The 55,573-nt window shown below is 75.7% G+C and carries 53 protein-coding genes and 5 pseudogenes (1 of these 58 cut by a window edge); 31 read left to right on the top strand and 27 right to left on the bottom strand.

Annotated features, from left to right (window positions below; genetic code table 11):
• From ASG41_RS05315 to ASG41_RS05305, 3 genes are all read left to right on the top strand, one after another.
• A protein-coding gene (locus ASG41_RS05315) for a lytic transglycosylase domain-containing protein (RefSeq protein WP_157519054.1) crosses the window boundary here: on the top strand, window positions 1-441 show its 3' portion. It extends 453 nt beyond the left edge of the window; the window shows 441 of its 894 coding nt (coding positions 454-894); the start codon falls outside the window, past its left edge; it ends in the stop codon at window positions 439-441.
• Between the two features lie 42 nt (window positions 442-483).
• Window positions 484-1,038: a type 1 glutamine amidotransferase domain-containing protein gene (locus tag ASG41_RS05310; protein ID WP_200938736.1), complete on the top strand. Its 555-nt coding sequence runs from the start codon at window positions 484-486 to the stop codon at window positions 1,036-1,038.
• Window positions 1,039-1,116: 78 nt separating this feature from the next.
• Complete coding sequence (locus ASG41_RS05305) at window positions 1,117-1,716, top strand: YceI family protein (RefSeq protein WP_056291006.1); 600 nt, start codon at window positions 1,117-1,119, stop codon at window positions 1,714-1,716.
• A 46-nt stretch (window positions 1,717-1,762) separates the two neighbouring features.
• Here the strand turns inward: ASG41_RS05305 and ASG41_RS05300 are convergent, their stop codons facing one another.
• Together ASG41_RS05300 and ASG41_RS05295 are read right to left on the bottom strand one after the other, a co-directional pair.
• Window positions 1,763-2,908, bottom strand: a complete 1,146-nt coding sequence (locus ASG41_RS05300) for an acyl-CoA dehydrogenase family protein (protein WP_056291004.1) — start codon at window positions 2,906-2,908, stop codon at window positions 1,763-1,765.
• A 6-nt stretch (window positions 2,909-2,914) separates the two neighbouring features.
• Entirely contained in the window at window positions 2,915-4,093 is a 1,179-nt protein-coding gene (locus ASG41_RS05295) for an acyl-CoA dehydrogenase family protein (protein WP_056291002.1), read from the bottom strand.
• Window positions 4,094-4,251: 158 nt separating this feature from the next.
• Here ASG41_RS05295 and ASG41_RS05290 point away from each other — a divergent pair, with 158 nt between their 5' ends.
• Window positions 4,252-4,725, top strand: coding sequence for a VOC family protein (locus ASG41_RS05290; RefSeq protein WP_056291000.1), 474 nt, complete (start codon window positions 4,252-4,254; stop codon window positions 4,723-4,725).
• A 4-nt stretch (window positions 4,726-4,729) separates the two neighbouring features.
• Here ASG41_RS05290 and ASG41_RS05285 read toward each other — a convergent pair whose 3' ends face one another.
• Entirely contained in the window at window positions 4,730-5,527 is a 798-nt protein-coding gene (locus ASG41_RS05285; RefSeq protein ID WP_056290998.1) for an SDR family NAD(P)-dependent oxidoreductase, read from the bottom strand.
• Window positions 5,528-5,645: 118 nt separating this feature from the next.
• Between ASG41_RS05285 and ASG41_RS05280 the strand changes: the two genes are divergently transcribed.
• The 3 genes from ASG41_RS05280 to ASG41_RS05270 are packed head-to-tail and all read left to right on the top strand — an operon-like array spanning window position 5,646 to window position 9,573.
• Window positions 5,646-7,820 carry a bifunctional diguanylate cyclase/phosphodiesterase gene (locus ASG41_RS05280; RefSeq protein ID WP_235564510.1) on the top strand — a complete coding sequence of 725 codons (2,175 nt, stop codon included), beginning with the start codon at window positions 5,646-5,648 and terminating at the stop codon, window positions 7,818-7,820.
• Window positions 7,817-8,713: an HDOD domain-containing protein gene (locus ASG41_RS05275; protein WP_235564508.1), complete on the top strand. Its 897-nt coding sequence runs from the start codon at window positions 7,817-7,819 to the stop codon at window positions 8,711-8,713. The genes ASG41_RS05280 and ASG41_RS05275 overlap by 4 nt, the downstream gene beginning before the upstream one ends.
• Before the next feature lie 35 nt (window positions 8,714-8,748).
• Window positions 8,749-9,573, top strand: coding sequence for a hypothetical protein (locus tag ASG41_RS05270; protein WP_056290996.1), 825 nt, complete (start codon window positions 8,749-8,751; stop codon window positions 9,571-9,573).
• Window positions 9,574-9,589: 16 nt separating this feature from the next.
• Here ASG41_RS05270 and ASG41_RS05265 read toward each other — a convergent pair whose 3' ends face one another.
• From ASG41_RS05265 to mrf, 4 genes are all read right to left on the bottom strand, one after another.
• On the bottom strand, window positions 9,590-9,940 hold the full coding sequence (locus tag ASG41_RS05265; RefSeq protein ID WP_056290994.1) for a UBP-type zinc finger domain-containing protein: 351 nt from the start codon (window positions 9,938-9,940) through the stop codon (window positions 9,590-9,592).
• A gap of 73 nt (window positions 9,941-10,013) precedes the next feature.
• Window positions 10,014-10,181 (bottom strand): 50S ribosomal protein L32, encoded by a 168-nt coding sequence (rpmF, locus tag ASG41_RS05260; RefSeq protein ID WP_056290992.1) that lies wholly within the window; start codon window positions 10,179-10,181, stop codon window positions 10,014-10,016.
• On the bottom strand, window positions 10,181-10,462 hold the full coding sequence (locus ASG41_RS05255) for a type B 50S ribosomal protein L31 (RefSeq protein WP_056290990.1): 282 nt from the start codon (window positions 10,460-10,462) through the stop codon (window positions 10,181-10,183). The genes rpmF and ASG41_RS05255 overlap by 1 nt, the downstream gene beginning before the upstream one ends.
• Complete coding sequence (gene mrf / locus ASG41_RS05250) at window positions 10,459-11,697, bottom strand: ribosome hibernation factor-recruiting GTPase MRF (protein WP_056290989.1); 1,239 nt, start codon at window positions 11,695-11,697, stop codon at window positions 10,459-10,461. The genes ASG41_RS05255 and mrf overlap by 4 nt, the downstream gene beginning before the upstream one ends.
• Window positions 11,698-11,748: 51 nt before the next feature.
• Here mrf and rpmB point away from each other — a divergent pair, with 51 nt between their 5' ends.
• The 4 genes from rpmB to rpsR are packed head-to-tail and all read left to right on the top strand — an operon-like array spanning window position 11,749 to window position 12,686.
• Window positions 11,749-11,997 (top strand): 50S ribosomal protein L28, encoded by a 249-nt coding sequence (gene rpmB / locus ASG41_RS05245; protein ID WP_056290987.1) that lies wholly within the window; start codon window positions 11,749-11,751, stop codon window positions 11,995-11,997.
• On the top strand, window positions 11,997-12,164 hold the full coding sequence (gene rpmG, locus ASG41_RS05240; protein WP_056290985.1) for a 50S ribosomal protein L33: 168 nt from the start codon (window positions 11,997-11,999) through the stop codon (window positions 12,162-12,164). The genes rpmB and rpmG overlap by 1 nt, the downstream gene beginning before the upstream one ends.
• Before the next feature lies 1 nt (window position 12,165).
• Entirely contained in the window at window positions 12,166-12,465 is a 300-nt protein-coding gene (gene rpsN / locus ASG41_RS05235) for a 30S ribosomal protein S14 (RefSeq protein ID WP_056290983.1), read from the top strand.
• Window positions 12,459-12,686 carry a 30S ribosomal protein S18 gene (gene rpsR, locus ASG41_RS05230; protein WP_369799980.1) on the top strand — a complete coding sequence of 76 codons (228 nt, stop codon included), beginning with the start codon at window positions 12,459-12,461 and terminating at the stop codon, window positions 12,684-12,686. The genes rpsN and rpsR overlap by 7 nt, the downstream gene beginning before the upstream one ends.
• Before the next feature lie 85 nt (window positions 12,687-12,771).
• Here the strand turns inward: rpsR and ASG41_RS05225 are convergent, their stop codons facing one another.
• Window positions 12,772-15,000, bottom strand: coding sequence for a cation-translocating P-type ATPase (locus ASG41_RS05225; protein WP_082556597.1), 2,229 nt, complete (start codon window positions 14,998-15,000; stop codon window positions 12,772-12,774).
• The gene (locus tag ASG41_RS05220; RefSeq protein ID WP_056290978.1) at window positions 15,000-15,311 is read right to left on the bottom strand and encodes a DUF1490 family protein; all 312 of its coding nucleotides are present in this window, start codon (window positions 15,309-15,311) and stop codon (window positions 15,000-15,002) included. The genes ASG41_RS05225 and ASG41_RS05220 overlap by 1 nt, the downstream gene beginning before the upstream one ends.
• A gap of 88 nt (window positions 15,312-15,399) precedes the next feature.
• Here ASG41_RS05220 and ASG41_RS05215 point away from each other — a divergent pair, with 88 nt between their 5' ends.
• From ASG41_RS05215 to ASG41_RS05190, 6 genes are read left to right on the top strand one after another with little or no spacing between them, the layout of a single operon-like run.
• Complete coding sequence (locus tag ASG41_RS05215) at window positions 15,400-16,416, top strand: permease (protein ID WP_200938735.1); 1,017 nt, start codon at window positions 15,400-15,402, stop codon at window positions 16,414-16,416.
• On the top strand, window positions 16,413-17,147 hold the full coding sequence (locus tag ASG41_RS05210) for a TIGR03943 family protein (protein ID WP_056290976.1): 735 nt from the start codon (window positions 16,413-16,415) through the stop codon (window positions 17,145-17,147). Before ASG41_RS05215 ends, ASG41_RS05210 begins: the two co-directional genes overlap by 4 nt.
• Before the next feature lie 44 nt (window positions 17,148-17,191).
• On the top strand, window positions 17,192-17,977 hold the full coding sequence (locus ASG41_RS05205) for an ABC transporter ATP-binding protein (RefSeq protein WP_056290974.1): 786 nt from the start codon (window positions 17,192-17,194) through the stop codon (window positions 17,975-17,977).
• Complete coding sequence (locus ASG41_RS05200; RefSeq protein ID WP_056290972.1) at window positions 17,974-18,804, top strand: ABC transporter ATP-binding protein; 831 nt, start codon at window positions 17,974-17,976, stop codon at window positions 18,802-18,804. The genes ASG41_RS05205 and ASG41_RS05200 overlap by 4 nt, the downstream gene beginning before the upstream one ends.
• A 38-nt stretch (window positions 18,805-18,842) precedes the next feature.
• Window positions 18,843-20,360 carry an ABC transporter substrate-binding protein gene (locus ASG41_RS05195; RefSeq protein WP_056290970.1) on the top strand — a complete coding sequence of 506 codons (1,518 nt, stop codon included), beginning with the start codon at window positions 18,843-18,845 and terminating at the stop codon, window positions 20,358-20,360.
• A 2-nt stretch (window positions 20,361-20,362) separates the two neighbouring features.
• Window positions 20,363-22,135, top strand: coding sequence for an ABC transporter permease subunit (locus ASG41_RS05190; RefSeq protein ID WP_082556595.1), 1,773 nt, complete (start codon window positions 20,363-20,365; stop codon window positions 22,133-22,135).
• On the opposite strand, the gene pdxY is transcribed toward ASG41_RS05190, so the two are convergent.
• From pdxY to ASG41_RS05160, 6 genes are all read right to left on the bottom strand, one after another.
• A complete protein-coding gene (pdxY, locus tag ASG41_RS05185; protein WP_200938734.1) occupies window positions 22,075-22,935 on the bottom strand; it encodes a pyridoxal kinase PdxY in 861 nt (286 codons plus the stop codon). The two genes, ASG41_RS05190 and pdxY, sit on opposite strands and share 61 nt — an antisense overlap.
• A 24-nt stretch (window positions 22,936-22,959) precedes the next feature.
• Window positions 22,960-23,532, bottom strand: a complete 573-nt coding sequence (locus ASG41_RS05180; protein WP_157519052.1) for a hypothetical protein — start codon at window positions 23,530-23,532, stop codon at window positions 22,960-22,962.
• Window positions 23,533-23,571: 39 nt separating this feature from the next.
• Window positions 23,572-24,222 carry a class F sortase gene (locus ASG41_RS05175; RefSeq protein ID WP_056290965.1) on the bottom strand — a complete coding sequence of 217 codons (651 nt, stop codon included), beginning with the start codon at window positions 24,220-24,222 and terminating at the stop codon, window positions 23,572-23,574.
• Entirely contained in the window at window positions 24,219-24,941 is a 723-nt protein-coding gene (locus tag ASG41_RS05170) for a CHRD domain-containing protein (RefSeq protein WP_056290963.1), read from the bottom strand. Before ASG41_RS05170 ends, ASG41_RS05175 begins: the two co-directional genes overlap by 4 nt.
• Window positions 24,942-25,016: 75 nt before the next feature.
• Window positions 25,017-25,685 (bottom strand): anti-sigma factor, encoded by a 669-nt coding sequence (locus ASG41_RS05165; protein WP_056290961.1) that lies wholly within the window; start codon window positions 25,683-25,685, stop codon window positions 25,017-25,019.
• Window positions 25,682-26,254, bottom strand: a complete 573-nt coding sequence (locus ASG41_RS05160) for a sigma-70 family RNA polymerase sigma factor (RefSeq protein WP_235564506.1) — start codon at window positions 26,252-26,254, stop codon at window positions 25,682-25,684. The genes ASG41_RS05165 and ASG41_RS05160 overlap by 4 nt, the downstream gene beginning before the upstream one ends.
• A gap of 168 nt (window positions 26,255-26,422) precedes the next feature.
• Here ASG41_RS05160 and ASG41_RS05155 point away from each other — a divergent pair, with 168 nt between their 5' ends.
• Window positions 26,423-26,728, top strand: coding sequence for a hypothetical protein (locus tag ASG41_RS05155; RefSeq protein WP_157519050.1), 306 nt, complete (start codon window positions 26,423-26,425; stop codon window positions 26,726-26,728).
• 59 nt (window positions 26,729-26,787) lie between these two features.
• On the opposite strand, the gene ASG41_RS05150 is transcribed toward ASG41_RS05155, so the two are convergent.
• Together ASG41_RS05150 and ASG41_RS05145 are read right to left on the bottom strand one after the other, a co-directional pair.
• Window positions 26,788-28,473, bottom strand: a complete 1,686-nt coding sequence (locus ASG41_RS05150; RefSeq protein ID WP_056290957.1) for a ribonuclease J — start codon at window positions 28,471-28,473, stop codon at window positions 26,788-26,790.
• 36 nt (window positions 28,474-28,509) lie between these two features.
• Window positions 28,510-29,043 carry a nitroreductase/quinone reductase family protein gene (locus ASG41_RS05145; RefSeq protein WP_235564505.1) on the bottom strand — a complete coding sequence of 178 codons (534 nt, stop codon included), beginning with the start codon at window positions 29,041-29,043 and terminating at the stop codon, window positions 28,510-28,512.
• 58 nt (window positions 29,044-29,101) lie between these two features.
• Here ASG41_RS05145 and ASG41_RS05140 point away from each other — a divergent pair, with 58 nt between their 5' ends.
• The 6 genes and pseudogenes from ASG41_RS05140 (at window position 29,102) to ASG41_RS24530 (ending at window position 31,827) form a co-directional block, all read left to right on the top strand.
• The gene (locus ASG41_RS05140) at window positions 29,102-30,253 is read left to right on the top strand and encodes a YbhN family protein (RefSeq protein ID WP_082556594.1); all 1,152 of its coding nucleotides are present in this window, start codon (window positions 29,102-29,104) and stop codon (window positions 30,251-30,253) included.
• Window positions 30,254-30,354: 101 nt separating this feature from the next.
• Window positions 30,355-30,558 (top strand): annotated as a pseudogene (locus tag ASG41_RS23410) (cold-shock protein); the annotation flags it as partial.
• 159 nt (window positions 30,559-30,717) lie between these two features.
• Window positions 30,718-30,897, top strand: a pseudogene (locus ASG41_RS23405) (cold-shock protein); the annotation flags it as partial.
• 99 nt (window positions 30,898-30,996) lie between these two features.
• Window positions 30,997-31,200: pseudogene (locus ASG41_RS24135) on the top strand (cold-shock protein); the annotation flags it as partial.
• Window positions 31,201-31,287: 87 nt separating this feature from the next.
• A pseudogene (locus ASG41_RS24535) lies at window positions 31,288-31,473 on the top strand (cold-shock protein); the annotation flags it as partial.
• A 138-nt stretch (window positions 31,474-31,611) separates the two neighbouring features.
• Window positions 31,612-31,827 carry a cold-shock protein gene (locus ASG41_RS24530; RefSeq protein ID WP_235564518.1) on the top strand — a complete coding sequence of 72 codons (216 nt, stop codon included), beginning with the start codon at window positions 31,612-31,614 and terminating at the stop codon, window positions 31,825-31,827.
• A gap of 61 nt (window positions 31,828-31,888) precedes the next feature.
• Here the strand turns inward: ASG41_RS24530 and ASG41_RS05130 are convergent, their stop codons facing one another.
• Together ASG41_RS05130 and ASG41_RS05125 are read right to left on the bottom strand one after the other, a co-directional pair.
• Window positions 31,889-32,368 carry a nucleoside deaminase gene (locus ASG41_RS05130; RefSeq protein ID WP_056290952.1) on the bottom strand — a complete coding sequence of 160 codons (480 nt, stop codon included), beginning with the start codon at window positions 32,366-32,368 and terminating at the stop codon, window positions 31,889-31,891.
• Window positions 32,365-33,393 (bottom strand): Gfo/Idh/MocA family oxidoreductase, encoded by a 1,029-nt coding sequence (locus ASG41_RS05125; protein WP_056291069.1) that lies wholly within the window; start codon window positions 33,391-33,393, stop codon window positions 32,365-32,367. Before ASG41_RS05125 ends, ASG41_RS05130 begins: the two co-directional genes overlap by 4 nt.
• A gap of 70 nt (window positions 33,394-33,463) precedes the next feature.
• On the opposite strand from ASG41_RS05125, the gene ASG41_RS05120 reads away from it, so the two are divergent.
• Window positions 33,464-34,915, top strand: coding sequence for a catalase (locus tag ASG41_RS05120; protein WP_056290950.1), 1,452 nt, complete (start codon window positions 33,464-33,466; stop codon window positions 34,913-34,915).
• A gap of 36 nt (window positions 34,916-34,951) precedes the next feature.
• On the opposite strand, the gene ASG41_RS05115 is transcribed toward ASG41_RS05120, so the two are convergent.
• The 3 genes from ASG41_RS05115 to ASG41_RS05105 are packed head-to-tail and all read right to left on the bottom strand — an operon-like array spanning window position 34,952 to window position 37,263.
• Entirely contained in the window at window positions 34,952-35,821 is an 870-nt protein-coding gene (locus ASG41_RS05115) for a hypothetical protein (RefSeq protein ID WP_082556593.1), read from the bottom strand.
• A 45-nt stretch (window positions 35,822-35,866) separates the two neighbouring features.
• Window positions 35,867-36,832: a polyphosphate kinase 2 gene (ppk2, locus tag ASG41_RS05110; RefSeq protein WP_235564504.1), complete on the bottom strand. Its 966-nt coding sequence runs from the start codon at window positions 36,830-36,832 to the stop codon at window positions 35,867-35,869.
• Window positions 36,833-36,891: 59 nt separating this feature from the next.
• Window positions 36,892-37,263, bottom strand: a complete 372-nt coding sequence (locus tag ASG41_RS05105) for a hypothetical protein (RefSeq protein ID WP_056290946.1) — start codon at window positions 37,261-37,263, stop codon at window positions 36,892-36,894.
• Between the two features lie 313 nt (window positions 37,264-37,576).
• Here ASG41_RS05105 and ASG41_RS05100 point away from each other — a divergent pair, with 313 nt between their 5' ends.
• Window positions 37,577-38,653: a hypothetical protein gene (locus ASG41_RS05100; RefSeq protein ID WP_056290944.1), complete on the top strand. Its 1,077-nt coding sequence runs from the start codon at window positions 37,577-37,579 to the stop codon at window positions 38,651-38,653.
• 26 nt (window positions 38,654-38,679) lie between these two features.
• Here ASG41_RS05100 and ASG41_RS05095 read toward each other — a convergent pair whose 3' ends face one another.
• The gene (locus ASG41_RS05095) at window positions 38,680-41,040 is read right to left on the bottom strand and encodes a helix-turn-helix transcriptional regulator (RefSeq protein ID WP_157519048.1); all 2,361 of its coding nucleotides are present in this window, start codon (window positions 41,038-41,040) and stop codon (window positions 38,680-38,682) included.
• Window positions 41,041-41,321: 281 nt separating this feature from the next.
• On the opposite strand from ASG41_RS05095, the gene ASG41_RS24125 reads away from it, so the two are divergent.
• From ASG41_RS24125 to ASG41_RS05080, 3 genes are all read left to right on the top strand, one after another.
• The gene (locus ASG41_RS24125; protein ID WP_056290939.1) at window positions 41,322-42,530 is read left to right on the top strand and encodes an IniB N-terminal domain-containing protein; all 1,209 of its coding nucleotides are present in this window, start codon (window positions 41,322-41,324) and stop codon (window positions 42,528-42,530) included.
• Between the two features lie 232 nt (window positions 42,531-42,762).
• Complete coding sequence (locus ASG41_RS25170) at window positions 42,763-44,472, top strand: GTPase (protein ID WP_056290937.1); 1,710 nt, start codon at window positions 42,763-42,765, stop codon at window positions 44,470-44,472.
• On the top strand, window positions 44,469-45,434 hold the full coding sequence (locus ASG41_RS05080; protein WP_157519046.1) for a hypothetical protein: 966 nt from the start codon (window positions 44,469-44,471) through the stop codon (window positions 45,432-45,434). The genes ASG41_RS25170 and ASG41_RS05080 overlap by 4 nt, the downstream gene beginning before the upstream one ends.
• A 185-nt stretch (window positions 45,435-45,619) precedes the next feature.
• Here ASG41_RS05080 and ASG41_RS05075 read toward each other — a convergent pair whose 3' ends face one another.
• The 3 genes from ASG41_RS05075 to ASG41_RS05065 all read right to left on the bottom strand — a co-directional run bounded on the left by ASG41_RS05075 (window position 45,620) and on the right by ASG41_RS05065 (window position 49,797).
• Window positions 45,620-47,392: an alkaline phosphatase gene (locus ASG41_RS05075; protein ID WP_056290933.1), complete on the bottom strand. Its 1,773-nt coding sequence runs from the start codon at window positions 47,390-47,392 to the stop codon at window positions 45,620-45,622.
• A 104-nt stretch (window positions 47,393-47,496) separates the two neighbouring features.
• A complete protein-coding gene (locus ASG41_RS05070; protein WP_056290931.1) occupies window positions 47,497-48,000 on the bottom strand; it encodes a hypothetical protein in 504 nt (167 codons plus the stop codon).
• 30 nt (window positions 48,001-48,030) lie between these two features.
• Entirely contained in the window at window positions 48,031-49,797 is a 1,767-nt protein-coding gene (locus tag ASG41_RS05065) for a PHP domain-containing protein (protein ID WP_056290929.1), read from the bottom strand.
• A gap of 308 nt (window positions 49,798-50,105) precedes the next feature.
• On the opposite strand from ASG41_RS05065, the gene ASG41_RS05060 reads away from it, so the two are divergent.
• Window positions 50,106-50,801 (top strand): hypothetical protein, encoded by a 696-nt coding sequence (locus ASG41_RS05060; protein ID WP_157519044.1) that lies wholly within the window; start codon window positions 50,106-50,108, stop codon window positions 50,799-50,801.
• Between the two features lie 79 nt (window positions 50,802-50,880).
• Here ASG41_RS05060 and ASG41_RS05055 read toward each other — a convergent pair whose 3' ends face one another.
• Window positions 50,881-52,443, bottom strand: a complete 1,563-nt coding sequence (locus ASG41_RS05055; protein ID WP_056290927.1) for a Mur ligase family protein — start codon at window positions 52,441-52,443, stop codon at window positions 50,881-50,883.
• A gap of 218 nt (window positions 52,444-52,661) precedes the next feature.
• Here ASG41_RS05055 and ASG41_RS05045 point away from each other — a divergent pair.
• Window positions 52,662-55,476: pseudogene (locus ASG41_RS05045) on the top strand (molybdopterin-dependent oxidoreductase); the annotation flags it as partial.
• Window positions 55,477-55,573: the final 97 nt, after the last annotated feature.

Genomic DNA, 55,573 nt, shown 5'->3' with positions numbered 1-55,573 from the left:
GCCCAGGCCCAGTCCGCCGCCGACCAGGCCGTGCTGGACGCCCAGGCCGCCGCTGCCGCCGAGGCCGCCGCCCGCGCCGAGGCCGAGGCACAGGCCGCCGCGCTGGCCCAGGCCGCCGCCGACGCGGAGGCCGCCGCGGCCGCCGCCGGCCCGGCCGAGTTCCACGACTACGCCATGGCCCAGCTCGGCGGGGACGCCAGCCAGTTCTCCTGCCTGGAGAACCTATGGGGCAAGGAGTCCGGCTGGAACCCCGACGCGCAGAACCCCACCTCCACCGCGTACGGCATCCCGCAGTTCCTGAACTCGACGTGGGCCGGCACCGGCATCGCCAAGACCGACAACGGCTTCCGCCAGATCGACGCCGGGCTGATCTACATCGAGAACCGCTACGGCAGCCCCTGTGGCGCGTGGAGCCACTCGCAGGCGGTCAACTGGTACTGAGCCCGGGTTCCCTCCCGAGCTCTGCTGGGCATGCCCCGGGGCATGGCTGAACTGACTGGCAAGACGATCGCCGTGCTCGCCGCCAAGGGCGTCGAGCGCATCGAGCTGGTGGAGCCCCGCGCTGCCGTGGACGCCGCCGGGGCCACCACCCACCTGCTGTCGGTCCCCGACGGCGTCACCGACGGCACCGTCCAGTCCGTGGACGGCGACATCCACCCGGGTGAGACCTTCCCGGTGCACGCCCTGGTGGGCGAGGTCTCCGCCGACGACTACGACGGTCTGCTGCTGCCCGGTGGTGCGGTCAACCCCGACACCCTGCGCCAGGACCCCGACGCGCTGGCCTTCGTGAAGGCGTTCATGGACGCCGGCAAGCCCGTCGCCGCGATCTGCCACGCCCCGTGGACGCTGCTGGAGGCCGAGACCCTCTCCGGGCGCACGCTGACGTCCTACCCGAGCATCCGCGGGGACCTCCGGCGGGGCGGCGCGACCGTCGTCGACGAGGAGGTGTGCCGCGACGGCAACCTCGTCACCAGCCGCGACCCCGACGACGTCCCGGCGTTCAGCGCGGCGGCCGTGGAGCTCTTCGCCGGGGGATGACCGGCACCCGGACGCGCGGGACCGTCCTCCACCAGCCACAATGGCGTGGTTGCACACCTTCTGGGAGGACGGTCCACCGTGGCCAAGCACCGCGCGCGCGAGTCCGCCGTCACCGACTTCGACGACGCGACGTCCGCGCTGGACGACGTGTCCGGGGACTACACCGTCGACGTCGCGCACACCCGGATCGGCTTCCGGGCCCGCCACGCCATGGTCACCACCGTGCGCGGCACGTTCGGCGACTTCGAGGGCACCGCGCACCTGGACACCCGGGACCCCGGGTCCAGCTCGGTGACCCTGCGCATCGACGCGGGCAGCCTGGACACCCAGCAGCCCGACCGGGACGCCCACCTGCGTTCGGCGGACTTCCTGGACGTCGAGCAGTTCCCCGAGATCACCTTCGTCTCCACCGGCGTCGAGCGGGTCGAGGACGACGTCTACGACGTGACCGGCGACCTGACCGTCAAGGGCACCACCCGCGAGGTCGACATCGAGTTCACCCTCACCGGGTCGGCGCAGGACCCCTTCGGCAACGTCCGGGTCGGCTTCGAGGGCGCGCTGGCGCTCAAGCGCAGCGAGTGGGGCCTGGTCTGGAACGCGGCCCTGGAGACCGGCGGCGTGCTGGTCAGCGACCGGATCCAGATCGAGTTCGACGTCTCGGCGATCAAGACCGCCTGAGTGCCCGTACGACGACAGGCCCCCCGCCTGTCGTCGTACGGGCCGGTCAGCGCAGGGCCTCGACCGTGTCGTGGTCGGAGACCCGGGTGGCCAGCCGGGCGGCCGCCCAGTCGCCGTCGCCGACCAGGTGGTCGATGGCGGTGAGCCGGGAGGTGTAGTGGCCGACCTTGTACTCGGCGGTCACCCCGATGCCACCGTGCAGCTGGATGGCCTCCTTGCCGATGTGCCGGCCGGCGCGGCTGGTCTGCAGCCGGGCGCGGTCGGCGGCGTCGACGACCTGCGCGGGCGTCGAGTCGGCGGCGTCGATGACCATCGTGGCCCACAGCGCGGTGCTGCGGACCAGCTCCAGGGACACGTACATGTCCGAGGCGCGGAAGGTGAGCGCCTGGAACTTGTTCAGCGAGACCCCGAACTGCTTGCGGGTCTTGAGGTACTCCGCGGTGGTGGTCAGCGCCGTCTCCATGGCCCCGACCGCCTCGTGGGCGTAGGCCACGGTCGCGCGGGCCAGGGCCTGCTCGACGTCGGCGGTGCGGTCGGCGTCGCCGTCCCCGAGGAGCTGGGCGGGGGTGCCGTCGAAGGAGACCCGGGCGGCGCGGCCGCCGTCGTGGGTGCGGTAGCCGGAGCGGGTGAGGCCCTCGGCGTCGCCCTGGACGACGAAGAGCCGGGTGCCGCCGTCGACGGCAGCGGACACGACGAGGACGTCGGCCCGGGCGCCGTGCTGGACCGGCTCCTTGACCCCGGAGAGGGTCCAGCCGTCACCGGCGGCAGAGGCGGTGACGCCGGCCGCGGTGGCGGTCCAGCGCGAGCCCGGCTCGGCGTGGGCGAAGGCCAGCACGCTGGCGCCCTCGGCGAGCGGACCGAGCAGGGCGGCGCGCTGCTCCGCGGTCCCGACGGCGGCGACCAGGCCACCGGCGAGCACGACGGACTCGACGAAGGGCTCCGGCGCGAGCACGCGGCCGATCTCGGTGGCCACCAGGGCCACTTCGACCTGGCCGGCGCCCATGCCGCCGTCGGCCTCGGCGAAGGGCAGCCCGAGGACGCCCATCTCGGCCAGCTGGGCCCAGGTCTTCTCGTCGAAACCGGGGTCCTCCCGGGTGACGGTGCGGCGCTGGTCGCCGCCGTAGGCGCGCATCAGCAGGCCGGCGACGGCCTCGCGGAGGGCGTTCTGTTCGGTGTCGAAGGTGAAGTCCACGTCAGGTCACAACCCCAGGATCGAGCCGGCGATGATGGTGCGCTGTACTTCGTTCGAGCCGCCGTAGATGGAGACCTTGCGGTAGTTCAGGTACTCCGGCGTGGCGACGCGGGCCCACTCGGGGACGTCGGTGTCGGCGTCGTCGGCGAAGGAGGCCAGCGACAGCGGTCCGGCGATGTCCACGATGAGCTCGGTGGCGGCCTGCTGCAGCTCCGAGCCGCGCAGCTTGAGCACCGAGGACGCCGGGTGCGGCTTGCCGTCGGTGGAGTTGGCGACCACGCGGAGCGCGGTGAGCTCCAGGGCCAGCAGCTCGTTCTCCAGCTCGGCGATGCGCCGGGCCATGGAGGGGTCCTCGAGCAGCGTGTGGTCGCCCAGGCTGATCGCCGCGGCGTGCGCCTTGGCGTCGACGAGCATGCGCTTGGTGGCCCCGACCCGGGCGATGCCGACCCGCTCGTTGCCCAGCAGGAACTTGGCGTAGTCCCAGCCGCGGTTCTCCTCGCCGATCAGGTTCTCGGCGGGCACCCGGACGTCTTCGAAGAAGACCTCGTTGACCTCGAAGCCGCCGTCCAGCAGCTCGATCGGGCGCAGGGTGACCCCGGGGGTGTCCATCGGGAAGACCAGCATCGAGATGCCGCGCTGCTTCTTCTCCGCTCCCGGGTCGGTGCGGACCAGGCAGAAGATCCAGTCGGCGTACTGCCCCAGCGTGGTCCAGGTCTTCTGGCCGTTGACGACCCAGTCGTCGCCGTCGCGGACGGCGGTGGTGCGCAGGCTGGCGAGGTCGGAGCCGGCGTCGGGCTCGGAGAAGCCCTGGCACCACCAGATGTCCAGGTTCGCCGTCTTCGGCAGGAAGCGCTCCTTCTGCTCCTGGTTGCCGAACGCCGCGATGACCGGGCCGATCATCGAGGCGTTGAACGCCAGCGGCTCGGGGACGGCGGCCAGCTGCATCTCCTCGCGCCAGATGTGGCGCTGCAGCGGGGTCCAGTCCCGGCCGCCCCACTCGGCGGGCCAGTGCGGCACGGCGAGACCGGCGGCGTTGAGCACCCGCTGGGCCTCGACGTAGGCCTCCTTGGACACGTCCCGGTGCGCGGCGACGTCGTCGCGGATGGACTGCGGGACCTGGGTGGTGAAGAACGTGCGCATCTCGTCCCGGAACGCCTGGTCCTCGGGCGACAGGTGCAACTGCATGGACGACCCTCATCTCTCTCCCCGCACGGCGACCGTGCCGCGCGGGCGTCGGGACGACGATCCCACACTTCCTACTGGCCGGTAACCTCCGCCCGCCGGTGAGTCCCGGGGCCCGCGCCGGTCCTCCCCGACAGACCCACCGACCCCGAGGAGACCCCGTGACCGAGATCGTGCCCTGCCTGTGGTTCACCGACGACGCCGAGGCGGCCGTCGCCCTCTACACCGGGCTGTTCCCCGACAGCGAGGTGCTCGAGGTGACCCGGTACCCCGCCGGCGCCCCCGGGGAGGAGGGCAGCGTGCTGACCGTGGAGTTCACCGTCGCAGGCAGCCGGTACACCGCGCTCAACGGCGGCCCGCACGACGCGTTCAACGACGCCGTCTCCCTGCAGGTCCTCGTCGCCGACCAGGCCGAGCTGGACCGGGTCTGGGACGGGCTGCTCGCCGGGGGCGGCACGCCGGTGCAGTGCGGCTGGCTGAAGGACCGCTTCGGGGTGTCCTGGCAGGTGGTGCCGCGGTCCTGGGCCGCCGCGCTGCGGACCGCCACGCCGGCCCAGGCAGCGGCCGGGTTCGCCGCGCTGATGCCGATGGTGCGGATCGACGTCTCCGCGCTGGAGGCCGCGCTGCGCAGCTGAGCGCTCAGTAGTGGACGACCCCGCGCTGCCCGCCGCCGGCGGCGACGGCGTCCCCGGTGACGGCGACGCTGCGCGGGGAGCACAGGAACGTGACGACGTCGGCGACCTCGGCGGCGGTGACCAGCCGGCCGATGCGGACGTCGGCGGCCATCGCCGCCTCGGCCTCGGTCTCGCTGGTGCCGGCCGCGGCAGCGCGGGCCGCGACCACGCCCGGGGTGCGCTCGGTGACGGTGGTCCCGGGGTGCACGACGGTGACGTTGACCCCGTGCGGGCCCAGCTCCTCGGCCAGGTTCGCCGTCATCGCGGCGACGGCCACGTTGCGCACCGTGCCGACCAGCGAGCCGGTCCGCCGGGCGTTGAGCCCGCTGACGTTGACGATCCGGCCCCAGCCCTGCGCGGTCATGTGCGGGGCGACGGCGCGGGCGCAGCGCAGGTAGCCCAGCACCTTGGTCTCGACCTCGGCCCGCAGCGCGTCGTCGGTCAGGTCGGCCAGCGTGGGGACCGGTCCCGAGCTGGCCGGCCGGGCGGCCGCGTTGACCAGCACGTCGACCCCGCCCAACTGGGTCACCACCTCGGCGACGGCGGCCCGGACCGCGGCGTCGTCGGTGGTGTCGGCGGCGACCACGACCACCCGGGTGCCGTACCGCGAGAGCTCCGCGGCGACCGCGGCCAGCGCGTCGGCGTCCCGGGCGAGGAGGGCCACGTCGGAGCCCTCCTCGGCCAGCCGCTCGGCGACCGCGCGGCCGATGCCCCGGCTCGCGCCGGTGACCAGGGCGCGCCTCCCGCGCAGCTGGAGGTCCATCAGGGCCGGCCCGCGGGGGTGCGCATGCGGCCACCGTAGGACGCCGGCCGTCCCACCCGCACGGGTGAGCCGGCCCGGCTGGGCTCCAGCCTGGCCCCGGGCAGGCCGAGAAGACGGCGTGTCCCCGTCCGCGCTGCGTCCCGCCTGGGCCGCCGTCCCCACGCCCGTGGTGACCGCGGTCTTCCACTCGGTCGCCGTCACCGACGGCGCCGCGGTGCTGGTGGTCGACGCCTCGGGACCCGGCGTCCCGGTCGTGACCTGGGGCAGCGCGGGGGTCGAGCGCCTGCTGGGCTACGCCCTCAGCGACGTCCCCGGACGCCCGCTCTCCGCCTTCCTGCCCGACCTGCCCGCCGGGCTGCTGCGCGCCGAGCGCGCCTCCTGCCTGCCGCTCCCGGTGCGCACCGTCACCGGTGCGCTCGTCGAGGCCGTCGTGCTCGCCACGCCCTCCACCGACCCCGGCGTCTGGGCCCTCCGGTTCCAGGCCGGGGCCACCGACGCCGAACGGGTCCTGGCCGACACCGCCGCCGCGCACGAACGCCGATTCAGCACGCTGACCGAGCGGTCCCCGGTGCCGACCCTGCTCTCCGACCACGGCATGCGACTGGCGCACGTCAACGACGCGTTCTGCCGGCTCACCGGCCGTCAGGCCGAGCAGCTGCTGGGCACCGGCTGGCTGGCCGACGTGCACCCCGACGACGTCGAGGAGCTCGTCGACCGGGCCGCCGAGGTGCTCACCGGTGGCGCCGTGGAGGTCCGGGTGCGGATGGTCCGCGCCGACGGTGCGGTCCGCAGCACCGTCGCCCGCTTCGCCCCGCTGGAGGCCCCCGGCGGCGCCGGGGGCTTCGTCGGCACCATCGAGGACGTCACCGAACGGCTGGAGTTCGAGGCGCAGCTGGCCCACCTGGCCCACCACGACCCGCTGACCGGCCTGCCCAACCGCACCCGGCTGGCCGATTACGTCGCGGACCGCTTCGTCCCCGGCGGCCGCGGGCTGGCCTGCCTGTTCCTCGACGTCGACGACTTCAAGGTGGTCAACGACTCCCTCGGGCACGCCGCCGGCGACCAGCTGCTGGTCCAGGTCGCCACCCGGCTGCGCTCCGTCGTCCGCCCCTCGGACCTGGTGGTCCGGTTCGGCGGCGACGAGTTCGTGGTCGTCTGCGAGCGGGTCTCCGAGGACGACGCCGTGGCCCTGGCCGGGCGGATCGGCGCCGAGCTGGCCCGCCCCGTCCAGCTGGGCGGGGTGAGCGTCAGCGTGCGGGTCAGCGTGGGGGTCACCGTGCAGACCGACGAGCACGTGACCGCCGACGAGCTGGTCCGCGACTGCGACATCGCCATGTACCAGGCCAAGGCCGACGGCAAGGGCCGGGTCAGCGTGCTGGACCAGGACTCCCGGGCGCAGGCGCGGGACAAGCTGCGCCTGGTCGCCGACCTGCGGTCCGCCATCGAGGACGGCGGCCTGCGGCTGGCCTTCCAGCCCGTGGTGGAGACCGTCTCCCGCCGTCCGGTGGGGGTCGAGGCGTTGGCCCGGTGGACGCACCCGACCCGGGGCCCCATCGGCCCGCAGGTCTTCGTGGCCCTGGCCGAGGAGAGCGGCCTGGTCGACGCGCTGGGCACCGTGGTCCTGGAGGGGTCCTGCGCGCAGGTCGCCCGCTGGGACGCCGAGCTCGGCCCGGCCGCCCCGCGGGTGGTCAACGTCAACGTCTCGGCCCTGCAGCTGGACGAGCACCTCCCGGCGCAGGTGGCCTCGGCGCTGCAGCGGCACGGCGTGGGTGCCGACCGGCTGTGCGTGGAGATCACCGAGTCCGCGCTGGTCCGCCACCCCGAGCGGGCCGCCCGGGTGCTCGGCGAGCTGCGCGCGCTGGGCGTGCGGATCGCCGTCGACGACTTCGGCACCGGCTGGTCCTCGCTGGCCACCCTCCGGCACCTGCCGGTGGACTGCCTCAAGGTCGACCGCTCCTTCGTCGCCGAGCTGGCCGACGGGCGGCCCCAGATCACCTCCGCCGTCGTCGCGCTGGCCGCCAGCCTCGGGCTGGAGTCCACCGCCGAGGGCGTGGAGACCGAGGAGCAGGCCCGTGCGCTCGGCGCCCTGGGAGCCACCCACCTGCAGGGCTTCGGCATCGCCACCCCGATGGACGCCGCCGACACCACCGCGTGGTTCGCCGCCCAGGCCGCCCGCGCCGCCGCCACGAGCCCCACCGTCATCAGCGCGACCGCCAGCAGCCCGACCGTGGTCCCCGTGGCCCGGCGCGCACCAGAGACCGAGGAGTTCGTCGTGGACGGGGTGACGTCGTGAGGGAGCTGCTGCTCGGGCACGAGCCGGAGGTCGAGGACCTCCCGCCCGGCGAGCACGAGCACGGTGACGGGGACGGCACCGGACAGCCGGTCACCGTCGGCGGATCCCCGCTGGACGACGTGCTGGCCAGCATCGAGACGATGGCCGCCCAGCGCCCCATCGCCGCCCAGATCGTCGCCCTCACCGAGGGGTCCGACGCCGGGGCGCGCGACGTGGCCCGCCTGCTCGCCGCCGACCCGGCGCTGTCCGGTCGGGTGCTCAAGCTGGCGAACTCCGCCTACTACGGGATGCGCGGGCGCGTGGGGTCGCTGCAGTTCGCGATCGCCGTCGTCGGGTTCTCCGTCGTCCGCTCGATGGCCACCGTCGCCCTGACCGACACCCGCGACGAGTCGCAGCTGCCCGAGGACTACTGGACCGTCAGCACGCACCTGGCGCTGGCCGCCTCCGCCCTGGCCCCGCGGCTGGGCAGCCGGCCGCAGGACGCGGTGTGCGTCGGGCTGCTGGCCCAGCTCGGCGTCGCCCTGCTGCACCACCACGACCGGGCCGGGTACGACGCCGTCCGGGAGGCCGGGCCCACCCCGGCCGCCCGCCGGGTCGCCGAGACCCAGCGCTACGGCACCGACGCGCTCGGGCTGACCGCACTGGCCATGCGCAGCTGGGCCTTCCCCGGTGCGCTGGTCGACCCGGTGTCCCAGGTCGACGACCTGGCCTCCGCCCCCGGGGGCCTGCTGCGCGGCGCCCTGGAGATCACCGGTCGGCTGACCCGCGACGGCCACCAGGTCGAGCGGATCGAGCGGCTGACCGGTGGCCGGGTCAGCGAGGTCGACCTGCGCCCGATGCTCACCCAGGTCCGCACCGACGCCGCCGAGCTGCGCCGGACGCTGCTGGGCTGAGTGCGCGGGCGCGCCCCCGGGAGGACAGTGGGGGCGTGTTCGAGATCGACGAGATGGCGCTGCTGACCCGCGAGGTCCTCCGTGAGCGCGGGGCCGAGCTGATCGCCGAGGCCTGCGCCTGGGCGGTGGGCACCAGCGACCGGCCGCACCACCTGCGCCGGCGCGGGCGGCTCGTGGCCAGCGGGACCACCGTCGGGGTGCGGGCCGAGAACGGCCAGCCCCTCGCCGACGAGGAGGGTGGCCGGCTCGACCTGGGCGACGCCCGGCCGGGCAGCTTCCGGGACGCGCTGAACATGGTCGACGCCGAGGGCGTGCTCCACGCCGACCGGTTCGACGTCGCCGTCCTGGAGCCCTTCGTGCTGGAGACCTGCGTGCGCGCCGGCGAGCGGCTGCGGCGGACCCGGCCCGCCGCCTGGGCCGAGCTGGCCGACGAGGTGGGCGAGGACCCGGCCGATGCCGCCGCGGTGGTCCGGGCGGGGGAGTGGGAGGCCCCGCTGCGCATCGACGCCGAGCACCTGGTGCTCGCCGCGATCGGCGACACCTCCCTGGCGCTCGTGGAGGCCGAGGGGGTGCCGCTGTCGCTGGTGCGCGCCGCCGAGGCACTGACCCGGGAGGCCGCGCCGCGCCCGCCCGCCCCGGCGCCCCGCACCGAGGACCTGGCCGGCGCGGTCTTCCTGGCCACCGTCGCGCTGGAGGGGCTGCCCACGCCGGTGCCGCCCACCCACGTCGACCGGGTGCTGGACGCCCTCGTGGAGGAGGGACTGGCGCGCGAGGAGGTGCTCGGAGTGCTGCCGCACCTGCCGCTGGAGCCGGCCACCGAGGCCGACCTGCGGCGGTTGGCGGAGCGGCTGCCGGAGTAGCCGGCGCCCGGGTGGGTCAGCCGCCGAGGCGGCGGACCCAGTCGGCGGGCACCCGGTCGGCCGGGCCGGGGACGGACTGCTCCTCCGGGTGGCTGGTGGGCGCGGCCAGCTCCGGGCCGACGAACCCGCCACCGGTGCCGAAGTCGTAGAACCAGTCCTCGCCCGGCTCGAAGCTCTGGATGACCGGGTGCCCGGTCTGCTCGGCGTGCGCGGTGGCGTGCCTGTTCAACGAGTCGTCGCAGCAGCCGACGTGCCCGCACTGCGCGCAGCGGCGCAGGTGGAACCACCAGGACGAGGTGGCCTCGCACTCGACGCAGCCGGGGCCGCTGGGCGGGACGGAGGTGTCGATGCCGGCCGGGGTGCTCATGGCGACACCCTGCCACCTCCGCCCCGCCCGGCTCCAGCCTCGGCAGGGGGTCGTCGGGCCGGGCAGCCCAGGGTCAGTCCAGGGTCAGGAGGCCCCGCTGGGCGGCCCGGACCAGGCGACGCGGGACCAGGTGGCGGACGCCGTCGACCACCACGGGCACCAGCTGCGGCGGGGTGGCCTTCCACCGCGCGCGGCGGTGCCGGGTGTTCGACCTCGACGTCCGGCGCTTGGGGACCGCCATCAGCCGCGCCGTCCGTACTTCGCGTGGAACTTCTCCACCCGGCCGGCGGTGTCCAGGACCCGGGCGCTGCCGGTCCAGAACGGGTGCGAGGCGCTGCTGGTGTCCACGGTGACCACGGGCAGGGTCTCGCCGTCCAGCTCGATGGTCTGCCCGCCGGTCTGCCCGCCGGTCTGCCCGCCGGTCTGCCCGCCGGCGATCGTCGAGCGGGTGCGGAAGACCGTGCCGGTGGCGGTGTCGCGGAAGGCCACCGTCCGGTAGGTGGGGTGGATGCCGTCTCTCATCGGTTCTCCTCGGGGTGGGTGCTGCTGCGGGGGTCGGGGGCGGGGGTGCTGTCCTCGCAGGGGTCGGCGTGCCAGTCGCCGAACGGGTCGGGGAAGGTGGCCCACAGCTCCGGGCCGGCGGCGAACTCGGCGTCGGTGAGCAGGGCGTCCCGCAGCGCGTCGGTGACGACGTCGGGGGACTGCCGGTGCACCAGCACGACGAGGGCGGCGTCCCGGTCGCCGTGCACCGGGTCCCAGCGCAGCGCGGCCGCGGCCCGCCGCTCCGGGTCCACCTGGGCCCACAGCTCGGCGTCGTCGCCCAGGGTGGCCAGCCACGGGCCGGCGTCCCCGACCTGCAGGCCGCCGCCGGCGGACTCCAGCCACACGGCACGCTCGCCCTGGGTGGCCAGCCACAGCCGGCCACGGCTGCCCACGACGCCGTCCAGCAGCACGTCGAAGGCCTCGTGCAGGCGTTCGGGGTGGAACGGGCGCGCGGCGGTGAAGCGGACCAGCTGCACCCCGGCGTCGGTGTCCAGGCGGGGCTGCCCGGCCAGCAGCGGGGCGTGCGGGGAGTGCGGTCGGCCGCGTCGGGCGGAGCCGTCCAGGCCGGCGAGGACCCGCTCGGGGGTCCAGTGCTCGATCGACCCGAGCCGGGCGGCCGGCACCCAGCGCTCCAGCACCGCGTGCAGCCGGACGGCGGTCCAGTCGTCGACCGGCGGCCCGGCCAGCAGGACGACGTCGGCCATCCCGACCTGGCCGAGGGCGACCTGGGCCAGGGTCCGCTCGTCGTCGGCGGTGGCGGCCAGCCCGCGGTCGGCCATCGTGTCCTCACCGGTGACGTCCTCGAGCCAGGTCGCCTGCTCCAGCACCGCGACGACGGCTTCGACGGTGACCGCGTCGGAGGCGGTGCCGCCGTCGTCGAGTGGCAGGTGGCCGAGGGACCAGCACAGGTGCTCGGGCTCCAGGGCCGGGTCGAGCTGGAGGACGACGCGGGCGACGTCGGGGCGGGTGCCCAGGGTGTGCAGCAGCGGGAGGACGTCCAGGCGCAGCGTGCAGGACAGGCAGCCGTGGGCGAGTTCGAGGGCGGTGGTCTCGGCGGGGGCGCCGGCGGCCTGCACGGTGCGGACGACGACGCCCTGGTCGAGCCGGCCGACGTCGTGGTGCACGAGCACGGAGCCCGGGGTGAGCAGGTCGGCCGCGGCCCGGGCGCTCAGCGCGCGGTGCACGCCGGTGACGAGGACGAGGGGAGTGGGCATGCCCAGACCCTAGATGAAGACGGGAACCATTGTCATCTAGGGTGGTCCGCCATGACCACCTTCTGCGAGGTGACCGGCCGCCGTCCCACCTTCGGCAAGGCCGTGAGCCACTCCCACCGGCGGACCAACCGCCGCTTCGACCCCAACCTGCAACGCAAGCGCTTCTGGGTGCCCAGCGAGAACCGGTTCGTCCGGCTCACCGTGTCCACCCGAGGCATCAAGACCATCGACGTCCAGGGCATCGAGTCCGTCTGGGCCCGGGTGAAGCGCGAGCGCTCGCTCACCGGCGGGCGGGTCTGATGGCCCGGGCCACCGACGTCCGGCCGGTGATCAAGCTCAAGTCCACCGCCGGGACGGGCTACACGTACGTGACCCGCAAGAACCGCCGCAACGACCCCGACCGGCTGGTGCTGCGCAAGTACGACCCGGTCGTGCGCCGGCACGTCGAGTTCAAGGAGGACCGCTGACATGGCCAAGGCCTCGAAGGTCGCCGCGAACGACCGGCGCCGGCTCGTCGTCGCCCGGTACGCCGAGCGCCGCGCCGCGTTGAAGCAGGTCGTCCGCACCGGCACCGACGTCGAACGCGCCGCCGCCCAGGCGGCCCTGCAGCGGATGCCCCGCGACGCCAGCGCCACCCGGGTGCGCAACCGGGACGCCGTCGACGGCCGCCCGCGCGGGCACCTGCGGGCGTTCGGGCTGTCCCGCATCCGGTTCCGGGAGATGGCCCACGACGGCCAGCTCCCCGGCATCACCAAGAGCAGCTGGTGACCCCGGCCCCGCGCCCGCCGCGGCCGAGGAAGCGCCGGCGGTTGGACGGTCCGGTCGACTGGAAGGACGTGCAGTTCCTGCGCACCTTCGTCTCCGACCGCGGCAAGATCCGTGCCCGCCGGGTCACCGGCCTGGACCCCAAGGCGCACCGCGACGTCGCCCGGGCGATCAAGAACGCCCGCGAGATGGCCCTGCTGCCCTACCCCTCGAAGGGCCGCTGACCCGCGTACCCAGGTGCAGGCGAAGGAAGCTCCACACCCCCCATCGGGCTCACCGGGGGGTGTGGAGCTTCCTTTGCCTCGGGGGTCAGCGGGGGGTGCCGCGGTGGCGGACGAGGCGGGCGGAGTTGACCGCCACGGCCACCGAGCTGGCGTTGTGCAGCACCGCGGCCAGCACCGGGGACAGCGCCCCGGCCCCGGCGACGACCAGCCCGACGCCGTTGACCGCGATGGACAGCCCGTAGTTCTGCCGCACGATCCCCAGGGTCGCGCCGCCCAGGTCGCGCAGGTCCAGCAGGTGCCGCAGGTCGTCCCCGACCAGGGCGACGTCGGCGGTCTCGACGGCGACGTCGGTGCCCGAGACGCCCATCGCGATGCCGATGTCGGCCGCGGCCAGGGCGGGGGCGTCGTTGGTGCCGTCGCCGACCACCGCGACCGTGTACCCCTCGGCCTGCAGCGCGGTGACCACGTCCTGCTTGTCCTCGGGCAGGACCTCCGCGCGCCACTCGGTGATGCCCAGGCGCTCGGCCACGGCGGCCGCGCTGGCCGCGTGGTCCCCGGTCAGCATGACGATCCGGCGCACCCCGGTGGCCCGCAGCGTCGCCAGCACCTCGGCGGCTTCCTCGCGGACCTCGTCGAGCAGGCTCACCAGCCCCACGAGCTCGCCGTCGACGGCCAGCAGCAGCGGGGTCTCGGTCCGTCCGCGCAGGGTGGCCAGCCAGCCCAGCGCCTCCTCGCCGACCGCCACGCCCTCGGCGGCCATCAGCGCCTCGCTGCCCAGCAGCAGCACGCGGCCGTCGGCCTGGGTGCGCATCCCCAGGCCCAGCAGGACCTCGCACTCCTCGTGCGGGGGGATGAAGACGTGCCGCTCCTCGGTGGAGCGGATGACCGCCTGGGCCAGCGGGTGCCGGGAGTGGATCTCCGAGCTGGCCGCGTAGCCCAGGACCTGCTCGGGCTCCCAGTCGGGGGAGAAGGACACCACGTTGGTGACGACGGGGCGTCCCACGGTCAGCGTCCCGGTCTTGTCGAACACCACGGCGTCGATCCGGCCGGCCGCCTCCAGGTGCGCGCCGCCCTTGATCAGCACGCCGCGGGAGGCGCCGTTGCCGATGGCGGCGCTCACCGCGGTCGGGGTGGAGAGCCCGACCGCGCAGGGGCAGGCCACCAGCAGCATGGTCATCGCCCGGCGGACGTCGCGCGTGACCAGCCAGGTGAGGGCCGCCAGCGCGAAGGACGCCGGCACGAACCGGCGGGAGAACTCGTCGCCCACGGTCTGGATCGGGGCGCGGTCGTCGGTGGCCTGCTCGACCCGGGCGATGATCCGGCCGATCGCGGTGTCCGAGCCGGTGGCCGAGGCGCGCACGACGATCCGGCCGCGCAGGTTCACCGACCCGGCGTGCACGGTGGACCCGGCGGTGACCGCGACCGGCAGCGGCTCGCCGGTGATGGCGGCCTGGTCGACGACGCCGTCGCCCTCGACGACCTCGCCGTCCACGGCGATGGTGGCCTGCTCGTGGACGACGACCAGGTCCCCGACGCGGAGCCGGGCCAGGTCGACCTGCTGCTCCACGGCAGACGTGCTGTCGCCCACCAGGACCCACGCGGTGGACTCGGTGCCGGCCAGCAGGGCGGAGATCGCGTTGCGGGTGCGGCGCAGGGTGAGGTCCTGCAGCCACTCCCCGATGTTGAGCAGCCACAGCACGGTGAGTGCCACGACGTTCTCGCGCAGCAGCAGGCTGGCCACGGTGGCGGCGGTGACCAGCGCGTCGGTGCCCGCGGTGCGCTTGCCGGTGAGCGCGCCGACGGCGCCCTTGAGGAACGGGTAGCCGGTGAAGAGGGTGACCACGCTGGCGGCGAACCGGCTCTGCCCGGACAGCACGGGCGGGCGGCCCAGCCCGTAGCGGCGGACGCCGAGCAGCAGCAGTGTGGCACCGCCCACGCCGATGCGCAGCAGCTCGCCGTTGGTCACGTCGGCCGAGCGCGGGCGGCGGGCGACGACGGCGTCCGCGGGCCGGTCGGCGACGGCCGAGACGGCGGCGAGCACGTCGGCGCGGTGGGCGTCGGCGTCCAGCCAGACCAGCACGTGGCCGGTGACCGGGTGGGCCTGCGCCGCGAGCACCCCGGGGAGCTCGTCCAGGGCGTCCTCGACCAGCACCGCGCGGGACGGCGAGCCGGTGAGCCACGGGGCGTGCAGCCGGACCCGGCCGGCGACGTCGCTGACGACGCGCGGGGCGGGTGCCTGTGCGGGGGTCGGCGGGGGCGGCTCCGGGGTGGCTGACCTCAGGACGACGGCGGGGACCGGGGTGCGGCGGGCCATCAGTGGCTGTGGTCGTGCCCGGCGGCCCGGTCGGCCGGCGGCGGGGCCTGCTCGCCCAGGTCGGCGTAGGCCTGCGCGCGGACGTCGCCGGCGGCCAGGCGGGCCTTCTCCACCGCGGTCTCGGCCCGGCGGGCACCCAGGATGCCCAGCTTGGTGGCGCCGACAGCGGCCTTCTTCGGCAGGCTGCCGGACTCGCCGCGCTCGGCGGCGCGGACGACCAGGACGCCGACGACGCCGGTGGCCACGGTGCCGACGGCCTTGCGCAGCAGGGACCCGGCGCCGGAGGTGCGGGACTTCTTCGACTCGGCCAACGGGAGCTCCTCGTTCAGGGGGTGGGTCGTGCGACAGTGTGCGCGACAACGGTAGTGGGAACCATGTTCACCGAGGGGGGTGGGTGCCGTGTCCGGTCCGCCCGACCTCGGGCTCCGTCCGTCCCGGGGGAGTGGCCTGGACCGGGGCCGCGGTGGAGGCACCCGGTCGACCGACGTGCTGGTGGTGGCCCTGCTGGCCGTCGTCGCCGCCCGGTTCCTGCTGCCCGGCGCCTTCGACGCACCGGCCCTGCGCGCCTGGGCGACGGTGTTCGTGGCGGTCTGCCTGCAGGCGCTGCCCTTCCTCGTGCTGGGCGTCGGGCTGTCCGCGGCGATCGGCACGCTGGTGCCACCCTCGTTCTTCGCCCGGGCGCTCCCGCGCCGCCCGGCGCTGGCCGTCCCGGTCGCCGGTGCCGCCGGGCTGGTGCTGCCCGGGTGCGAGTGCGCCTCGGTGCCGGTGGCCGGCAGCCTCGTCCGCCGCGGCGTGACCCCGGCTGCCGCGCTGGCCTTCCTGCTGTCGGCGCCCGCGGTCAACCCCGTCGTGCTGGTCGCCACCGCGGTCGCCTTCCCCGGGGACCCGGAGATGGTGCTGGCCCGGTTCCTGGCCTCGATGGCGGTCGCGGTGACCATGGGCTGGCTGTGGTCGGCGTTCGGCCGGGGGGAGTGGCTGCGCATGCCGGCCCGCTCGGTGCACGAGGCCGGCGGCCACCGGGCGGCCGCGTTCCTCGGCGCGGTGCAGCACGACCTGGTGCACGCCGGTGGCTACCTGGTCGTCGGGGGCCTCACCGCCGCCACGCTGAACGTCGTCGTCCCCCGGGAGTGGCTGGACGCCGTGGCCGCCGAGCCGGTGCTCGCGGTGCTGGTGCTGGCCGCGCTGGCCGTGGTGCTGGCCATCTGCTCGGAGGCCGACGCGTTCGTCGCGGCCGGGCTCACCTCGTTCTCCCTCACCGCGCGGCTGGTCTTCCTCGTCGTCGGCCCGGCCGTCGACGTCAAGCTGATCGCGCTGCAGGCGGGCACCTTCGGCAGCCGGTTCGCCGTCCGGTTCGCCCCGGTCACCCTGGTCGTGGCGATCGCCGCGGGGTCGCTCGTGGGCTGGTGGCTGCTGTGAGCCGGCTGGCCCAGCACCTGCTGCTGGTGCTGCTGGGCGGGGTGACGCTGCGCGTCTCGCTGTCCGAGGCTTACCTGGCGTACGTGCAGGCCGGGTTCCGGCCGCTGCTGGTCGCCGCCGGGGCCGTCGTCCTCGCGGTGGGGCTGCTCGGGCTGGTGCGGGACCGCCCCGGCCGCGACGCCGGGCCCGGGCAGGCGCACGAGCACGGCGGGCCGCGGGTGGCCTGGCTGCTGCTGGCCCCGGTCGCGGTGCTGCTCGTGGTCGCACCCGGGCCGCTGGGCGCCTTCACCGCGCAGCGGCAGACCGCCCCGGTGTCCGCGCCGCCGCCGGGGGACGTGCCGCTGGGCATCGGACCCGACGACCCGGGGGAGTCCTGGCGCACGATGACGCTGGCCGGCTACTCGGTGCGCACCCAGCAGTCGGACACCGCGCCGCTGCGCGACCGTCGGATCCGGCTGGTCGGTTTCCTGTCCCCGCGCGACGGTGGCGGCTGGTACGTCACCCGCATCCGGATCGCCTGCTGCGCCGCGGACGCACTGGCCGTGCGGGTCGTGCTCGAGGGCCCCGACGCCGACGAGCTGCTGGCCGGGCGGTCCGCCGACGACTGGGTCGAGGTCGTCGGCACGTACGCACCGTCGCGGGAGCACCCCACGCTGGGGTACCCCGAGCCGGTGCTGGACCCCGACGCGGTCGCGACGGTGCCGGCCCCCGTCGACGGCTACGAGGACTGACCCCCGCCGGGGACCCCCGTCGCCCCTCGGCTAGCCTGCTGACAATGATTCCTGTTGTCGACGCCGAGGTCACACCTGCGCTGCAGGTGTCCGGCCTGACCCTCAGCGTCGCCGGCACCCGGCTGCTGCACGGCGTCGACCTCACCGTGCCCGCCGGCAGCCGGGTCGCGCTCATCGGGGCGTCGGGCTCCGGCAAGTCCCTCACGGCCGGGGCGGTGCTGGGCCGGCTGCCCGCCGGCGCGGTGGCCACCGGCGCCGTCCGGGTCGCCGGGGACGACGTCCTCGGGGTGCCCGCCGCGCGGCGCACGGCCCGCACCCGGGTCGCCGCCATCGCCCAGGACCCGCTGGCCGCGCTCAACCCGCTGGTGCCCGTGGGCGCCCAGCTGGCGACCCCGCTGCGCCACCGCGGGGGCCTGCGTGGCGCCGCACTGCGCACCCGGGCCGCCCAGCTGCTCACCGACGTCGGGCTCACCGACCCCGACCGGGTGCTGCGCAGCGTCGCCGGCGAGCTCTCCGGCGGCCAGCGCCAGCGGGTCTGCACCGCGATCGCGCTGGCGTCGGCGGCCGGGCTGCTGGTCGCCGACGAACCCACCACCGCCCTGGACCTGGTCACCCAGGCCCAGGTCGTCCGGCTGCTGCACGCGCACACCGCCGACAGCGCCCTGCTGTTCATCACCCACGACGTCGCCGTCGCAGCCACCCTGTGCGACCGGTTCGTGGTGCTGGAGGCCGGTCGGGTCGTCGAGGACGGCCCGACCGCCGAGCTGGTGGCCGCCCCGGCATCGGCGCACCTGCGCGAGCTGGTCGACGCCGCCCGGGCCGTGGCGTGAACGCCGTGCTGACGGCCCGGGAGGCCGTCCCGTCGACCACCGTCACCCCGGTGCTGCAGGCCCGCGGGCTGCGCCGCACCCACCCGCTCCCCAGGCGCCGCCCGTGGGCGCCGGCCGGGCGGCTCACCGCCCTCGACGGGGTCGACCTGGCGCTGGCGCCCGGCGAGCAGCTCGGGGTCGTCGGCAGCTCCGGGTCGGGCAAGTCGACCCTGCTGCGGCTGCTGCTGGCCCTGGACGCCCCCGACGCCGGCACCGTGCACTGCGGGGACCGGGCCGTCTCCCCGGGCCCGGCCCGCCGGCTGCGCTGGTTCCGCCGGCAGGTGCAGTACGTGCCCCAGGACCCGGCCAGCACCCTGGACCCCCGGATGACCGTCGGGGCCCTGGTCGCCGAACCGCTGCGCGCCCTGGGCGTCCCCGGCGACCACCGGACCGCGGTGGCCACCGCGCTGGAGCGGGTCCGGCTGGACGCCGGGCTCGCCTCCCGCCGTCCCGGCGAGCTCTCCGGCGGTCAGGCCCAGCGGGTCGCCCTGGCCCGCGCCCTGGCACCGGCCCCGACGGTGCTGCTGGCCGACGAACCGGTCAGCGGCCTGGACCTCGCCGTCCGGGCGCAGGTCGTCGAGCTGCTCGCCGAGCTGGGCCGGGACCGGGGTCTGGCCCTGTTGCTGGTCTCCCACGACCTGTCCGTGGTCTCCCGGCTGTGCAGCCGGACGCTCGTCCTGGACGCCGGCCGGGTCGTCGAGGACCGCCCCACCGACCAGCTGCTGGCCACCCCCCGGCACCCCGCCGCCCGGGCCCTCGTCGAGGCCGTGCCGCACCTCCCCGCCTGACCCGCTCCACCCACCCCACCGAACGAGGACGTCCGTCGATGCCTGCTGTCCCCACCCACCGCCGACCGTTGTTCCGCACCGGTGTCCTGACCACCACCGCCGCCCTGCTGCTGACCGGCTGCTTCAGCGGCTCGACCGGGTCCGACGCCGCCTCGGCCGGCGACGGCCGGGTCTCCCTGGCGATGCTGCAGCCGCCCCGCTCGGGGCTGTCCCCGCTGTCCGACGACGCGTTCAAGCTCTCCCGCTGGAGCACCGCCGAGACCCTGGTGGTGCTCGACGAGCTCGGTGAGGCCCAGCCCGCCCTGTCCACCGGCTGGGAGCAGGTCGACGACCGCACGTGGCGGTTCGCCGTCCGCCAGGGGGTGACCTTCCACGACGGGACCGACCTCACCGCCGAGCAGGCCGCGGCCTCGCTGACCGCGGCCACCCAGGCCTCCCCGAAGCCCCGGATCCTGGACGGCGTCGAGCTCACCGCCGTCGCCGACGGGGACGACGTCGTCGTCACCACCGGGGACGTCGACCCGCTGGTGCCCCAGCGGCTGTCGAGCCCGCAGCTGGCCGTGCTGGCCGCCTCCGCCTACGCCGAGGACGGCGCCGTGAGCCCGGTGGGCACCGGCACCGGGCCCTTCGAGCTGGTCGCGGTCGACGGCACCTCGGGCGCCACCCTGGACCGGTACGACGGCTACTGGGGCGACCCCGCCGCGGCCAGCGGCATCGACGTCGACTTCGTGCCCGACGGCACCGCCCGGGCCGCGGCGCTGCGGACCGGCACCGCCGACGTCGTGGAGGCCGTGCCGGTCTCCCAGGCCGGGCTGCTGGACCCCGACCTGGTGCACGAGGTGCCCATGCCGCGCACGAACACGCTCTACCTCAACACCACCAGCGGGCCCTTCGCCGACGCCGGGGTCCGCGCCGCGGCCCGGGCGGCGATCGAGCGCGCCACCCTGGTGGAGACCGTCTACGAGGGCCGGGCCGACATCGCCGAGGGCCTGCTCGGCCCGGCGCTGCCCTGGGCCGCCGAGGGCCGCGGCGAGCTCGACCTGCCCGCCGCCGGCACCGTCCGGGCCGGCACCGCGATCACCCTGGGCACCTTCACCGACCGGGCCGAGCTGCCCGAGGTCGCCGTCCTGGTGCAGCAGCAGCTGGAGGCCGTCGGCTTCACCGTCACCCAGGACGTCCGCGAGTACGCCTTCATCGAGGCCGACGCGCTGGCCGGGGCGTTCGACGCGTTCATCCTGTCCCGCGCCACCGTGCTGGACTCCGGTGACCCGGTCGCCTACCTGTTCAGCGACTTCTCCTGCGAGGGCTCCTTCAACATCTCCCAGCTGTGCGACCCGGCCGTCGACGCCGCGCTGCAGGCCGCCTCGGCCGCCCCGGCCGGGCCCGAGCGCCGCGCCCTGGTGCTCGAGGCCGAGGCCGCGGTGCTGGCCACCGGCGCCGCGGTGCCGATGCTGCACGAGCGCGTGGTCCAGGGCGAGCAGGCCGGCGTCAGCGACGCCGCCCGCGACCCCCGCGAGCGCGTGCTGATCACCGCGCAGACCACCGCCGGGGAGTGACCGTGGCGGGCCGGCTGGGGGTGACGGCGTCCCGGGTGCTGTCGCTGGCCGGGGTGGTTGCGCTGATCGGCGTGCTGCCCTGGCTGTCGGGCCGCAGCCCCGAGCTGTCGGTGCTGCGGGCCCGGTCCGCCGAGCAGGAGGCGACCCCGGAGGCCCTGGCCGCGATCCGGGCCGACCTCGGGCTCGACGACGGGCCGCTGGCCCTGCTGCGGTCCTGGCTGGGCGGGCTGGTGCGCGGGGACCTGGGGACCTCCTGGGTCTCCGGCACCCCCGTCGGCCCCGGTGTGGGCGCCGCACTGGGCGTCTCGCTGACCCTGATGGCCTTCGCCCTGCTCGTCGCCGTGCTGACCACGACGCTGCTGTGCCTGCCGGCCCTGCGCCGGGCGGTCCGCGGCGAGCCCGGCCGGCCCTCCGGCGTGGGCGGGGCGGCGCTGACCGCGCTGCCGGAGTTCCTGCTGGCGTCCGTGCTGCTGGTCGTCGGCGCCGTCTGGCTGGGCTGGTTCCCGCCCTACGGCTGGGACGGGCCGTCCTCGGCGGTGCTGCCGGCGCTGGCGATGGGACTGCCCGCGGGCGGGCTGGTCGGGCGGCTGCTGGCCGATGCGCTCACCGCGGCCAGCAGCGAGCGCTGGGTGCTGTCCTGGCAGGTCGCCGGTGCCACCCGCGCCCAGGTCGCCCGGGCCCTGGTGCGCCGGGCGCTGCCCTCGCTGACCACCCAGGTCGCGCTGGTGCTGGTCGGGCTGACCGGCGGAGCCGTGGCCGCCGAGCAGGTGTTCGCCGTCCCGGGGCTGGGGCGATCGACCCTCGGTGCCGCCGAGTCCCAGGACCTGCCCGCCCTGCAGGCCGGGATGCTCGCACTGCTCGGCATCTCCGCGGTCTTCGGCATCGCGGCGAGCGCGCTGCGGGTGGCGCTGCTGGGCCGCGCCGTGCGCACCGGGACGGTCCCGGTCGCCGACCCCGTCCGCACCTGGCGGGGACGGGACCGGGTGCTGCCCGGGGTCTGTGCGGCCCTGCTGGCCGGCACCGTCGCCGCCGGGCTGGGCCGGGACCCGGTGACGTCGGCCCACGCCCGCCTGGCCCCGCCGAGCTGGGCCCTGCCCTTCGGCGCCGACGCCAGCGGCCGTGACCTGCTCGCCCGGGTCGCGCACGGCGCCCTCGACACGGTGGGGACGGCGGTGCTGGTCACCGCGGCCAGCCTGTTGGTGGGCCTGCTGGTCGGGCTGCTGCCCCGGGCCTCGGTCGGCCCGGTCGAGGTGGCCAACGCCGCACCGCCGGTCATCGTCGGTGTGCTGGTCGCCGCCGTCGCCGGGTCCTCGCTGACCGGCGCCGCGGTGGCGGTGCTGCTGGTCGGCTGGGCCCCGGTGGCCGCGCACGTCGCCGCCGTCGGCACCGAGGTCCGGGCGTCGGCGTACGTGCGGGTGCTGCCGGTCCTGGGCGTCGGCCCGCTGGCGGTGACCTGGCGGCACGTCGTCCCGACGCTGCTGGGACCGGTCACCCGCAACGCCGTCCTGCGGCTGCCGGGCATCGCGCTGGCGCTGGCCGCGCTGGGCTTCCTGGGTCTCGGCCCGACGCCGCCCAGCCCCGAGTGGGGCCTGCTGCTCGCCGAGGGCATGCCCTACGTCGAGCGGGCCCCCTGGACGGTGCTGGCCCCCACCGGCGCCCTGGTGCTGACCGCGGTGCTGGCGGTGTCGCTGTCGGTCTGGTCCCGCCGGCCGGCTCAGCCGGCGGGCACCTCGACGACGTCGAACGTCCGGGTCGGGGCCACGAACTCCTCCTGAGCCGCCACCAGCAGGATCTCCCGGCTGCCGGCCTCGGCGGTCGTCCGCAGCAGGCCGAACACCGAGGCCGCCGCCCGGCCCAGCGCCTCGGCGGCCGAGCCGGTGGACATCCAGTGCGCCAGGAACAGCGCGGCGATCGCGTCGCCGGCGCCGTTCACCGACAGGCCCAGCCGCGGGGTCCGCACCCGCCAGTGCCGGCCGCCCTCGCTGGCCAGCAGGTCGACCGCGTCCTCCGGGGTGTCCTCCACGACCAGCGAGGTGGTCAGCACCACCCGCGGGCCGGTGGCCTGCAGCGCGGCGACGGCGTCCCGGACCTGGGCCAGCGTCGTGGTCTCCCGGCCGGTGAGCAGGTCCAGCTCGTAGTGGTTGGGTGTGACCACGTCGGCGGCGGGCACCGCGGTGTCCCGCATGAACTCGGCGATCCCCGGCCGGACGAAGACGCCGCGGCCGACGTCGCCGATGACCGGGTCGCAGCAGTACACGGCCGCCGGGTTGGCCGCCCGCACCCGCGCGACGGTCTGCACCACCGCGTGCCCGATGTCGGCGGATCCCAGGTAGCCCGACAGGACGGCGTCGCAGCTGCCGAGCACACCGCGGTCGGCGATGCCGTCGACGACCTCCTCGACGGCCTGCCCGTCGAACACCCGGCCGGTCCACGCGCCGTACCCGGTGTGGTTGGAGAACTGCACGGTGTGCACCGGCCACACCTCGTGCCCCAGCCGCTGCAGCGGGAAGACGGCGGAGGCGTTCCCGACGTGCCCGTAGGCGACGTGGGACTGGATCGAGAGGACGTTCACCACGGCTGTGGACCCAACCACACGGGGTCAGCCACCGGCCGGGCGGCCGAACCGGACGGCGTCCCGCACCGCGGCCGGCGCGGCGGCCGCCAGCTCCGGGTCCGGTGCGGCCCCCAGCGCCCCGTTCACCGTGGCGAAGGCGACCCGCAGCGCCACGAAGACCGTCAGCGAGAGCACCGCGGCCTCGTCGAGGCCGGCCTCCCGCAGGGCCTGGACGTCGGCGGCGGTCGTGCCGTTGGGGTCCCGGGCGGCCTGCCGGGCGAAGCGGACCAGTGCCCGGTCGTCCGCGCCGAGCGCGGCGTCCTCGGCGGTGAGGGCGGCCACCGCGACGTCGTCCCCGGCGGCGGCGGCCAGCCGGGTGCCCCAGGCCAGGGCGCAGTACCCGTCTTCTCGGGCCGCCGCGGCGGCGGTCACCAGCAGCCCGCGCTGGCGCAGCGTCAGCCCGGCGCCGGCGGCGGCCAGCAGGTCGACGAGCCCGGTCTGCAGCTCGGGCCGGTGCGCCCAGACCCGGCTCAGGGCCATCACGTGGCCGTGGTCGGCGACGTCCTCGGCGTAGAGCGCGTCGGCTGCCGCGCTCGGGGGTGGGTCGGTCAGGAACACGGCGGCCTCCTGGACGGGTGGGGGCACCGTAGCGCCGGGTCAGCCGGTCCGGACCGCCGTGACGACGAGGTTGTCGGTGTAGCTGCGGGCGCCCTGGTCGAACGCGCCGGTGCAGGTGATCAGCCGCAGCACGTCGGCCGTGGTCGCGCCGAACACCGCCGCGGTGGGGAACTCGTCCTTGGCGACCTGCTCGGTGCCGCTGACCTCGTAGACGGCGACCGTGCCGTCGGCGACGGTCAGCTCGACGACGTCGCCGGGCACCAGGTCGCGCAGCGCGTAGAACACCGCGGGTCCCTCGGTGGAGTCGACGTGGCCCATCACCACCGTCGGGCCGCGGGCGCCGGGCCGCCCGCCCGGGGTGAACCAGCCGGCGTCGTCGAAGTCGACCGGCACCTCGGCGGTGCCGTCGGCCGCGACGCCCAGGTCGATCAGCTCCCGGTCGACGTCCAGGGCGGGGATCCGCAGCGCGGTCGGTTCGGGCGCCGACGCCGGGTCCAGCGCGGACGTCGGAGGGGCCGGCGCGGGGGAGGGCGTCGGTCCGGTGGTGGCCGCCGGACCGGACGTGCCGGCCGGCGGGGTGGGTGGTGCCGCCGCGGGCGCCGTCCCCGCGCCGCAGCCGGCCAGCGCCAGCACGGCGCCGGTCAGCAGCGCGACCGCGCGCAGGTGGGGACGGCGCCCGCGGGCGGTCACTGCCGGACGGTCCGGCGACGCAGCGCGACCGCGCCGGCCGCGGCCAGCAGCGCCGTGCCGCCGACGACGCCCACGGTGGTGCCCGACGTGCCGGCCGGGGCCGCAGCGGTGCCACCGGCACCGGTCTCGACGCCGCCGACCGGGATCTCGGTCAGCTGGCCGCGGACCGCGCCGGAGGTGAACGCCGCGGTGTGCGAGTCGGTGAAGAACGCCGACGGGTCGGCCTCGATCTGGTCCAGGGTGAAGCCCGCGCCGGTGTCCGCGCCGTTGGCGACGACCCCGGTGGTGAAGGGCCCCTGCAGGCAGCCCGAGCTGGTCAGCGTGCCGCTGCCGTCGTCCTCGGGGTTCGGGAGGGCGATCCGCGGCGGGCCGGCCTGCCCGGCGTCGCCCTGGTGGATGTGCGTCGCGGTCTTGGCCGGCGACTGGTACGGCGGGGTGACGCCGGTGAGGGAGATGTCGTAGCAGATCACCTCGGTGTCGGAGTTGATCCGGTAGGTGAAGGTGCCCGAGGCGCCCGGCTCACCGGGGGTGGCGACACCGTCGGCGTTGACGACCATGTCGGGGGTGGCCATCGCGGTGAAGGCGCTGGTGAACGTCGAGGGGGTCGGCACCTCGGTCTCGGCGGCGGCCGGGCCGACGGCGGTGAGGGCCAGGGCGCCGGCCGCGCCGGTGACGACGGCGGTGCGCAGGAGGGCGGTGCGGGTGGTCGATCGGGACATCGTCGGGCTCCAGTGCTCGGTGGTCGCTGTCCCCCGGGGGTACGGGCCGCGCTGCCCGCGCGTTCACCGCACCGCTCAGAGATCGGAGGTGAGCACCACGGCACCGGAGCTGTCGAGCACGGTGAACCCGGCGGCGTCCTCCCGGAGCACCGAGCTGTTCAGGTTGCAGTCCAGCTGCCCCGGGCCGATCCCGAGGAACTCCCCGGCGGGGACCACCCGGCCGTCGGTCTCGGTCACCTGCACCCGGAACACCTCACCGGCGGTGAAGCCCTCGCCGTGCAGCTGCACCTCCATGCCCCAGGTGTGCGGGACGACGTCCGCGGTGGCCTGCACGTCCCGGTCGGCCACCTCGACGGCGACCGCCTCCAGCGGCGGCGGATCGGGCACCGGCCGGGCCACCCAGCCCACGCCCACGCCCGCCGCGGCGACGCCCGCCGCGGCGACGGCGGTGCGCCACCGGTGCGGGCGCCGGGCGACGCCGGAGCGGGACTCCTCGGCGGCCAGCCGGGACAGCACCGCCTCGCGCAGGCCCGGCGGGGGAGCAGGCAGCTCGGACAGCCGGTCGGGGTCCACCCCGGCCAGCCGGTCGCGCAGCGGGGCGATCGCGGCCAGCTCGGCCCGGCACCCGGCGCAACCGTCCAGGTGCGCGGTGACCGCGGCGCGCTCGCCGGGCGCCCCGTGCCCCAGTGCGTACCCGCCCAGCTGCTCGCGCAGCTCGCGGTGCTCCCTCGGTGCGCCGGTCACGGTTCCACCCCCATCTCCTCCATCGCCAGCCGCAGTGCCTTGAGCCCGTAGAAGACCCGGCTGCGCAGTGTGCCCACCGGGATGCCCAGCTCGCCCGCCACCTCGTCGTACGGGCGCCCGCGCAGGTGCGTCTCGACGATCGCCGCGCGGTGCTCCGGGCTCACCCGGCGCAGCGCCTCCTCGACCACCCAGGCATCGACCAGCTGCTCGTCCACCCGCCCGTCGACCGGCTCGTCGGCCCCGGCGTCGGAGACCAGGTCCCGCTGCCACGGCCGGACGGCGAACCGGCGGGCCTCGTCGACCACCACGTTGCGAGCGATCGCGAACAACCAGGTGCGCAGGCTGGCCAGCTGCGGGTCGAAGGAGTCCGCGGCGCGCCAGGCCCGCAGGAAGACCTCCTGGACGACGTCCTGGGCGGCCCCGCCGTCACCGAGCTGGCGCAGGGCGAAGCGGTACAGCTCGGGCCCGTGCGCGGCGTAGGCCTCGCGGGCGTCGAAGGACTCGACCGGGTCGCGCGGACGCGCCGCGTGCCGTGCGCTGCCGAGGCGCGTGCTGCCCAGCCGTGCCACGTCGTCCCCTCCCGTCGGTGGTCCCCGTGGGGACTACGGCGCCGGGTCGGGGTTCGTTCACCGCCCGGTCGACGGTTCGGTGCCGGGTACGGCGGCCGGGGGAGCGGTGTAGCCGAGTCCGGTCACAGGCTGGTCACGATCTGACTGTGCACTGCCGATGTGGGGGGCATGAGCGCTCCAGCAGCCTCCGTCGTGACCGCCGGGCGATGCCCGCACTGGTCCGACCCCGCGCACCAGGCCGCGATCACGGCGGCGTACGACACCCTGGCGGCCTCCCTCTGCGGTCCCGTCGTCCTGCTCCGTCCCGCCGGTGGCCGTGCCAGTGGGGGACCGCCGCCGCACCGGGTGCGCGAGCTGGGCCGCCTCGCCGCGGCCAGCCAGCTCCCGGCCCGGGCCGCCCTGCTGCGCTGGGGGGCGTTGCCGCCCGTCGTGCGCCAGCAGCTGCTCGCCGGCTGGTACGCGCCCCCGACGTGAGACGAGACGGCCGGCACCCCGCGGGGTGCCGGCCGTCTCGCGTCCGTGCGGTGCGCCGGTCAGGCGTCGATGACCACCGGGATGATCATCGGGCTGCGGCGGCCGTTGCGGTTGGCCCAGCCGGCGACGGCGCGGGTGATCAGCTGCTCGAGCTGGAGCGCACCGCCCACGCCCTCCTCGGCGGCCTTGGCCAGCGCCTTCTCGATCAGTGGCACGACCGAGTCGAACGTGCCCTCGTCGTGCACGAAGCCGCGGGCCAGGAAGTCCGGGGTCTCGGCGAGCAGGCCGGTGTCGGCGTCGACGATCGCCACGACGGTGATCACGCCCTCCTCGGCCAGGTTGCGGCGGTCCTTCAGCGAGGCCTCGGTCGCCCCGCCCACGGTCGCGCCGTCGACGTAGACGTTGCCGGCGCTGACCTTGCCGGTGACCCGGACCCGGCCGTCGACGAGGTCGACGACCTGACCGTCCTCGGCGAGCACGACACCGCGGGGGTGCACGCCGGTCTTGATCGCCAGCTCGCCGTTGGCCTTGAGGTGGCGCCACTCGCCGTGCACCGGCATGACGTTGCGCGGCTTGACGATGTTGTAGCAGTAGACGAGCTCACCGGCGCTGGCGTGACCGGAGACGTGCACCTTGGCGTTGCCCTTGTGCACGACGTTGGCGCCCCAGCGGGTCAGCTCGTTGATGATCCGGTAGATGGCGTTCTCGTTGCCGGGGATGAGCGAGCTGGCCAGCAGCACGGTGTCGCCCTCGGAGATGCGGATGACGTGGTCGCGGTTGGCCATCCTCGACAGCGCCGCCATCGGCTCGCCCTGGGACCCGGTGCAGATGACGCAGACCTGGTCGGCGGGCAGCTTGTCCATCTGCTTGAGGTCCACGACCAGGCCCTTGGGGATGTCCAGGTAGCCCAGGTCACGGGCGATGCCCATGTTGCGCACCATCGAGCGGCCCACGAAGGCGACCTTGCGGCCGTGCGCGTGCGCGGCGTTGAGCACCTGCTGGATGCGGTGCACGTGGCTGGCGAAGCTGGAGACGATGACCCGCTTGGGGGCGGTCCGGAACACGGTCTCGATGGCCGGGACCAGGTCGCCCTCGGACAGGGTGAACCCCGGGACCTCGGCGTTGGTGGAGTCGGTGAGGAAGAGGTCGACGCCCTCCTCGCCGAGCCGGGCGAACCCGCGCAGGTCGGTGATCCGGCGGTCCAGCGGGAACTGGTCCATCTTGAAGTCACCGGTGTGCAGCACCAGGCCGGCCTCGGTGCGGATGGCCACGGCCAGCGCGTCGGGGATGGAGTGGTTGACCGCGAGGAACTCGGTCTCGAAGGGCCCGAAGTCCAGCGTGTCGCCCTCGGCGACCTCGCGGGTGACCGGCTTGATCCGGTGCTCCTCGAGCTTGGCCTTGATGAAGGCCAGGGTCAGCTTGGAGCCGACCAGCGGGATGTCGCGGCGCTCGCGCAGCAGGTAGGGCACGCCACCGATGTGGTCCTCGTGCCCGTGCGTCAGCACGACCGCCAGGACGTCGTCCATCCGGTCCCGGATGGAGGTGAAGTCGGGGAGGATCACGTCGACGCCGGGCTGGTGCTCCTCGGGGAACAGGACGCCGCAGTCGACGATCAGCAGCTTGCCGCCGAACTCGAAGACGGTCATGTTCCGGCCGATCTCGCCGAGCCCGCCCAGCGCCACGATCCGGAGGCCTCCCTCGGCCAGTGCCGGCGGGGTCTTCAGCTCGGGGTGCGTACGGCTCATGGGGGAGACGCTACGGCCCCCCACCGACACTCCTGGTCAGGGCTCCGTCGGCGCGAGCGGGTCGGGGGCGGGGCGGGGCTCCAGCAGCAGCACCGGGATCCGCCTCCGCGTGCGCCGCTGGTACTCCACGTAGGAGGGGAAGGTGCCGCACGCCAGGGACCACCAGCGGGACCGCTCGGTACCGGTCACCTCGCGGGCCCGCAGGTCCAGCCGCAGGTCACCGTCGCGCAGCTGCACGTCGGGGGAGGCCAGCACGTTGGCGTACCAGTGCGGGTGGTCCGGTCCGCCGCGGGTCGAGGCGACCGCCGCGTAGACCCCGCGCAGCTCCACGCGCATCAGCGGGGTCTTGCGCACCAGGCCGGTCTTCACCCCGCGGTGGGTGAGCAGGACCACGGCGCGCCCGTCGAACGCCGTCCCGGTGGCCTCCAGCTGGGCGACCTCCTCGGCCACCCACGGCACCGGGCTCGGCGCGTAGTGCTCCTCGTCGTGCTCCTCGGGGTGCTCCTCGTCCTGCCCGCCGTCGGCCACGGGCGGCAGTGTGCCCTCCCGGTCACCGGTGGCGAGCGGCACGCTCGTCCGGGTGAGCGGTGGTCCCCTCCACCAGCCGGGGTCGCTACCGTCTCCGCTGATGACCGACCCCCAGCACCGGACGGGAGCGGGAGACGGCGTGCCCGCCCCCGGGGCCACCGGACGGCCGGGCGGCCCTGCACCGGCGCCGACACCGGCGCCCGCACCGGGACCCGGGTCGGGCCCGATCGCCGCGGTCCGGGCCTCCGCGGTGGCCCGCTGGTGGCGGCCGGTGCTCACCGGCGTCCTGGCCCTGGGCACGGTCGTGGCCGTCGTGGTGTTCCGGCAGTCGATCCTGGGCTGGCTGGAGACCCTGGCGGGGGCCGAGTGGCGCTGGGCGCTGCTGGCCGCGGTCGTCCAGCTGGTCTCGATGCAGTGCCTGGTGTCCCAGCAGCGGCTGCTGCTGCGCTCGGGCGGCGGCCACGCGCCCACCGGGAACCTCACCGTCACCGTCTACGGCGGCAACGCGATCGCCGTCGGGCTGCCGCTGGCCGGCTCCGCGGCCAGCGTCGCCTACACCTACCGGCGGATGCGCGACCTGGGCAACAACCCGGTGCTGGTCAGCTGGACGCTGGCCGTGTCCGGGGTCTGCTCCACCGTCAGCCTGGCCGCCGTCGTGGCGGTCAGCTCCGCGGCCACCGGCTCCACCGTCGGCGCCGCCGTCGCGTCGCTGGCCTCGGTCGCCGCCGTCGTGCCGGTCCTCACGCTGCTGGCGGTCACCCGCAGCCCCGAGGCCAAGCACCTGGTGGTCAAGCTGCTGCAGGGCGCGGTGGCGCCGTTCGCCCGCTGGTGGTCGGTGCTGCGCCCGGCCGTCGTCGGACCGGCCGTGGACGGCGTCCTCACCTCGCTGGGGGCGATCCGTCCCGGCTTCCGCAACGCGGCGACCGCCGGTGGCCTGGCCCTGGCGAACTGGGTCCTCGACGCGGTCTGCCTGGGCCTGTCGGTGCTGGCCGTCGGCGCCGGGCTGCCCTGGCAGGGCGTCGTGCTCGCCTGGGCGGCCGGTGCGCTGGTGTCCTCGACCCGGCTGACCCCCGGCGGCATCGGCGTCGTCGAGGCCGCGATGGCCTCCGCGCTCGTCGCGGCCGGGCTGCCCGCCGCCCAGGCGGTGCCCGCGGTCGTCGTCTACCGGTTCGTCAGCCTGTGGCTGCTGGCCGCGATCGGGGCGATGTGCCTGGTCCTGGCGCCCCGTCCCGTGCACGCCCCCGAGGACTGAGTCCCCCGCCCGGGTGGGCGGGCACCCCGGCGCACCCGGCCAGGTGGGAGGCTGGACCCCGCAGGAACCGGATGGACGTCGAGTGAGTGCAGGAGCAGGGCATGCCGCAGGGCTTCGTGAAGTGGTTCAACGCCGAGAAGGGGTTCGGCTTCATCGGACCCGACGACGGCGGTGAGGACGTCTTCGTGCACTTCTCCGCGATCGAGGAGACCGGCGGCTTCCGCAGCCTGGACGAGGGCGCCCGGGTCGACTACACCGCCAGCCCCGGCCAGCGCGGCCTGCAGGCCGACCGCGTCCACCTGCTGGGCGGCCCGCCGGTCCAGGTCGACCGCTCGCAGTCCCGCGAGCCCCGCCGGGACGACCGCCGGGACGATCGCCGCGAGGAGCGCGCGCCCCGTCGCGAGGCCCCGCGCCGCGAGCCGGCCCGTGCGCCGCGTGCCTCCGGTGGCGGTGCCGAGGGCACCGTGCAGTTCTTCAACTCCGAGAAGGGGTTCGGCTTCATCACCCCCGACGACGGCGGCGACGACGTCTTCGTGCACTTCTCCGCGATCGCCGACGACGGCGGCTACCGCAGCCTGGAGGAGGGCCAGCGGGTGCTCTTCGAGGCCGCGCAGGGCGACCGCGGGGTGCAGGCCACCCACGTCGAGCCGCTCTCCGGCGGCGGTGGTGGCGGTGGCGGTGGCGGGTCCGACGACCGTGGCGGCCACGGCGGCGGGAGCCAGGCCGGCGCGCAGGGCTCCGGTCTGCCGCAGGCCACCGTGCGGTTCTTCAACGGCGACAAGGGCTTCGGCTTCCTGCAGCCCGACGACGGCGGCGACGACGTGTTCGTGCACTTCTCCGCGATCGCCGACGACGGCGGCTACCGCAGCCTGGAGGAGGGCCAGCGGGTCGAGTTCGAGGCCGCCCAGGGCGACCGCGGCCTGCAGGCCACGTACGTCCAGCCCCTCGGCGGTGGCGCCGGCGGCGCCCGCGGTGGCAGCCAGGGCCGCGACCAGGGGCGTGACCAGGGTCGGGGCCGTCCCTCCGGCTCGGGCATGCAGCAGGGCACCGTCCGGTTCTTCAACGCCGACAAGGGCTTCGGGTTCGTCGAGCCCGACGACGGCAGCCGCGACGTGTTCGTGCACTTCTCCGTCATCGAGGACGACGGCGGCTACGGCGACCTGGCCGAGGGCCAGCGCGTGGAGTTCGCCGCCTCCTCGGGCGACCGCGGCCCGCAGGCCGACGTCGTCCGGCCGCTGGACGGCGCCGGCCCGCCGCCGCGGCACGACCCGGCCCGCCGCGAGGCCCGTCGGGACCCCTCCCGTGGCGCCGGCCGCCAGCAGCGCGCCCCGCGCGAGCCGCGCACCGACCTGCCCCCGATCGAGGGCGGTCAGCAGGGCACGGTGAAGTGGTTCCACGGCGAGAAGGGGTTCGGGTTCATCGCCCCCGACGACGGCAGCGACGACGTGTTCGTGCACTTCTCCGCGATCGCCGACCGGGGCGGGTTCCGCGACCTGGAGGAGGGGCAGCGGGTGCAGTTCACCGCCACCCCGGCCGAGCGCGGCCCGCAGGCCGACCAGGTCGAGCCCCTCTGAGCTGAGACACGGCCCACGCACGACGCCCTCCCCGGTCAGCCGGGGAGGGCGTTGCGCGTGCTCAGGAGGAGTGCAGGCGGACGTGCAGCTCGCGCACCCGGGCCGAGAGCTCCTCGTCCGGGCCGTCGACCGGGATGCCCGGCGCGACGGTGGTGACCGGCAGGGTGGCGACCGGGCCGGCCGGGACGCCGAGCTCGGTGAGCCACCGCGCGAGCTGGGCCGAGGAGCTGGCGTAGACGATCCGGCCCAGACCCACCCAGGCGTGCGCCGCGGAGCACATCGGGCAGTGCTCGCCGGAGGTGTAGACCGTGGCCGAGGGCCGGTCGGCCGGGTCCACGTGCTCAGCGGCCCAGCGGGCCAGCTCGAACTCCGGGTGCCGGGTGGCGTCGCCGCCGGCGATCCGGTTGCGGTCCTCGGCGAGCACGGTGCCGTCCGCGGCCACGAGCAGGGAACCGAAGGGCTCGTCGCCGGCCTCCAGGGCCTCCTCGGCGAGCTCCACGCAGCGGGCCAGGTGCGCCCGGTCGACGGCGGTGAGGCTCACAGCGACACCACGGTGCCCTCGGTGGCGCTGCGCCGGGCGGCGTCCAGCACGGTCGCGGTGGCCACGGCGTCCCGCGCGGGCACCGGCACCGGTCCGGTGCCCCGGACCGCCGCGGCGAACGCCGGGTAGAAGGTGTCCCAGCGGCCGCGCTCGGGCGGCACCGGCTCGCCGTCGGGGCCGCCGCGGTGCACCCGGCCCCACGCCGACTCGGGCTCCACGCCCCACCGGTCGCCGAGGTCGGCGGGGGAGCGGCCGGCGACCAGGTGGTCCTCCTGGCCGTCGATGCCGTCGACCAGGTAGCTGCCCGTGGTGCCGGTGACCCGGAAGCGCGGGCCCGGTGCGCCCTGCCGCCAGCTGCCGCCCAGCACGGAGCGGCCGCCGGCGGTGTGCTGCAGGACGACGAGCACGTCGTCGTCCAGACCCGAGTCGCGCAGCGACCAGTGCGCCGACACCGTGGCGACCGGGCCCAGCAGCACCAGGGCCTGGTCGACGAGGTGGCTGCCGAAGTCGCGCAGCGTCCCGCCGCCGGCCGCGCCCGGGCCGTCCTGCGGGGTCAGCCGCTCGAAGCGGGACTCCAGCGACGTGACCTCGCCGAGGGTGCCGTCGGCCACCAGCCGCTGCACGGTCAGGAAGTCGGAGTCCCAGCGGCGGTTCTGGTACGGCGACAGCGGCAGGCCCACGCGCTCGGCCAGCTCCACCGAGGCCAGCGCGGCCGGGGCGTCCAGGGCGAACGGCTTGTCGCAGACCACGGCCAGCCCCAGCTCCAGCGCCTGGTCGGTCAGCGGGCTGTGCGTGTCGGCCGGCGTGGAGATCGCCACCGCCTCGGCGCCCGCGTCGACCAGTGCCTGCAGGGAGGCGAACGTCGCGGCACCCGGGTGCTCGGCGGCGACCTGCGCCTGCCGGTCCGGCGACGTCGTCACCACCCCGAGGAAGTCGACGCCGGGTGCCGCTGCCAGCAGCGGGGCGTGGAACCACCTCCCGCCGAAGCCGTAGCCGACCAGGCCGAACCGCACGTCACCGCTCATGACGGCGATCATGCCGCGCCACGCCGGGCGGCTCGGTTCGGACCCCCTCCGGTGGGGCACCCCAGGGGACATGACGGCAACCCCCCAGACCCGGGTGACCACCGACGACGCCGGGATCCCCGCAGCCAGCGACGAGCACTCGCTCACCGCTGGCGCGGACGGCCCGATCCTGCTCTCGGACCACTACCTCATCCAGAAGATGGCCCAGTTCAACCGGGAGCGCGTCCCGGAGCGCGTGGTGCACGCCAAGGGCGGCGGCGCGTTCGGCACCTTCCGGGTGACCGCCGACGTCAGCCACCTGACCAAGGCGGACTTCCTGCAGCCGGGCAAGGTCACCCCGATGCTGGCCCGGTTCTCCACCGTGGCCGGTGAGCAGGGCTTCCCCGACACCGCCCGGGACCCCCGCGGCTTCTCGCTGAAGTTCTACACCGAGCAGGGCAACTACGACATGGTCGGGAACAACACCCCGGTCTTCTTCGTGCGCGACCCGTCCAAGTTCCAGGACTTCATCCACTCCCAGAAGCGCCGGGCCGACAACGGCCTGCGCGACAACGGCATGCAGTGGGACTTCTGGACGCTGTCCCCGGAGTCCAGCCACCAGGTGACGATCCTGATGAGCGACCGCGGGACGCCGAGGACCTGGCGGAACATGAACGGGTACTCCAGCCACACGTTCCTGTGGGAGAACGCCGCGGGTGACAAGCACTGGGTGAAGTACCACTTCAAGACCGACCAGGGCGTCGTGAACTTCACCGACGACGAGGCGGGTGCGATGGCCGGCGAGGACGGCGACTTCCACCGCCGCGACCTGCGCGAGGCCATCGAGACCGGCGACCACCCGTCCTGGACGTTCTCCGTCCAGGTCATGCCCTTCGAGGACGCCGCGGACCACCGGGTGAACCCCTTCGACGTCACCAAGACGATCTCGCAGCAGGAGTACCCGCTGGTCGAGGTGGGTCGGATGACCCTGGACCGCAACCCGGAGAACCACTTCGCCCAGATCGAGCAGGCCGCGTTCGAGCCCTCGAACCTGGTGCCCGGGATCGGCTACTCGCCGGACAAGATGCTGCTGGGCCGGCTGTTCAGCTATCCGGACGCGCACCGCTACCGGATCGGCACCAACTACCTGCAGCTGCCGGTGAACGCGCCGCTGTCCCCGGTGAACAGCTACAACCGGGACGGCGCGATGCGCTTCAGCAACCCGGGCGACCCGGTCTACGCCCCCAGCACGATGGGCGGCCCGGTGGCCGACCCGTCGGTGGCCGAGCCCGGCTGGCACGTGTCCGGTGACATGCAGCGCGCCGCGGCGACGCTGCACGCCGAGGACGACGACACCACCCAGCCCGGCATCCTGATCCGCGAGGTGATGAGCGAGACCGACCGGGAGCACCTGGTCGCCAACATCCTCGGCCACGCCGGTGACCCCTCGGTGTCGGCGGAGATGAAGCCGCGGATCGTGGAGTACTGGCGCGCCATCGACCCCGGCATCGGTGCCCGGGTCGAGAAGGGCCTGCTGGGCTGAGCCGTCGGCCCGGCGCTCCCTCGTGGGGGCGCCGGGTCAGCAGGGCAGGTCGTGGTCCAGCGGCCGCCCGTCGCGCTCGACGACGTACTGGCTGAGCACCACCGACCCGCCGGCGACCAGCGGTGCGTCGGCGCAGTGCAGCTGGGCCTCGGACCGGGACAGCGCCCCGGCCAGCCAGCTGTCCAGCTCGTACAGCGAGCTGCCCGGCGGGACCAGGCCGACGATCTGCTGCCACTGCTGGCTGGTCGAGTAGAGGCCGACCCGGGCGCCGGTGGTGGCCAGGTAGTCGTGCATGCCCTCCAGCGCCGCGCGGTTGGCGGCCAGCGCGGCAGCCGAGCCGGACTGCCAGGTGTTCATCGTCTCCACGTCCAGCCACCAGACCAGCTCGGCGGGGACGACGTCGACACCGGCGGCGCGGGCGGCCGGCAGCAGGAACCCGTGGATGTCCACCGAGGCGCGGATCTGGCCGTAGACCCAGGAGCACGCGGTGTCGTTCGCGCCGGTGCAGGGGCCGTAGGGGGAGTCCCCGCTGCGCGGCCAGGTGCTGATCTCCTCCTGCAGGTGCCCGGGGTTCGCGGTGTTCACGTAGACCTGCAGCGCCGGCTGGCCGGGCACGTCACCCGTGGTGGAGTCGGCCCAGCGCAGCTGATCGACCAGGCACGGGTTGACCGTCGTCGCCACGCCGCCGTTGACACCGACGACGCCGAAGTCGGCGCCCGTGGGCAGCGGGGTGTCGCACTGCGGGTGGGAGACGTCGAAGCCCAGGTCGGCGGCCGGCGCTGCGGGCACCGCCGGCACGGCGGGCAGACCGGGCACGGGCAGCGGCGCAGCCGAGGCAGCGGTGGGCAGCAGACCCAGGACCGCCGTCCCCACCAGCACGGTGACCGCGCGCACCAGACCCCCCATGGCCGGGACGGTACCGGCCGTGCGTGAGGAGGAGGCGGCCCGTGCTCAGGCGGGGCGGGCGTCGTCCTCGAGCACGTCGGCGGCCGACACCACGATCAGCGGGTCCGGCCGGCCGACGACGGACTCGTCGCGGCCCTCGTAGGGCAGCGTGGACAGCACGTGCCGCATGGCCTCCAGCCGGGCCCGCTTCTTGTCGTTGCTGCGGACCACGGTCCAGGGGGCGTGGTCGGTGTCGGTGGCGGCGAAGACCGCCTCCTTGGCCGCGGTGTAGTCCTCCCAGCGGTCCAGCGAGGCCAGGTCGGTGGGGGACAGCTTCCACTGGCGGACCGGGTCGATCTGCCGGACGACGAAGCGGGTCCGCTGCTCGCCGCGGGACACCGAGAACCACAGCTTGACCAGCCGGACGCCGCTGTCGACGAGCATCTGCTCGAAGCCCGGTGCCTGCGCGCAGAACAGCTCGTACTCCTCGTCGGTGCAGTAGCCCATCACCCGCTCGACGCCGCCGCGGTTGTACCAGGACCGGTCGAACAGCACGATCTCCCCGGCCGCGGGCAGGTGTGCCACGTAACGCTGGAAGTACCACTGGCTGCGCTCGCGCTCGGTGGGCTTGTCCAGGGCCACGACCCGGGCGCCGCGGGGGTTGAGGTGCTCGGTGAAGCGCTTGATGGTGCCGCCCTTGCCCGCGGCGTCCCGGCCCTCGAAGACCAGCACCAGGCGCTGCCCGGTCTCCTTCACCCAGCCCTGCAGCTTGAGCAGCTCGATCTGCAGCCGGCGCTTCTCGATCTCGTACTCGCGACGCGCGAGCCGCTCGGCGTAGGGGTAGTCCTCCCGCCAGGTCTCCACCCGGTCGCCGCTGGGGTCCAGCAGCTCGCGGTCGTCGTCCCAGTCCTCGTCGGAGTGCTCGTCGGGGAGGGGGGCGAGCTGCCAGCCGGTGAGGTCGCTCATCCGGTCGGCGTGCTCGGGGTCGGCGACGTAGCGGGGGGCGCCGGGCGGGGTGCCGAGAGGTGTCACGGGGGCAGGTTGCCGCGCCCGGGTGGACGGCGGGTGGACGAGGGGTGACCGCCGGCCCCTCAGAGCTGGTAGGTGCGCCACACCCCGTCGGTCCGGTCGCGCAGCCGGACGGTGCCGTCGGTGTCCGCGTCCAGGTCGAAGGCGCGGTGACTGGCGTAGTCGAACCCGGTCCACGACCCGGGGTGGGCCAGCTGCAGGGTGAGGAAGCGCATCGTGCCCTGGTGCAGCAGCCACCAGGTGGCGTCGGTGCCGGCCTGGCCGGTGACCAGCACGTCCTCGTCGGTGTCGTGCACGAAGACCCGCTGCGCGGTGACGTCGCCGGAGAAGGCGGCGCGGTGGGCGGACCGGTGGTCGAGCACCGAGGACGCCGGGCGGCCGGTGGTCAGCCGGCCGGCGATGTAGGCGACGGCGCGGGCGGTGCTGTCCTGCACGGCGGGCTCCTCGGCTGGGGTGCCACCGAGCGTCCCCGGGCCCGGTGTCGTCGGGGTGAGGTCCGGGTCAACAGCAGGCGGCGACCGGTGTGTCGACCCGGTGCGCCGCCCGCGGGCCCGATGGGCCGCCACGGGCATCCGCGGTCGTACACCCCGAGTTCGTCGTGCGGTCGTGGCGGGAGCCCCGGCCGGTCCCCGGCGGCGCGGAGGGTCGGGGCGTGCGGGGTCGGCGACCGAGGGGACGGGCATGCACCTGGCGTGGCAGGCGGGACGGCCGGTCCGGAGGCCCACCGGGGGAGGTGGCCGGGCCGGCGTGCTGGTCGTGTCGGCCGGCGTGGGCGCCGGGCACGACGCCGCTGCGGCCGAGCTGGCCGTACGCCTGCGGGCGGCCGGTGTGCCGGTGTGGGTCCGCGACCTGCTGACGGTGCTGCCCGGTCCGGCCCGTCGCCTGCTGGGCAGCGGGTACGGGCCCTGCGTCGACCGGGCCCCGGCCGCGTTCGAGCTGCTGGTCCGCAGGCTGGAGCACGAGGGCCTGCTGTGGGGCGCCGTCCAGCGGGTCGCCACGTCGGCGTCCGCCGGGGTCGCCGCGTGGTGTGCGGACCTGCGGCCGGCCCTGGTCGTGTCGACCTACCCGGTCGCCTCCCAGACGCTGGGCGGGTTGCGGGCCACCGGGCGGCTCGCGGCACCGGTGCTGACCTACCTGACCGACCCCGCGGTGCACCGCAGCTGGCTGCACCCGGCCGTCGCGGCGCACCTGACGGTGTCGGCCGCGACCGCGGAGCACGGGCGGACCGCCTACGGCGCCCCGATGACGGTGGCCGGGCCGCTGGTGTCGCCCCGGTTCGGCCGGCCGGTGCCCCCTGAGCGGCAGCGCCGGGTGCGGACGGCGCTCGGCCTGGACGCCGGCCCCGGCCGCCCGCTCGCGCTGGTGGTGGCCGGGTCGCTGGGTCTGGGCGACCCGGTCCCCACGGTGGTCGACCTGATCGCCGTCGGTGCCACCCCGGTGGTGCTGTGCGGTCGGAACCCGGGACTCCTCGACCGGGTGGCCCGGGTGCCGGGGGCGGTCGCCCTGGGGTGGCGGGACGACGTCCCGGACCTGATGGCGGTCGCCGACGTGCTGGTGCACAACGCCGGCGGGATGTCCTGCACCGAGGCCCTGGTCGCGGGGCTGCCGGTGGTCACGCACCGCCCGGTGCCCGGTCACGGCCGGATCAACGCCGCGGTGCTGCACGACGCGGGGGTGGCGCCGTGGGCCCGCACCCGGACGGAGCTCGCCGCCGCGCTCGCCGGCGCCGCGCGCCGGCCCCGGACCCGGGTGCACCACCCCGACCCGGCGGCCCTGGTGCTGCGCACGCTCGCGCTCCGCGGGGCCGGGACGACGGCGGCCTGAGCCGGCCGGCCCTCCGCCCTCCGGCCTCACGGACCGGCGTCGAGCTCCCGGCTCAGCCGGTCGAGCAGGTCCGCGCGGCCGCCGGCGCCCAGCCGCCGGCGCATCCGGGCGACGTGGTGCTCGACGGTGCGGGGGGACAGGAAGAGCCGGGCGCCGATCTGGGCGTGCGTGCGGCCGGCCAGCAGCAGGCGGGCGACCTCCACCTCCCGGCCGCTGAGCCGGGCGCCGGGTGCCGGGGCGGCCTCCCGGGCGCGCCGGAGCAGCTCGGTGCGGTCCCGCCCCGGTCCGGTGCGGAGGGCGGCCCGGCCGGCCAGGTCCCGGGACTCGGCGGTCAGCCCCAGCCGCACCAGGCGGGACACCGAGGCGGTCACCGTGGCCGGCTCCGAGGTGCCGGTCAGCACGTCGGCCCACACCCGGCCCAGCGCGGCCAGCTCCCGGGCCCGGGAGCCGTGCCGACCGGCCCGGTCCAGCCCCGCCGACGCCTCGCCGGCTGCCGCGCCCGTGGAGGCGGCCCGGACGGCCGCCCAGTGCCAGCCCGCGGACCAGGGTGCCGGGTCGGCCAGCCCGGCCAGCAACGCCGAGCCCTCGGCGACGGCCACCCGCACCGCCGTCGCGGCCCCGTCGTGGACCTCCGCCGACGTCGCCGTGGCCACCTGCAGCTCGGCCAGCACCGGCAGGCCGAGCAGGTCGACCGGGTGCGCCCGGACGGCGTCCCGGACCCGCTCCCAGCCCTCGGCGGACGACTCCTGGGCGGTGCGCAGGTGCAGCACCAGGGACAGGGCGGCGGCCCACAGCTCGTCCCGGGCGGTGAGTCGCCGGCCGGGTCCCGGCTCGACGGCACGGAGGTGGTCGTGCGCGGTGGCCGGGTCGTCGGACCGCAGCGCCGACCACCCCAGCAGCAGCCGGTGCCGGGCGGTCAGCAGCGGGCCGCCGGTGGCCGTGGCGAGTGCCCGGGTGAGCAGCTGTCGCGCCGTCCCCGGGTCGCCGGTGTGCAGCGCCAGGACGGCGCCCACCGCGGCCGGGCTGTCCACCAGCAGCGCCGCGGGACCGCCCGGTGCCAGCGCCTGGGCCCGGGTGAGGGACGCCAGGGCCTGCTCGGTGACGTCGTCGCCGGCCGCCGGGCAGGTCGTGGCCAGCAGTGCGGCCGCTGTCCTCGCCTGCGTGTCGTCCGGGTCGGGCCCGACGTCCCCGGTGCGTCCCGTGAGAGCCCCGACGAGGGCCGCCGCGCCGCTGCCCGGGACGGCGCGGGCCGCGGCCCGGTGCTCGCCGGCCGCCGCCAGCAGGGTCGCGGCGAGCTGGCCGTCGGGGTGCTCCCGGACCGCGGCGAGCGCCAGGTCCACCCGCCCGTCGCCGGCGGCGGCCCGGGCGCGGAGACCTGCCAGCGACGACGCCGGGGCACCTGCGGCCACGGCCTCGTCCAGCAGGTCCGACGCCGCGCCGGGATCGACCTGCACCCGCGCCCGCGCCAGGTCGGCCAGCGCGGCAGCGGCAGACGGGTCCGCCCCCCGGGCGGCCACCGCCCGGGCCAGCGCCGGCGGGACACGCCCCTGCTCGTGCAGCAGGGACAGTGCCCGCCGCCGCCAGCCGTGGGTCCGGGCGGCGGGCAGCGTGGCCGCCACGGTGGTCAGCGCGACCGGGAGGAGCGTGCCGTCGGGGCGGACCAACCCGGAGGCCCAGCAGGCAGCGACGACGTCGCCCAGCGGGGTGGCGAGCACCTCGGCGAGCAGGTCCTCCTCCCAGGGCACCCCGTCGCCGACCAGGGCCAGCACGGCGGCGGCGGGCCGGGGCAGCGTCGCCAGCTCCGCCGCGGCCCAGGCCCGGACCGCCCGGTCGCCGGCCGGGCTGCGGCCCAGCGAGGCGCCCACGAGCACCGGCAGCCCGCCGGTCCGCGCCGCGAGGGCGGCCGGGTCGACGTCGTCGGGACCGGAGTGGTGCACCCAGCGGGCGACGTCCGCCTCGTCCAGGTGGGTGCGGTGCACCACCGCCCGGTCCCGGGGCAGGTCGGCCAGCAGGTCCCACCAGGCCGGTGCCGACGGTGCCGGGCGGGCCGCCAGCAGCACCCGGCCGGCCGGCCGGCGCAGCTGACGGCGCAGCGACGCAGCGTCGTCGGTGGTGAGCCGGTGCGCGTCGTCGAGCAGGACGGTCAACGGCGTCCGGGCCGTCCGGGCCGGTCGGGGCTCCTCCCCGGGCCCGACGACTACCTGGCCACGGGCCCGCAGGGCCTCGGCGACCCGGCCCAGCAACCAGCTCTTCCCGGTGCCTCCGGCGCCGCTGACGACGACCACCCGGGGGAGCCGGTCGGCGGCGGCGTCGGCCAGCAGCTGCCCGGCCTCGTCCCCGGCGACGAAGGGCCGGGCCATGGTGGTGGCCAGACTCAACGCACGCACGGGTGGCCGACCTCCTCGTCCGGGCGGGCCCCGGTGGTCCGCGAGGTGGACGGTAGGAGGGGCTGCCGTCCACGTCGGCGTCTCCGGGTGAACGGCCGGGAGCCGCCCGGTGAAGCCTCGGGCCCACGGGCCCGGCAGCGGTGGGGCGTCCCCGCACGATCCCCCTCCGGTGGCGCCGGGAGAGGGGGACCGGACCGGGTGACCCTCCGTGAGGGTGCGACGGACAGTGGCCGGGAGAGCGGGGCCACCCCCCGCCACGACGACCCGAGGAGCTCCCCGACGTGTCCGACATCGCCAGCTCGCTGCTGACCTTCATCCTCGACCTCCTGCGCGACCCGGCCGCGGCCCGCGCCTTCGCCGAGGACCCCGACCGGGCGCTGGCCGACGCCGGTCTGTCCGACGTCGACGCCGCCGACGTGGCCGCCCTCGAGCCGGCCGTCGCCGAGCACGTGCCCGCGCTGGCCGCCGCCGGGGCCGCCCCGGTGCACTCGGCCGCCGGCCGGACCGCCGACCACGCGGCCGCCACCGCCACCGCCGCCCCGGCCGCCACCGCGACCGCCACGGGCGCCGAGCCGACGTCGGCCGTCGAGCAGCTGCAGGTCCTGCAGGCGACCTACAGCTACACCGATGCCAGCGTGCACAACGACTACTCGCACGACGTGTGGGCCGGGGGCGACGCCTACCAGGTCATCGGCACCAGCAACGTGATCGGCGACAGCAACGCCGTCGGCGCCGGGTCCTCGACCCGCGACGGCCGGGACTCCTCGGACAACAGCGTCACCACGGTGACCGTCGGCGACATCGCGTCGGGCAACGACAGCTCGGTCGACGCCTCCGACAACAGCGACAACTCGGTCGTCGACAACTCCGACCACAGCGACAACTCGGTGGACTCCTCCACCACGGTCCGGGACTCCTTCAACGGCAACGACCTGTCCGACAACAGCGACAACTCCGTGGACTCCTCGGACAACAGCGACAACTCGGTCGTCGACAACTCCGACAACAGCGACAACTCCGTGGACTCCTCGGACAACAGCGACAACTCGGTCGTCGACAACTCCGACAACAGCGACAACTCGGACAACAGCGACAACTCGGTCGACTCCTCGGACAACAGCGACAACTCCGGCAACTCGGTCGACAACAGCGACAACTCCGTGGACTCGTCGGACAACAGCGACAACTCCGACAACTCGGTCGACTCCTCCGACAACAGCGACAACTCCGTCGTCGACAACTCGGACAGCAGCGACAACTCCGTCGTCGACAACTCGGACAGCAGCGACAACTCCGTGGACTCCTCGGACAACTCGGTGTGGACCGACGCCAGCGACAACTCGGTGGACTCCTCGGACAACTCCGACAACTCGGTCAACGACTCGTTCGGCGGCAACGACTTCTCCGACAACTCGGTGGACGAGTCCTTCGACGGCAACGACTTCTCCGACAACAGCGACAACTCGGTCTCCGAGGACGCCACCGTCTGACCGGTCGCGGCGGAGCCCGCCCGGGCCCCGCCGCACCCCGCTCCACCCGCACACCCGTGGGCCCCGGTCGGACGCCGACCGGGGCCCACGGCCGGCTCCCCCCAGGAGGGACCCCATCTCCACGCTCGAGGTCCTGGACCGGCTCGCGGCTGCCGCGGCGGCGGCCGACGTCCCCGACGTCGTCGCCGCGCTGGCCCGCGCCCGCCGGCGGCTGACCTCCGACGTCCGCCGGGTGGTGCTCGTCGGCGCTCCCGGCGAGGGCACCAGCAGCCTGGTGGACGCCGTCGTCGGCGCCCCGGTGTGCCCGGTCGGCGACGACGGCGGCACGACCGTGCCGTGGGTGGTGCGTGGCGGCCCGGTCGTGTGCGCCGAGCTGGTGGAGACACCGGCCGGCGACGGCGAGCCGCTGCGGCGACAGCTGCCGGTGCGCGGGCTGCCCGCCGCGGTGGCCGACCACGCAGCGCCCGGGCGGGTGTCCGTCGAGGTCCAGCTGCCCCGCCGGGTGCTGGACACCCTGGAGCTGGTGGACACACCCGGCGTGGGCGGGCCGGGCGACCCCGAGGGGTCCCGCGCGCGGGCCGCGGTCTCGGGCGCCGACGTCGTCTGGCTGGTGCTGGACGCGGGTGCCCCCCTGCTGCCCGAGGTGGCCGACGTCGTCCGCGCCGCCGTGGACGCCGACGTGCCGGTGCACCCGGTGCTCAGCCGGACCGACCTGCACCCCGCCTGGTCCGACCGGGTCCGCGGGCTGCGCGCCGAGCTGGCCCGGCTGGGCGTCGACGGTCCGGTGCGCGGGGTGTGTGCCCGGCTGGCCGACGAGGCGGTGCGCCGGGCCGAGCCCGGGCTGCTGGTCGAGTCCGGGGTGCCGGACCTGGTCGCCGCCGTCCCCCCGGCGCTGTCGGCGGTCCCGGGGGGAGCGGCCGGCCCGACCCGGGCCGCCCTGGTCGCGGCCGCCGCGGCGTTGCGGGCGCACGGCGCCGCCCGGCTGGCGGAGCTGCAGGACCCGGCGGCCGTGGCGGTGGCCGCCCTTGGCCTGGACGACGTCCGGGACCGGGTGGACCGGCTGCGCCGGCAGGCCTCGCGCTGGCAGCAGGTGCTGGGGGACGGCACGACCGACCTGGTCGCCGACCTGGAGCACGACCTGAGGGACCGGTTGCGGGCGGTCACCCGGGACGCCGACGAGGCGCTGGACGCCCACGACCCGGGTGCCATGTGGCCGGCGGTCGACGGCTGGCTGCACGCCCGGGTGGCCGAGGCGGTCACCGTCAACGCGCGGTGGGCAGCCGACCGGGTCGACTGGCTGACCGGGGAGGTGCTGGCCCTGGTCGAGGCCGACCTGCGCGACGTCGCCGGCACCGAGGTCGGCGCCGCCCCCGGGGCCCGGGTCGGTGACGCGCGTGGACTGCTGGCGGGCCTCGCGGACGTCGCGGTGGTGGACCGCGGCCGGCTCACCGCGCTGCAGAAGGTGCTCGTGGGCATGCGCGGCAGCTACAGCGGGATCCTGATGATCGGGCTGGTCACCAGCCTGGCCGGGCTGCCGCTGGTCAACCCGGTGTCGGTCGGGGCCGGGTTGCTCATCGGCGGCAAGGCCTACCGGGACGACGCGGCCCAGCGGCTGACCCGCCGGCGGGGCGAGGCCAAGGGCGTGGTCCGCCGGCACCTGGACGAGGTCGGGTTCCAGGTCGGCAAGCACCTGCGCGACGAACTGCGGGGGGTGCAGCGGACCCTGCGCGACGTCGTCGCCGGGCACGTGGACGCCCTGCAGCGGGCGGCGACCCTGGAGCTGCGCACCGCCCAGGAGGCGAACCGGCGGCAGACGGCCGACCGGGACCGCGAGGTCCGCGCGCTGCGCCGCCGGCTCGAGCAGGTCGCCACCCTGGAACGTGCGGTCGCCGCGCTCCCGGCGGGCGGCGGGCCGACCGGTGTCGTGCAGGGCGTCGCGTGAGCGTGGGGGTGCTGGTCACCGGGGCCCCGGCGAGCGGGCGCCGCACGCTGGCCGGCGCGCTGGCGCACGCGCTGCCCGCCGTGCCCCAGGCCCCCGACGCCGGGCTGCGCGTGCACCTCGCCCGCCGGCTGGACGCGGCGGCGCTGGCGGCGACCGCGCCGGTGCTGGTGCTCTCCCGGGCCGACGAGACGGCCGGCGGCCGGGCCGGGGCGATGGTGGCCGCGGCGCGGGTGGCGCACCGCTGGGCGCAGCACCCGGCACTCGCGGGCACCCCGGTGGTCGTCGTCCCCGTCGCGGGGCTGTTGGCCGCCGCACCGGCGACCCTGGTCCCCGGCGACCTGGTGGCGCTGCGGCTGCTCGCCGCGGCCGGCCCGGGAGAGGTGGAGGAACTGCTGCTGCGGCCCGGCGCGCTCGGGGCCCGACTGGCCGGGCAGCCGGGCACCGACGGGCGGGAGCTCGTGGGACGGCTGGGGGTCGTCGGCGTCCGGCTGGGGGCCAGCCTGGTCCGGGAGGGGGTGGGCGACGTCGCCGGCCTGGGCGCCGAGCTGGCCCGCCGCAGCGGCCTGCCCGAGCTGTGTGCCGCCGTCCTGGGCCGGCTGTCCGCGGGCTCAGCGGCCGACGTCCAGCCACCGCCCGACGGACCGGAGGACGACGGCAACCAGCACCGCGACCATCGCCGTCGCGCAGGCCAGGAAGCCGACCTCGTCCAGTGGCGGTCCACCCCGGACGACGTCGGCGGCCACGACGGCGGAGGCGCCGGCGACGCCGGAGAGCACCCCGAGCACCCACCGGGACCAGGCGCGGCGGCGCAGCAGCAGGGCGAGGCAGGCGGTGCCGGCCAGGAGCGCGACGAGCACGGTCCCCACCGGCAGCAGCAGCGTGGTCGCCACGCCCGAGCGGAGCACCGCCGCGGTCGCCTCCGGGTCCTGCTCGGCGGCGACGGCGGCCAGCCGGGCCCGTGAGGCGTCCAGGTCGCGCGCGGTCACCACGAGGGCGACCAGCCCGGCCAGCGCCCCGGCCGCCCAGGCGACCGCGGCCAGCCGGACCGGTGTCGGCGGGGGGCCGGCCTGCGCCGGCCGGGGCGGCGGCACCGAGCTGGTGAGCGCGGGCCGGGGCGGCACGGGGCCCCGGCCCGCGGTCACCGGGTTCACGCTCCCCGGGGCCGGTCCGAGCGGGGCCCGAGCTGGCCGACCGGGCCGGACACCACGCGGGTGCCGCGCACCGACTGCCAGGCCGACTCGAAGCCCACGGTGGCCTGCGGGTCCAGTCGCGGGTCGACGGCCAGGCCCTTGTCGCCGCCGGAGCGGATGAACCAGAAGTCGGTCTGCACCCGGTCCGGCGTCACGTCGATGACGGCGAACCCGTGACCGATGCCCTCCAGGTACCGGATCCACGGGTTCACGCCCTGGAAGGCGGCGGTGGCGGACTGGGCCGCGGCCGCCGAGCCGCCGAGGGACTCCTTGAACCCGTTGCTGGTGACCGACGGGCAGACGAACTCGACGCCGACCGACCGCCGCGCGGTGCGGTAGGCGGCGGCGTCGAAGCCGGCCGGGAGGTCGTTGGCCCACGAGGAGTGGATGTCCCCGGTGAGGACGACGGGGTCGGTGGTGGCCCGGCCCATCGCGGCGACCAGCGCGGCCTGGTCGGCCTGGTAGCCGTCCCACTGGTCGGCGTTGAACACCTGGCCGCCGAGCACCCCGGCGCGGGGCAGGGCCAGCACCCGGGTGAGCACCGTCTGGTTGCCGACCAGGTGCCAGGTCTTGCGGCTGCCGGTGATCCCGTCGGTGAGCCAGGTCAGCTGCTCGGGCTCGGGCAGGTGCCGGGCGGGGGCGGTGAGGGCGGGGTTGAGCTGCCCGCCGACGGTGGCGGGCACCTGCTGGCTGCGGTTCTGCCGGGTCTCGACGACCGACAGGTCGGCCAGGTCGCCGAAGGAGAAGCGGCGGAAGAACTGGGTGCCCCGGTGGGGGGCGGGCTGCCAGCCGGGCTCCCGGATCGGCATCCACTCCAGGTAGGCCTGGAAGGCGGCGGCGCGGCGGGCCAGGAAGTCGCCCTCGGCGCGGGTGCCGGCGGGCTCGCCGGGTCCGGTGTAGCTGGTGTCCGGGTCGTCCTGCTGCTCGTGGTTCTCCGCGCCGGTGTCGTAGGCGTCGTTGGTGATCTCGTGGTCGTCGAAGACGGTGATCCACGGGTGCCGCTGGTGGGCGGCCTGCAGGTCGGGGCCGGTCTTGTAGAGCGCGTGACGCAGCCGGTAGTCGGCCAGGGTGACCATCTCGGTGGCCGGTTCGTGGTCCCGGGTGCCGGCCAGCGACGCCGGGCCGTAGCGGTCCTCGTCGTTGCCGTACTCGTAGAGGTAGTCGCCCAGGTGCAGCACGGCGTCCAGGTCGTCGCGGGCGGCCAGCCCGCGGTAGGCGGTGAAGAAGCCGCCGGTGTAGTTCGAGCAGGACACGAAGGCCAGCCGCAGCGCGTGGGTGCGGCCGGGCTCGTCGGGTGAGGTCTGGGTCCGGCCGACGGGGGAGGTCTCCCCGCGGGAGGTGAACCGGTACCAGTAGCGGGTGTAGGGGGTGAGCCCGCCGACGACCACCTTGACCGTGTGGTCGCGGTCGGCGTCGGTGCGCAGCGATCCGCGGCGGACGACGCGGCGGAAGCCCTCGTCCGCGGCGACCTCCCAGTCGACCCGGCTGCCCGGGCCGCGACCGCTGCCCGGCAGTGCGGGCCGGCTGGGCGTGACCCGGGTCCACAGCAGCACATCGGTGGCGGTGGGGTCCCCGGAGGCGACGCCGAAGCCGAAGACGCCGGCGCGGGCGGACTCGGCGACGGTGGCCCGGGCCTGCTCGGTGGTGAGCGCGCCGAAGGCCAGCGCGGCGGCGCCGACGGCGCCGCCCTGCAGGACGGAGCGGCGGGACAGCGGTGTCTGGGTGACCACGGGGTTCCTCGTCTCGGGGGGTGGCGCAGGGGTGGCGCGGGGGTGGCGCGGGGTCGTGCCGGGCGGTGGTGTCGGGCGGCCGTGTCGGGCGGTGGGGCCGTGGCTCAGTGGCCGCCGCAGCACTCGTGCGGGGTGCTGATCTCGACCGGGCGCCAGGTGCCCGGTCCGGCCGGGTCGACGAGCAGCTCGACACCGTCGGGGTGGCGTACCGGTCGCAGGTGGCCGTCGACGCTGTCGACGACGTCCCCGGGGAGTGCGGGGGAGCCGATGCCGACGACCCGGTCGATGGCGGTGCCGGCGACCAGGTCGGCGACGGTCACCCGCACCGGGACGTCGTCCCCACCGGGGAACCGGACGACCCGGCCCTCCTGGGGGACGGCGTCGGTGGGCAGCACCGCCCCGCCCAGGGCCAGCGCCCAACGGTGCGGCAGGGTCCTGTCGTCGGGGCCCGGGGACACCTGCCAGCTGGCGGTCACCCGCGGGTCGGGGCCCGAGCGGTCGACGTGGGTCAGCACCCAGTCGACCGTCCGGCCGGTGCCGGACAGCGCGTCGTCCAGGGCGGCCAGCAGGTGGACGTCCACGGCCTGTGCCGCGGCCGGGACGCCCACCCACCACCCGCCGGTGTCGGCGGGGACGGCTCAGACCACGTCGACGAAGACCGGGTTCGCGTAGAACCACAGGTCGGCGAAGGGGTCCTCGTTGCCGACGACGTCGATCTGCGGGTTGCCCAGGGCGTCGAGCTGGTTGCCGTCGCTGCCGCGCAGGCGCAGGTAGAACGACTCCTGCACGTTGGTGAACGTGTGGTCCAGCCGGACCCGGCGTCCCCCCGCGGAGGAGGACACGTCGAAGGTCTTCACGACCGTCGTCCGCGGGGCTGTCAGGGTGTCCCGGTCACCGACCGGTCCGGTGACGGGGCCGCTGATCAGGTCGACCTTGGCCAGCCGGGGAACCTGGCCGGCGGAGTTGGGGCCGGCCGGCAGGTCGATGGTGACGTCGAGCTTCACGTCGCCGCCGCGGGCGATCCAGGTGCGCCCGCCCAGGGTGACCCCACGCCGGTCGCCCTCACCGCGGAAGGCCCGCACGCGCACGTCCAGGCCGTCGATGAGGCGGCCGTGCACGGCCACGACCTGGCCGGACTGCAGGCCGCGCATGACGTCCACGTAGGCCTTGGACTGCGCGGCCACCAGGGTGGAGGAGTACTGGCCGGGCCAGAAGTCGCCGTAGGTGGTGATCGGCTGCCCGGTGTCGACCGGGGCGCCCTTGCTGCCGGTGGTGGCGTAGTCCTGACTGCCCTGGACGAAGGTGTCCCGCCACACCTGGTGGGAGTCGGAGGTGGCGGTGACGAACCAGGGCAGGCCCTCGGCGAGCAGGGAGTCCCAGACGCCGCCGACCTTGGCGGTCATCCAGTCGAACCCGCCGTAGGTGCGGTACGGGTTCTCGGCCGCGGTGGGCAGGTAGCCGGGGAAGCTGTTCGTGCCGGGGCCGCGGTCGTAGTAACCGCGCCCGGACCCCGGGCCGGCCGGCAGCGGGATCGCGGCGGCCTGGTGGCCGGGGGCGCCCTCCATGCCGACGGCGACCCGCGGGGCCGCGTCGCGCCAGTTGCGCAGCTCGTGCGGGCTGTCGATGCCGTTGCGCGAGGGGTGGTTGGCGAACATCAGCGCGATCTCGGTGCGGCCGCCGGTGACCTGCTGGTCCAGGTAGCGCAGCGCGTCCAGGGCGTAGGGCTCGCCCAGCGCCGAGGTGGCGCCGGGGATGACGCCGGTGCTGGCCAGCACGCCGCCGTCGTAGGCGGCCTCGAAGGCCCGCAGGATGTCCACGGTGTTCCGGCCCGGGGGCAGGAAGACCGTGGCGTGCTCGGCGCCGGGGATGTTCCACTCCAGGCCCTGGTAGACGAGCATGTCGCGGTAGGCCGCCCGGGACGCCTCGATGTTGGGCGTCACCTGGTCGATGGAGAACTTCTGGTGCGCGACGCTGCCGTGGTCGGTGATGACCACCCAGGACAGGCCGTACTCCCGCGCCTTGGCCACCTGGGTCTCGACGGTGTACTGCGCGTCGGGGGAGTACTGGGTGTGGATGTGGTGGTCACCGGCGAAGAACCGGTTGTTGCCGCTCCACGGGTTGGTCGGCGTCCGGCTGCCCGGTGCCGCCGCGGCGACGCCCTGGCCCCACCCGCCGGCCGCGCCGGCCAGCCCGGCGGCCGCACCGGCGACCAGCGCGCTGCCGGCGAGGAAGGAGCGGCGGGAGACCGACAGCCGGTCGCCGACCTCGGGGTCACGCCAGGAGCCGGCGAGTGCGGTGGTCTCGTGGATGTGCCCGTCGGCCCCGTGCGGGTGTGCGTGGTCGTGGGTGTGGTCGTGGGTGTGGTCGTGGGTGTGGTCGTGCGGGTGTGCGTGGTCGTGCGCCATCTCGGGGTTCCTCCCGGGTCGCATGCGTGGTGAGCCACCCGACCCTCCGCGTTCGCGGCGAGGGCCGGGCGGCACCGGGACGCCGATCAGGTGAACAGCGCGTGGAGGGACGGTGAGTCCGGCTCACGACCGCGACCGACGGGACCCGTGCGCCGGCTGTGCGCCGGCCCAGCGACGGGCCCGTGAGCTGCACGTTCGTCGCGAGTCACCCGGATGGATGTGTTCGCTTCCCCACGCATCCGGGAGTGCCGTCGGCGGCGAAGGCCCACTGTCCTCACACCGGGGACGCCTCGATCCTGGGAGTGACCGTGAACACCAAGCACCTCGTCGCCAAGCGCACCGTCGCCGCCGCCATCGCCCTGAGCGCCGCGTTCGGCATGGCCGCCTGCAGCACCGACTCCGGCAGCGACACCGCCGCCGCGTCCAGCTCGTCGACCTCCAGCACCGTGACCAACCCCGAGCCCGCCGCCGTCGTCCCGGCCGTCTCCGGGGGCGACACCTCCGTCGCGCTGGACCAGGGCTTCCTGGACGCCCTCGCCGGCCTCGGCGTCACCCCCGGCGTCACCGGCACCGCGACGCTGGCCGACGGCGCCGTGGACTTCCCGATCACCGGCGGCACCGTGACCCTCTACGACAAGGACTCCGGCTACCGGCCCTTCGTCCAGGGCGTGCTCTTCCACCAGGGCTCGGGCCTGTCGCTGACCGCCGGTGCCACCACCGTCGAGCTGAGCAACTTCACCATCGACCCGGGCAAGCCCGCCCGCCTGTTCGGCGACGTGAGCGTCAACGGCGAGCTCGCCGTGCCCTCCGCCCCGCTCTTCGACCTCAACGGCACCACCCTGGAGCCCGTCTCCATGGACGCCGAGGGCAACGCCGTGCTGAGCGGCACCACCGTCGAGCTGTCCGCCGAGGCCGCCGACCTGCTGAACACCACGTTCGGCGTCACCGCGATCCCGGCCAACCTGGTCATCGGCATCGCGACCCTCACGGTCGCCACCAGCTGACCGACCAGCACGACCAGCACGACCAGCACCGCCACACGCAGGGGCGCTCTCCGGACCACGGGGAGCGCCCCTGCGGCGTTCAGCAGGCCAGCGGCTCCGCGGTCCGGCCGGCCAGCGCCTCGCCGGCCACCTCGACGTCGGAGAAGGGCACCGCCAGTCCCGCGTCCAGCGCACCCGGGGCGTCCTGCAGCAGCGTCTCGTGCCCCCGCCCGACGACCAGGACGACGTCCTGCGGGCCGGCCGCGGTGACCGCGCCGGTGATGGCGGCCCGCCGGTCCATCTCGGTCCGGACGTGCGCCCGGGTGCCGATCAGACCGACCCGCAGCTCGTCGACGATGGCCGCCGGGTCCTCCCCGTGGCTGCCCTCGTTGGTCAGCCACACGTGGTCGGCGGCGCGCGCGGAGACGCCCAGGCCCTGGCGCTTGTAGCGGTCACGGGCGCCGCGGGCGCCCAGCACCAGGTGCACCTCGCCGTCCGGGCGCAGGTCGCGGGCGGTCTGCACCGCGGCGGCCAGGGCGGCCGGGGTGTGCGCGTAGTCGACCAGCACGGTCGGCCCGCCGGGTCCGCCCACCAGGGTGTTGCGCCCCGGCGGCGGGACGGCGCGGGCCAACCCGGCGGCCGCGTCCGCGGCGTCGACCCCCAGCACCCGGGCGGCGGTCCAGGCCGCCGTCAGGTTACCCACGTGCACCCGGCCGAGCACCGCCGACCGCACCCGGTGCGTCTGTCCGTCGGCGGCCAGCAGCACCTCCGTGCCGCCCTCGCCGGTGCGCCACTCCAGCACCCGGACGTCGCAGTCGGCGTCCGAACCCACCCGGGTCACCGGGATGCGGGCCTGGTCGGCCAGCCGCCGTCCCGCCGGGTCGTCGGTCACCACCACACCCGCAGCGGCCCGGTCGGGGGCGAACAGCGCGGCCTTGGCGGCCCAGTACTGCTCGAGGGTGCCGTGGTGGTCCAGGTGGTCCTCCTCGAACCCGGTGAACACCGCGACGTCGACCGCGAGGGCGTCGAGGCGGCCCACGTCCAGCGCGATGGACGAGGCCTCCACGACCGCCCCGGTCGCGCCCTGGTCGACCATCCAGCGCAGCAGTCGGTGCAGCTCGGGGGCCTCCGGGGTGGTGAGCGCCGTCGACCGGCGGCGCTGCCCCAGCGAGGCGCCCACCGTGGAGACCAGTCCGCACGGTCCGTCGGCCCGGTCCAGCACGGCCTGCAGCAGCGTCGACGTCGTCGTCTTGCCGTTGCTGCCGGTGACCGCGGCCAGCCGCAGTGACCGGGCCGGGTCGCCGGCCACCAGGGCGCCCAGCGGCCCCAGGAGGGGGCGCACCGCGGGCACCACCAGCAGCGGCACGCCCAGGTCGGGCGGGAGCCGGTCGGGCCGGTCGACGACCAGCGCCACCGCGCCGGCGGCGACCGCCTGGGCCGCGTACCGGTGGCCGTCGAACCGGCCCCCGCGCACGCAGGCCAGCAGGCTGCCGGGGCCCACGGCGCGGGAGTCGGTCACCAGACCGCGGACGACGTCGACGGGGCCGCCGACCGTCGTGACACCGGGGCCGGCGACGGCGCGGGCGCGGGCGACCACCCGGGACCACGGGGTGTCCGGCGGCGGGGCGAACGGGTCGGTGCGGGCACCGGACGTCCCGAGCATGTGCTCTCTCCGTGGCACCGCGCGGGGTCGTTCGTGGCCGGGGCTGGGCCGGGCGCGGCCCTCCGACCGTAAACGCGGTTGTGCGGCCGGGCACCCCGGGACCCGGGTTGCCGCCCCCGCACCGGGCGGTGCATCCTCGGGGTGGGCCGAGCCGAGGCCCTCGCGTCGTCCCACCCCGCGAGGTCCGTCGTGCCCCTCCCCACCCTCCGCCCGCCCCGGTGACCGCCACCCCGGAGCGCCGCGGCGTCCGCACCTGGCTGGACTCCTGGCCGGTCTACCGCCAGCTCACCGGCACCGACCCGCTGGGCCGCGGCCACGCGGTGCGGTCGCAGAAGACCGAGCACGTCACCTCCCGGACGGCGACCGCCGACCGGGTGGTGAAGTCCGTCTGCCCGTACTGCGCGGTGGGCTGCGGCCAGCGGGTGTTCGTCGAGGACGAGCAGGTCGTGCAGATCGAGGGCGACCCGGACTCGCCGATCAGCCGTGGCCGGCTGTGCCCCAAGGGCAGCGCGAGCAAGTCGCTGGTCACGTCCCCGAGCCGGGTGACGACGGTGAGGTACCGGCGTCCGCACGGCACCGAGTGGGAGGACCTGCCCCTGGACACGGCGATGGAGATGATCGCCGACCGGGTGCTCGACGCCCGGGCCAAGGGCTGGCAGGACACCGACGGCGGCAAGCGCGTGCACCGCACGATGGGCCTGGCCTCGTTGGGCGGCGCGACGCTGGACAACGAGGAGAACTACCTGATGAAGAAGCTGTACAGCGCGCTGGGCGCTGTGCGGGGCCACGAACTTCCAGCAGGACCTGGTCAACAGCGACTGCATCGTCATCGAGGGCTCGAACATGGCCGAGTGCCATCCCGTCGGGTTCCAGTGGGTCATGGAGGCCAAGGCGCGGGGCGCCCAGGTCATCCACATCGACCCGCGCTTCACCCGGACGTCGGCGGTCGCCGACACCCACGTCCCGCTGCGCGCGGGCACCGACATCGCGTTCCTCGGCGGGCTGATCTCCCACGTCCTGGAGAACGGGCTCGACTTCCGGGAGTACGTCGTCGCGTACACCAACGCCGCGGCGATCCTGCGGGAGGACTTCGTCGACACCGAGGACCTGGACGGGCTGTTCTCCGGCTGGGATCCCGAGGCGGGGCACTACGACGAGACGTCCTGGCAGTACGAGGGCGTCGACGACAGCCCGCCGGCCGCCGGCCAGCAGGGCCCGGGCGATCCGTTCCGGGAGCAGAAGTCCGGCGCCTCGCAGGGCGTCAAGAGCGCCGACCAGTACGAGAGCGCCGGCGACGGCGGCGCGACCATCCACGGCAAGCCGCAGCGCGACGAGACGCTGCAGCACCCGCGCTGCGTGTACCAGGTGCTCAAGCGGCACTTCGCCCGCTACACCCCCGAGATGGTGGCCGACGTCTGCGGCATCACCCCGGAGGTGTTCCTCGACGTCGCCCGGGCGGTGACGGCGAACAGCAACCGGGAGCGGACGACGTCCTGGGTGTACTCGGTGGGCTGGACCCACCACACGGTCGGCGTCCAGTACATCCGGACCTGCGGCATCCTGCAGGCCCTGCTGGGGAACACGGGCCGTCCCGGCGGCGGCATCCTCGCCCTGCGGGGGCACGCCTCCATCCAGGGGTCCACCGACATCCCGACGCTGTACAACCTGCTGCCCGGCTACATCCCGATGCCGCACGCCGAGTCGCACCCGACGCTGGACGACTTCTGCGCGGAGAGCGAGGGCTCGGTCGGGTTCTGGGGCAACATGCGCGCCTACACCGTGAGCCTGCTCAAGGCCTGGTGGGGCGACGCGGCGACGGCGGAGAACGACTTCTGCTTCGACCAACTGCCCAAGATCACCGGCGACCACGGGTCCTACCGGACGGTCGCGGACATGATCCAGGGCAAGGTGCCCGGCTACTTCCTGGTCGGGGAGAACCCGGCGGTCGGCCACGCCAACGGCAAGATGCAGCGGCTCGGGCTGGCCAACCTGGAGTGGCTCGTCGTCCGGGACCTGCAGATGATCGAGTCGGCGACCTTCTGGAAGACCGCGCCGGAGATCGAGACCGGGGAACTGGTCACCGAGGACATCGCCACCGAGGTGTTCTTCATGCCCGCCGCCACGCACGTGGAGAAGGAGGGCACCTTCACCAACACCCAGCGGCTGCTGCAGTGGCGGCGCAAGGCGGTCGAGCCGCCGGCCGACGCCCGCAGCGACCTGTGGTTCTACTTCCACCTGGGCCGCATCCTGCGCGAGCGGCTGCGGGACTCCGAGGACCCCCGGGACCGTCCGCTGCTGGACCTGACCTGGGACTACCCGACGCACGGGGCGCTGGTCGAGCCCTCGGCCGAGGCGGTGCTGCGGGAGATCAACGGGGTCGGGCCCGACGGTCGTGCGCTGTCGACCTACATGGACATGAAGAGCGACGGCAGCACGTCGGGCGGCTGCTGGATCTACACCGGGGTGTACGCCGACGAGGTCAACCAGGCCGACCGGCGGCGCTCGGGCCGGGAGCAGAGCTGGGTGGCCCCCGAGTGGGGCTGGGCCTGGCCGCTGAACCGGCGGACGCTCTACAACCGGGCCTCGGCGGACCCCGCTGGCAAGCCGTGGAGCGAGCGCAAGAAGTACGTGTGGTGGGACGAGGACGACCAGCGCTGGACCGGGGTCGACGTGCCGGACTTCGAGGTCGGCAAGCGCCCGGACTACGTGCCGCCGGAGGGTGCGACGGCGCAGGCCGGCATCGGCGGGGCCGACCCGTTCATCATGCAGAACGACGGCAAGGCCTGGCTGTTCGCGCCGTCCGGGCTGGCCGACGGTCCGATGCCCACCCACTACGAGCCGGCCGAGTCCCCGGTGCCCAACGCGCTGTACGGCACCCGGGCCAACCCGGGGGTCGAGCACATCCGGGCGGCGTGGAACCGGGAGAACCCCTCGCCCAGCGAGGTCTACCCCTACGTGTTCACCACCTACCGGCTCACCGAGCACCACACCGCGGGCGGGATGAGCCGCACGCTGCCCTACCTGTCCGAGCTCTAGCTGTGATGTCCAGGGACGTTGTCCCGAGCTGAGGTGATCGGGGCCTGTCGTTGAGACGGGGAGGGCCTCCGGTGTGAAGTGGAGCTGTCTAGGA

Source organism: Modestobacter sp. Leaf380, from assembly GCF_001424485.1.
Lineage (GTDB): Bacteria > Actinomycetota > Actinomycetes > Mycobacteriales > Geodermatophilaceae > Klenkia.
Note: the sequence above shows the minus strand (reverse complement) of the source record. Positions and strands in the feature narration are given on the sequence as shown.

Excerpts from the sequence above, each read along its gene's own strand:
- ASG41_RS05265 (WP_056290994.1), bottom strand. The coding sequence starts at position 9,940 with ATGAGCACCCCGGCCGGCATCGACACCTCCGTCCCGCCCAGCGGCCCC.
- ASG41_RS05055 (WP_056290927.1), bottom strand. The coding sequence starts at position 52,443 with ATGCTCGGGACGTCCGGTGCCCGCACCGACCCGTTCGCCCCGCCGCCG.
- ASG41_RS05255 (WP_056290990.1), bottom strand. The coding sequence starts at position 10,462 with ATGAGAGACGGCATCCACCCCACCTACCGGACGGTGGCCTTCCGCGAC.
- mrf (WP_056290989.1), bottom strand. The coding sequence starts at position 11,697 with ATGCCCACTCCCCTCGTCCTCGTCACCGGCGTGCACCGCGCGCTGAGC.
- rpmG (WP_056290985.1), top strand. The coding sequence starts at position 11,997 with ATGGCCCGGGCCACCGACGTCCGGCCGGTGATCAAGCTCAAGTCCACC.
- ASG41_RS05310 (WP_200938736.1), top strand. The coding sequence starts at position 484 with ATGGCTGAACTGACTGGCAAGACGATCGCCGTGCTCGCCGCCAAGGGC.
- rpmB (WP_056290987.1), top strand. The coding sequence starts at position 11,749 with ATGACCACCTTCTGCGAGGTGACCGGCCGCCGTCCCACCTTCGGCAAG.
- ASG41_RS05195 (WP_056290970.1), top strand. The coding sequence starts at position 18,843 with ATGCCTGCTGTCCCCACCCACCGCCGACCGTTGTTCCGCACCGGTGTC.
- ASG41_RS05285 (WP_056290998.1), bottom strand. The coding sequence starts at position 5,527 with ATGGACCTCCAGCTGCGCGGGAGGCGCGCCCTGGTCACCGGCGCGAGC.
- ASG41_RS05140 (WP_082556594.1), top strand. The coding sequence starts at position 29,102 with ATGACCGACCCCCAGCACCGGACGGGAGCGGGAGACGGCGTGCCCGCC.
- ASG41_RS05205 (WP_056290974.1), top strand. The coding sequence starts at position 17,192 with ATGATTCCTGTTGTCGACGCCGAGGTCACACCTGCGCTGCAGGTGTCC.
- ASG41_RS05155 (WP_157519050.1), top strand. The coding sequence starts at position 26,423 with ATGAGCGCTCCAGCAGCCTCCGTCGTGACCGCCGGGCGATGCCCGCAC.
- ASG41_RS05295 (WP_056291002.1), bottom strand. The coding sequence starts at position 4,093 with ATGCAGTTGCACCTGTCGCCCGAGGACCAGGCGTTCCGGGACGAGATG.
- ASG41_RS05115 (WP_082556593.1), bottom strand. The coding sequence starts at position 35,821 with ATGGGGGGTCTGGTGCGCGCGGTCACCGTGCTGGTGGGGACGGCGGTC.
- rpsN (WP_056290983.1), top strand. The coding sequence starts at position 12,166 with ATGGCCAAGGCCTCGAAGGTCGCCGCGAACGACCGGCGCCGGCTCGTC.
- ASG41_RS05150 (WP_056290957.1), bottom strand. The coding sequence starts at position 28,473 with ATGAGCCGTACGCACCCCGAGCTGAAGACCCCGCCGGCACTGGCCGAG.
- ASG41_RS05225 (WP_082556597.1), bottom strand. The coding sequence starts at position 15,000 with ATGGCCCGCCGCACCCCGGTCCCCGCCGTCGTCCTGAGGTCAGCCACC.
- ASG41_RS05170 (WP_056290963.1), bottom strand. The coding sequence starts at position 24,941 with ATGTCCCGATCGACCACCCGCACCGCCCTCCTGCGCACCGCCGTCGTC.
- ASG41_RS05065 (WP_056290929.1), bottom strand. The coding sequence starts at position 49,797 with ATGGCGCACGACCACGCACACCCGCACGACCACACCCACGACCACACC.
- ASG41_RS05120 (WP_056290950.1), top strand. The coding sequence starts at position 33,464 with ATGACGGCAACCCCCCAGACCCGGGTGACCACCGACGACGCCGGGATC.
- ASG41_RS05125 (WP_056291069.1), bottom strand. The coding sequence starts at position 33,393 with ATGAGCGGTGACGTGCGGTTCGGCCTGGTCGGCTACGGCTTCGGCGGG.
- rpmF (WP_056290992.1), bottom strand. The coding sequence starts at position 10,181 with ATGGCGGTCCCCAAGCGCCGGACGTCGAGGTCGAACACCCGGCACCGC.